Here is a 55,225-nt window from a genome sequence, read left to right on the forward strand (position 1 = left end):
CGCCTCGCCGGGCGCATCTTGCCCTCGTCGGCGCGCACTTCTCCCCCGCGTCGCCCAGGAGCTCACGACCATGCACAGCCGTCCTCTCTCGATCGCAATCCTCTCTTTTCTGGTCTCGACCTCGGCGCTCGTCGCCGGCTGCAGCTATGATCCCGCGCCCGCCTCGACCCAGAGCTCGTCCTCGTCCTCGTCCTCGGGCTCGGGCGGCAGCGGCGGCGCCGGCGGGGCGGGCGGCAATGGCGGCAATGGCGGTGGCGGGGGGAGCAGCAGCGCCCCCGAGGTGGTCGCCGCCTTCGATCCGATGAAAGGCGAATACGTCGAGGGGCTCGACGTCAAGGACGGCGTCGCTTACGTCGGCGCGGTGCTCACCGGGCAAATCCTGAAGGTCGACCTCGCGACCGGCGCGATTTCGCCTTTCGGCGCCATGCCCGCCTTCCCGCAAAACGGCGGCGCGCTCGTCGGCCTGACCCTCGGCCCGGACGGCGCCGTCTACGGCGCGCTCAACATCACCGCGCAAGGCGGGCCGCAAACGGGCATCTATCGCGTGCCGGCCGCGGGCGGTGAGGCGATGCTTTTCGCCTCGGATCCGGCCATGGCCTTCAACAACGATTTGCGCTTCACCGAGGCCGGCGACCTCCTCGTCAGCGACTCGATGTCCGGCACCATCTTCAAGGTGACGAAGGACGGCACGGTCTCGAAATGGCTCGAGGACATGCTCCTCACGCCCGACCCGGCCATCTGTGGCGTGCAGACGAACTTCCACCTCGGCATCAACGGCTTCGTGCGCGCCGGGGACGCGTATTACGCGACGAACACCGATCGCGCCTCGATCGTGAAGATCCCCGTGAACGCGGACGGCAGCGCGGGCCAACCCGAGGTCTTCCTGGCCACGGATTGCGCCACGCTCTCGGGCGCCGACGGCATTGCGGTGGACCCGAGCACGGGCGACCTGATCGTGGCGGTCAATTACAAGGAGACGATCATCCGGGTGGGCATGGACAAGACGGTGAAGAGCATCGCGAGCGGCGAGCCGCTGCAATCGCCGGCCTCGCTCGTCGTCGACGACGGGAACCTCTACATCACGAATGCGGCGTTCGCGGCGCTGGCCTCGGATCCGTCGAAGGCCAAGCCGTCGCTCGCCAAGCTCGTGCTCCCGTAGACGCGGGCGCGGGCGGGACATCGAGGCGCGCGCGGGCGCGTGGCCGGGCGAGGTCCCGGAGCCACGCGCCCGGCGTCGTCCCGAACTCGGCCCGGAAGGCGCGGGTATAATGGCTCTGATCCGCGAAGCCGAGCTCGTAGGCGATCACGGAGGGCGGCTGCCCCTGCCGCAGCAAAAAGAGCGAACGGGTGAGGCGCAGCCGGAGCTGGTAAGCGTGCGGCGGCATTCCAACCGCGGCGCGAAATGCACGGACGAGATGATATTTGCTGAGGCCCGCGACCGCCGCGAGTTTGTCGAGCGGAACCTGCTCGCCGGGGTGGGCGTGCAGGTACTCGCGGGCGAGCGCGACGCCGCGCGGCTCGGAGAGCGGGCCCTTTCCCTCGGCCGCGCCGCCGAACAACCGCCGGAGGCTCGTCACGAGCCAGCTCTCCCATTCGAGCGACCCCGCGCCGGACCAGAGGCTCTGATGGAACGCCTGGAGCCCGAGGGCGGCGACGGGATCGGCGAGCACGAGCGGCGTCTCGGGCAACGAAAGGCGGGCGCCCGCCGCCTCTTCGAGGTAATGGGAGAAAACACGAGCGTCCATCGATGCGCCGAGATTCTCGGGCGCATGACCGGGGATCGCGGTGACGGCATACGTGGTGTGCGCCGGCATGATCCACACGCGTGGCGCCTCGCGAGCGTCGCTGACCAGGAGCCCCCCGGCCGTCTCGGTGCGGACCATGCCGCGAAGCAGCACCCCCACCTGGATCCGCGGCTCCTCGGTGCCTTCGGCCGCGAACGATCGCGCGTTCGACCGAAAGAGCTGCACGGCGGCGCTGGTCGCGGGCGTCTGAAATTCGCAAGCGTGAAATTTTTCCGGCGCCTTTGCCATTCTCGATGCAATCGTAGCACTGATCCTTGGTGTACAGAAGGATGCGCCGGCTCCACCCCGACGCCGCGCCAAGTCCGCCCTCCCTCGATGGGAGCACGGATCGCGGAGTCCGCTTGAGCCCGATGCCGAGGCGCGGTAGCATGGCGTACGAAGGTCGACTTCCATGACGAACCGAATCCGCGAGTTCGCAACCGTCGCCGCGCTGGCCACTGCGCTCGGTGGCTGCTCTTCACGCGCGCTCCTGTCCGGGCCCGAGCCGCAGGTCCTTCGGCCGCGCGTCGAAATGTCCGGGCTCGGCAAAGGCCGTGTCGTCGTCGAGGCGCTGCCGGAAGGCTGCGGCGTCGAGTGCCTCGACCAGTGGGGCAAAGGGATCGCGTTCCGGCTGAAGGCCATCCCCGACGATCGTTCGGCGTTCGTGGGCTGGGCCGGCGCGTGCTCGGGTACCGGCCCCTGCGAGCTCATGCCGGATCAGTTCTGGATGTCGGCCACGGCTCGTTTTGCCGACCGCTCGTCGGTATGGTCGACCGTCGTCGCGTCGCGGACCAATCTGAGCGGCGCCTGGGGTCTCGCCGTCACGAGCGACGGCGACGCGCTCGTCGGCGGCTCGGATGCCGACTTCCTGTCGCGCTTCGATGCCCAAGGCGCGCGCGTCTTTCGCCTCGACGCGCGCGGCGCCTCCGCCCGCGCCGTGGCATTCGATCCGGAAGGCAATGCCATCGTGGTCGGGTCCGCGCGGCGCCCCACGCGCGACGCTGCGGACATCGCATGGCTCGGTCCGGTGGGCGAGGAGCCGAGCGCCTTCATCGCCAAGATTGCGCGCGACGGCCGCGCGCTCTGGTCGCGTGTTCTTCCTTCATCGTTCGGCGCCTCGCTCCACGCGGTCGCCGTCGACCCAGCCGGCGATGCCTATGTCGCCGGCGGCTTCCAGGGGCGGCTCGCAATCGGCGACGTCGCGTACGACGAACCCGCCGGCACCGGCCTCGTTGCGCGCTTCCGGCCGGACGGCTCGCTCGCGTGGCTGCGCGCATGCGGAGGAACCGGCCTGCACATGACCAGCATCACTCGGACGTCCACGGGCGAGGTCGTCGCTGCGACAGCCAGGTTCCAGCGGGAGCAGCGCCCGGTGGGCGCCGCTGTCGTCGCGTTGTCGACGCAAGGCGAGTACCGCTGGAGCTGGCATAGCGAGTCCGCCGCCATGGATCTCGATGCAATCACGTCACTCGACGGGGGGGACGTCGTGGTCGGGGGCAAGGTCCGAGGACCGGTGCGCTTGGCCGGCCACGATCGGCCGCCGCTCGGAGAGTTCTGGGAGGATGCAATCGTGGTGCGAATCGCGCCTCCCGGGGTCGAGCGCTGGGCGCAGCGCTTCGGTGGGCCGGGAATCGATCACGTGACCCACCTCGACGGAGACGGGCACGGCCTGCTCGTCGCGACCGGGGCTTTCACCGGTCCGATGCGCTTCGGCAATCAGGTGCTCGAAAGCGAGGCGTATGTCGCCAAGGATCCCTATGGCAGCACGTCGCCGCCGGATGGCTTCGTCGCGAGCTTCGGTCCAGGCGGCGAACCACGCTGGGCGGAGCGCTTCGGCCACGCGGGCACCGACACCGTGTGGGGCGCGTCCGTGGACGCGCGCGGCACGCTCCGATTGCTCGTGGAACACCTCGACGTGCGCGAGCAGGTGCACGACGGCGGCAAGACGATCTGGGGTGAGCACGAGTATGCGCTCGTCGCGCGCGGCCCCGCGCGCTAGCTCCGCCGTTCCCGATCGTTCTACGCCACATTCCCATCCTTCGGCCCCTGACTGCAATTGAATGGGCGGCCCGAGGCGTCACCTCGAAGCCGAACCATTGCAAAGAACCCATTCGCAGAGCAGAGTCCACGTTCCTCGCGGGCAGCTTCCACGGGACGACCATGCCGTCGATCGCAAAGCGATCGGGACGTCGGGCATTCGTCCATCCCGAAAGGAACCGATATGACGAAAAGGCTTGGACAGGGATTCGCCTTCGTGCTCGTTTCGTTCGGCCTTGCGGCTTGTACCACCGGCGCGGACGATGGCGCGGAGGACGTGGGGACGGCCTCGGCGGCCCTCTCCCCGGACGGCCGGTACATTCTCAAGCTCAAGAATTATTCGAAGCGAGCCGAGGTGCTCGCGGCGGCGGCAGGTCATCTCGAGATCGAGCTCCCCGAACACGGCGCCATCGCCGTGACGCTGCCCGACGCGGCCGTTCAAGCCATCGCCAAGAACCCGAACGTCGAGTACGTCGAGGTCGACCCGCGACGCGAGCCATCCACGCAATGGCCGCCTTATGGTATCGCGATGGTGCAGGCGTCGGATCCGGCCCTGGCAAACCTGAGCGGCGGCGGCACGAAGGTCTGCATCATCGACTCGGGCCTCTACACCGAACACGCGGATCTGAAGGGCGTGCCCGTCTCGGGCTATGATGGCAACCTGCCCTGGAACATGGACGGCTGTGGCCACGGCACGCACGTCGCGGGCACGATCGCCGCCGTGAACAACACGCAGGGCGTCGTCGGCGTCGCCCCGGGCGACGTATCCCTTCATATCGTGCGCGTCTTCGGCAACAATTGCTCGTGGGCGTACGCGTCGACCCTCGTCAACGCGCTCGGCAAATGCAGATCCGCCGGGGCGAAGGTCGTCAGCATGAGCCTCGGTGGAACGGTCAGGAGCATCTTCGAGGAGATCGCCTTCCAGAGTGCTTATGACGCGGGCGTTCTCCCGATTGCGGCCGCGGGCAATGCGGGCAACACGTCGACGTCCTATCCGGCCGGATATGCTTCGGTCATGTCGGTGGCGGCGGTGGACAGGAACAAGGCGCTCGCCAGTTTCTCGCAGCGTAATGCCGACGTCGAGATCGCCGCGCCGGGCGTGGAGGTGCTCTCGACCGTGCCCTGGGCGACGCCGAGCGTCGCTGTGGGCTCGAACGTCGATTCGGGCGGGCTCATCGAGGGCGCGGCGCAAATGACCGTCACGGGCGCGCTCGTGAACGGCGGCCTGTGCGACACGATCGGCGCGTGGGAGGGCAAGGTCGTCCTTTGCCAGCGCAGTTCGAACGGCCTCGCGGCGAAGGTCGACAACGTGCGGAAAGGAGGCGGCGTCGGCGCGGTCGTCTACAACAACGTCTCCGGTTACTTCTCGGGCACGCTCGGCACGGGCGTCACGAGCGTGATTCCGGCCATCACCCTGCGAATGGAGGACGGCCAGAAGCTCGTCGCCAATTCCATCGGCGCGGCCGCCACGCTGAACACGGTGCGGCTCGTGCCGGGCACGGGGTACGAGTGGTGGAATGGAACGTCGATGGCGACGCCGCACGTCTCGGCCGTCGCCGCGCTCCTCTGGAGCCAGAAACCGTCGGCGACGAACGTCGAGATCCGCAATGCGATCGACGCGTCGGCGCAGGACCTCGGCGCGGCCGGCCGCGATTCGTCGTTCGGATATGGCCTCGTTCAGGCGAAGGCCGCGCTCGACGCCCTCCTGGGCACGAGCGGCAGCGCCGCCAGCGACAGCGTCGAGGTCTGCAAGGCGGCCGGCGAGAGCTGCGCGGACGATTCGGAGTGCTGCTCGGGCACCTGTCAAAATGGCAAGCAGATCTGCAAGTGAGCCATGCCGCGAACGCCCTGGATCAGACGATCCAGGGGCAGCTCGCCGCCGGTCCGGGTGCTCCCGAAGAAGACACGCTCATCGGGCTGCACCCGCTTCTAGTGCCAGCAAGGCGAACGTTGCCAGCCAGTGTTCGCCCATGTAATCGCCGGCCACGTGAGCGAGCCCCACGGCGAGATGTTCATCGGCGGCCGCAAGCGCGACGGCGCGCACCGGGTCGTCGGCCGGCAGGGCCCTCGCAATCGAACGGAAGCACCAGGCCCGGCTCAGGTTCAGGCCGTCGAGGTGAGCGATTTTTCCGTCGCTGCGGTCGCTCACGAGGGCCGGTTTGAACAGGCTCTCCGGCATCCGGCCGGCCGCTCGGGGCAGGAAACGCGCGAACCACGGGCGAAACTCGGCCGCCGGAAGAAGGCGGCGCAGGCATTCGGCTTCGACCAGCGTGGGGGAGAGGAAGTCGTCGCCGCTCGGCTCCCAGGCCGGGGCATCCGCGTCGGCGAGGTACCATCCTCTGGCGGTGGCTTCGATCAGCCGGGCCAATTCGTCATCGTTCGCAGCCTCCGCATACTCGGAGGCGAGCGCCAGGGCGAATGCCGTATTGAAATGCGTGCCGGTGCGAATCGGATAGGTAGCTTTGGGCAGGAACGCCTTGAAGCGCTCGGCGAAAGCACGGGCCAGCGGGCGTAGGACCTCGCGATGGGGAGCCCCCTCGTGGCGCCCGAGCTCCGCGCCCAGCATGAGCAACCATGCCCAGCCATAAGGCCGCTCGAAGCCCTTGCTCTCCGGGCGGGCGAGATAAGCGAGCTCTCCAGCGACGTTTTCCGGCGTCAGCATGCGCTCGAACAGGGCACGAATCTCGGCCGCGGGGGTCATGTCCGGGAATCGCCGCAAAAGGCGCGCGAGCAACCAGTAGCCGTGGACGCACGAATGCCAGTCGAAGCTGCCGTGGAAAATCGGATGCAGGACGCGCGGCGGCAGGACGTCCCCATCGCCGGCCATCACGTGGTCGAGCTTGTACGGATAGGGCCGGGTCACGTGGCCCAGGGCGAGCCGCGCGAATTTCGTGGCCAGCTCCGGGGTGAGCTCAATAGCGGAAGACGAGGACATACATCAGCACCGTGTTGGCGAGGAGGAGAACGAGGGCCGTGGGGACCTGCGCCTTGATGACTCCATTTCGGTCGGAGAGCTCGAGCAGCGCAGCCGGCACGATGTTGAAATTCGCGGCCATGGGGGTCATCAGGGTTCCACAGAAGCCGGACAACATCCCCACGGCGCCCATGATGGCCGGATTTCCACCGAACCGCTGGACGATCAGCGGCAGGCCGATCCCAGCGGTCATCACCGGAAACGCGGCGAAAGCGTTCCCCATGATCATGGTGAAGAGGGCCATGCCGCACGTATAAGCCGCCACCGCGGCGAACGCGCTCCCGGCTGGCAACCAGGCCGACGCGAGCGTCCCGATGGCGGTCCCGACCCCGGAGGCCGCGAAGACCGCGCCGAGGGCGGCGAGCATTTGCGGAAGAATGGCAGCCCAGCCGACGGTGTCGAGCAGCCGGCGCCCCTCCTGCATCGGGACGTTCGGCCTTGCCCCGAGCATCGGCATCGCAATGGCGAGGGCGACGAACACGCCCAGGATCAGCGAGACCAGGGTCGCCTGCTTGGGCTCGACGAGCCCCGCAAGCTCGGGCCGCTTGAACAGAAACGTACCGAGGAGCGCCGTGGCGGGAATCGCGAGTGCCGGCAGAAACAGCTTGTTTTTCAGGCGGGCCGCGCTCGCGCGTCGCTCCTCGGGGCTGCTCGTCGCCGGCGCGCCGCGCCCCAGGCCGCCGATGCCCGCCGTGAGCACCATGGCAATGACCACGAGGCCGTTGACCACGTCCGGCAGGTACGAGCCGAACAGGAAGCTCACCGCGAACAATCCCCAGAACGTGGTATTCTTCCAGCGCTTCGGGTTCGTCTTGTCGCGCGCGCTCAGCGCCGCGATGATGACGAAAAAGACTCCGGCAATGACGTAGAGGACACCGTACCCGATCATTGCCTGCCCTCGGCGATCAAGCGAGCGAGATGTCGGTCGAACAGCATCATCTGCGTGCCATGAATCAGCAGCGCACAGATCGCCGTGGGGATGGCCCAGACCGAGAGCTGGAGAGGTTCGACGAGGATTCCGTTCTGCGCGAGGAAGCCCTTGATCAGGAGGATCGAGGCAATCGCGATGAAGATGTCCTCGCCGAAGAACAGCGCAATGTTATCGGCCGCGGCGGCGTGCGCCCGCACGGTCTGGCGGGCCGCCTCGGGGAGCGGCCCGTGATGCGCCTCGGCGGCGGCCTCGGCCATGGGGGCGATCAACGGGCGCACCATCTGGGCGTGCCCGCCGAGCGAAGTCAGGCCGAGCGCCGCGGTGATCTGACGCAAAACGAAATAAAGCAGCAATAACCGACCGGCGGTGGCCGCGCGAATGGTGCCGATCAGGGTCTTCGCCCGCTCCTGCAATCCTGCCCGTTCGAGCAGCCCGATCACGGGCAGCACGACCCAGACCACGCTCACGTATCGGTTCTCTTGGAAGGCCTTGCCGAAGGTCGCCACGACCTCGACGGGCCCCATGCCACCGGCCAGCCCGGTCAATAGGGCCGCCGCCGTCACCACCAGCAGCGGGTTGAGGCGGGCCATGAAGCCCAAGACCACCACGGCGATCCCGATCAATGACAGCACGTGCCCTCCCATTTTGGTCGAAAAAACCGGGCCGTTCAGTGCGTGATGGGGCCCGTGGAGACGATGAAATCGTCGTAATCGACGATCTGCGCGGAGGGCGGCGCCCAGCTCGCGTCGCTGCCGCCGAAGAAGGTCGAGAAGTACAGCGTGTCGATGCCGTAGGTCGCGCCTGCGAGCCGGAAAAGAAAAGCCTGCTCGTCGAGGACCGGCTGCCCGTCGAACCAGGCCTGGAGAACGCCGTCATGCTCGCCGGGCGTGTTCATCAAAACCCGGTGCTCGACCGTGTGCCAGGTCCCCGGCTCGAAAGAAATCGCGCTCCCGCCCGACATGTAATCGTAATCGTCGCCGCAGCTATTGTTCTTCTCGGGGAAATACATGTACTGGACCGCCGCGCCCCCGGTGCGCCACATCATCCGCGCCGAGAAGCCGGTCGTGTCCTCGACGCAGCCCGTGGGGGCCGAACCGCCGACGAGCCCCGGGAGCTTGCCGCCCTTCATGAAGGCAAACGCAGCGCCGAACCGCACGCGGTAGGCAAGGTAAAGCTCCTGATACGTCTGCCCGAGCGGCACCTTGAACTGCACGCCGCCCTTGTCCGGGCCATACTCGCCCGCCGGATACGTCACCCGCAAAAATCGATTCTCCGCTTCGTCGACGATGCTCGCGCGCCCTTCGTCGAGCCCATTGTTCCAGCCCGGTGCGCCGAGGAAATCGCCCGCGACCATGTCCTCGCTGTAAACCCCCGGCGAGCGCTGCTGAAAATCTGCATGCACGAGCACGTTCTCCGGGCTCGATCCGCCCGCGCCCCCGGTTCCGCCCGCGCCCCCGGTCCCGCCGATACCCCCCGTCCCGCCTGCGCCGCCGATTCCGCCCGCGCCCCCGTTCCCTCCGGCGCCCCCAGTTCCGCCAACGCCTCCGTTCCCGGCGCCACCCGCGGGCGAGGAGGAGCCATTTTCCGTGCACGCGAGAAATGATGCTGTGGCGAGAACGAGAGCGAAGGCCGCGATCCGGTGTGCCATGGACCGATGGGAATGAAATACGGTTGGCCTGTCAAGCGCTTCGAGGACGGGATCCGTCGAACGCCGCGACGAACACCACCGCATCCTCCACGTCCGCGGCGACCTCGATCTCCGCCTGCCCCTCCACGATCAACGTCTCCGCGCCGAGGAGGTCGGTCGCCGTATTGGAACCGTCGACACGAATCACGACCTTCCCACGAAACACATGAAGGATCTGCGTCTCCGCCGCCAGGCAGAGGCAGACCCTGGAGCCGCGGGCGAGCGAATGAACGGCGGCGCTCGGACGGACGTGAGCCTGGCGCGCCATGACGTTGAAATCACGCGCGGGCGTCCCTCCGAGCTCGCCGTGCGTCGGCCACGCGCCGTCGAACCGATAGGGCGAAAGGAGCGAGAGGCGCCGCCGGCCCCGAGCCTCGTGCACGAGTTCCATGGGATCTCCCTCGGTCTGGAGGATGATCCTCTCGATACCCGGGAACGTGGAGAACGGCCCCGAGGCCGCGAGATCGGCGATGCTCAATCGCCAGACGAAATCATCGAGCCCGGCCCCGGGCGGGTCGACGGCAATCTCGGTCGTGGTGCCAAGACCGTTCTTCCAGGGCATGACGCGGTAATCGGACGGCCGGAGGTGACGAATCTGCACGAGGCGAAGGGTAGCCGAACGAGCCAACGTTTTCCATGTCCGAAATGCCCTTGACGGCGCGACGGACTTGGGCGAACAGCCTCGGCATCATGGACACCGCGCTCGTCGTACGATCGGTCTGGGAAGGCATGGAAGCGAGAAACTGGGACGCCGTGCGGCGCCTCGTCGCCGACGATGTCGTCGCGACGTGGCCGCAGACGCGCGAGCGGATCCGCGGCGCCCATGCATTCGTCGAGGTGAACCGGACCTACCCCGGGGACTGGCACATCACCGTGGAGGAAGTGATCGCCGAGGGCGAACGCGCCGCGGCGCGGGTGACGATCGTCCTCGGGAAGAACGTGGTCCACGCGAGCGGCTTTTACCGCGTACGTAATGGCCAGATCGTCGAGGCGACCGAGATGTTCGGCGATCCGGGGGAGCCGCCGTACGACCGCAGTCACCTCGCGGAACGGTATTGATCGCGGGACTCTCGTGGCTGCGCGGCTCGGGGTCTCGGTCAGTTCAGCGGCAAGAGGGTCAAATCCAGCGCCGCGAAGACGCCGAACCGCAGGACGGGAGCGTCGAAAGGCCCGCTCGTGCTCCCGTCGGTCGTCACCTCGACCTTGCGGAAGTTCGGCACGAACGACACGCCCAGGCCGAAGGTAAACGGCGTCGGGCTTTGCCTCGTTCCTACGCCTACCGTCCCGTAGAGCCCCGGCGAGATGAATTGCTCCCAGCTCACGGTGGGCGATTGCGCCGCCGAGCCGCTCCCCGCGGCGTCCCCGTCCGGATTGACATCCTGCAAGAGTCGCTGCTGCGTCAGCGCGCCGAGATCCAGCACGGAGATCATGAGACCGAGCGGCGCCGCTCCGCTCTCGCAAAACGATTTGGACAGGTGCAACCCCACGGGCGCGAACGCTCCGGCCCCGAGGAGCACGCCATCCGCCTTCTCCGTCAGGAGCACCTCGCCTCCGCCGTACGCACCGAAGAATGCATTCAACGCCACCGTCGGCCGGTCGAACTTCACCTTGTAGCTGCCCACGGGCGCCGCGGCGGCCTCGAAGGCCGCGGCCACGTCCTGGCTGCTCTTCGCCGCCGCGATCTCGACAATGAACGGCATGTATTGCCCGACCGCATCGAGCAGCTTCGTCACCCGCTCCACCTTGTCGAAGCCGGGCTCTCCCTTCTTCGGCAAGAGCGCCTGCATCGTCTTCACGAGCCGTGCGAGGTCCACGGCCAGCGCGCCATAATCCTCGCTCAAGCTGTCCTGGCCGAGCTGCCCCACGACCTGCAGCAGGTTCAGCACCTCCATGACCTTGCCGTCGGAGGGCGCGCCCGCGACGCCCGCCAGCGTCTGCGCCGCCTGAATCATCGCGAGCGTGCCTTGGAGCGTCGCCTGCGCGATTCGCCTGCGCCGCTCGGCGGTCGTATCGTCGTCCTTCTTTCCCTTGTTCAGGTTCTCGATGGCCTCGTCGACCGCGATGGTTGCCTCGGCCGCGGCGCGGAACGCCGTGAGGGCCTTCCCGAGCTTATCGGCGGTGAGCACGATGCCGGCATGCGACTCGAAATTGAGCGCGAGCGTGATCAGACGCGGCCCGGCCTCCGCGTCGGGACCGGTGATCAGCCTCTTCGGCTCCTCCTCCTGCCGAATGGCGTGCACGAAGCTCGATCCCACGCGCACCGATCGGAAGATATTCTTGCACCACCTCCCCGCGTCCGTGGTCCCCGTGTCGATCTCGCATTTGCGCAGCGGGATCTGGTGCACGGACGAGAGCACGTCCAGCGGATGAGGACCTCCCTCCGCGGTCATACGCGCGACGGCGTAGACGAGCCGCCCCGGCTCGTAGATGTAATGGTGCGCCGGATCCAGGTCCGTCGTCACGTGCAGGAACGAATCGGGCAACGCGACGAGGTCCTTCCTCGTCGCGGCGTTGAGGTACGTGCCCATCGAATGCAGCGGCATCTTCCCGTTGAGGGTGAGCAGCGCGTCACACGTATTCGCGAGCAGGGTCTGGCCGGGCAGCGCGCGGCCCCCGTCGTCCTTGCAGAGCGATTTGCTCATCCGCTCCTGCAGGAAAAGGATCGCCTCCTGCTTGGCCCGCGTCACGACGAACTCGGCGAGCCCCTCGACGAACCTGTTCCCGAACCCCGCCAGGGCGGATGCGCCCCCCACCCCGGACGCGAACGCTCCGATCACCACCGATTTCATCTCGGGCACGAGCTTCTCGACGAGCTCGTCCGACGTAGATGCAAGGGCGAGCGACGACTTGTCGATGGCGTCGGCCAGTGAGGGAAATACGTTGGAGGCGTGGAGCGCCCGCAGGAGCGTGAGCTGCTCCTCCGTGAGATTCTGCCACCTCTTCGAATCGGCAAGGACCGCGCATGTCTGCGCGAGATTCGCGAGGTGCGCGACGAGAAGGTCCATCGCGTCGGCCAACGTCTTCTCCGCTGCGTCGCGCGCCCTCGTTTTTTGCCCGATAGAGGCGTCGAGCTTCGGCTTTGCCTCGTCGTATGCCTTCTTTGCCTCGTCGTATGCCTTCTTTGCCTCGTCGCGCTCCTTCTCGGCCTGCTTGCGCGCGTTGCCGACGCTGGCCTTGGTGACCGCATCCTCCTTGTCCTTCAGCGTCTTCTGCAGCCCCTCGAGCGCCTCTTCTCTTTTCTTTTTGTCCGCCTCCTTCTCGGCCAGCGCCGTGCGCGCCTGCTCGGCGGCCTGGGCGGCGCGGGCCGCGCCCTTCACGTCGTCGTCGAAGCTCGCCGGGGCGCGCTTGGCGGCGCTCGTCAGTGCGGCGCTGTTCACGTCGGAGAGTTTCTTGCACGTCTCCTGGAGAGTCTGGCCAAAGGGATCCTTCGGGACCGGGCGCACGGGGAGCACGATCGGCGAGGAATCCGCGCTGTACGACGGCGACGCGGGCGGCGCGGCGGGGGTGGTGGCAGCGTGGGCGATCACCGGCGACACGACGCCCGCCGTGACGAGCGCGGCCGTGCAAGCAAGCTTCATCGAATCTTTCATTTCAGATCATCTCCTCGAATCATTCAACATTCACGTCGCAAACCCTAGATCCCCGAGATCGCCGCCGGCGCGTCGACGAGACCCGCATCGATGCTTCCTGCGCCATGCACGCGCCTCGCCGTGCGCCGCAGGACCTCGGGGATCCGCGCCGCCGCCTGGCGCCGCGAAGGGCCGGTGCGGGTCGACAAGATCAAGGCCACGACCCCGCTCGTGAGGGCCGTGGCGCCAGAGGTATGGCCAAAACGCGTCGAGGCGTCTCCGCCCGCGTCGATGTGCAAGAGCTCCTCCCCCGGAGCGAAGACGTCGGTGAAGCGACCGAGCCGCTGCTCCGACAGGGGCTCTCCATCGGCGTCCAGCGCGCCGACCACGACGACGCCGGGAGTCTTCTCGGGGAATGCATTCGAGACCGACGGATCATTGCCGGACGCGGCCACGACGACGAGCCCCTTATCGAGGACTTTGCCCACGGCGTCGAACATCGCCTGCCATGCCGACCGGAAGACGAAGCTGCACGAGACGACGTCGCATTCGAGCCGGAGGGCCGTCTCGAGGCCTGCGATGACGCGGTCCTCCTCGGGATTGCCGTCGAGGTCCGCGACACGAATGCTGACCAGCGTGGCCTCGGGCGCGACGCCGGGCGCGCGCTTGTCGCGCGAAGCGATGAGGCTCGCGCAAGCCGTCCCGTGGCCCGCTCGATCCCCGGGGCCGACGTGATTGCCATCGTGATCGAGATAAAGCGCATCGGCACCGAGCAACCCGGACACGCGCGCGACGCCGCTGTCGAGCAGCGCGACGCGGACCCCCTCGCCCCGCGTCTTCTTCCACAGGCCGGGGACGCCGAGCGCCACGAGGTGGTCGCTCTCCAACCCCCGGCTGGACGTGAACGACGCTAGAATCCTCGGCGCCCCCTTGTTGCGCGACGCGTGCACCTCGAAGGGAGCCCATGCCACGACAGAACGACTCATTTGCATACCTCCCGAGCAAGCGCTCGACACGAAGACGGACAATGGGCAATGACCGTGCCAGGCTCTTCCGTTCCTCGTGATTCGCGGCTTTTCGAGAGGGCGACCTTCCCGCACCACGCATAGCGTGCACGTGCGCGCAGGTCCTGCGCTGGAGCGAAGGGCACGCGCGGCGAGTGGGTTCGAATGTCCCGGGCCACGCCGCCATGCGCGACCCTTCGGGGCTCGTCCACGCCCCTCGACACCTCGTCCCCCCTCCTCGACACCACACCCCCTTCCCCTTTCTCACCCTTTCGTGATAAATACCTCCCATGTCGCCCACCGCGCCCGATCCCGCCCAATACACCCGTGCTCCGGTCATGACCCTCGAAGGTGGCATCACGCTTTGCCGCGTCCTCGCGGAGAGCTGCCCCAAGGCCATGCCGGCGTCCGTCAAGAAGTCGCAAAAGCGGCTCACGGAGGTCGCGGAGGCGGCGCAGGTCGCTTATACGTTGCGCAAGAAGGCGCTCGGGCGCGGGGGCGAGGAGGATTCGCGGCCCATCGACAGGGCCGGCGACAATTCATGGGGCGCGCTGCGCGGCAGGCTCCAGGCGTATACGTTGCTCCCCGCGGAGACGTATCCGGACGCGAAGCGCGCGGCCGAGATCCTCGCGAGCTTGTTCGGCGAATCGGGGCTCTCGTTCCTCACGGAATCGTATCCCGAGCAATATGCCATCGCGGACTCCGTGCTCCGGCGCATCGACGAGGAGGGGTTCGCCGTCGATATCGATCGGATCGCCGGCAAGGAGTTCCTCGCGAACGTCCGCGTGCAGCACGTCGCGTATGGGAAGATGGTGGCCGGCGTGTTGCAGCGCGAGGCGGCGCTCTCCGAGGACCTCGGCGAGCACGTGCGGGCCATGGGGCAGGAGATCGTCGATTACGCGACGAAGGTGCTCGCCACGATCGAGCGGGACAAGCCGGCGACGATCACGGCGGCGCGGACCGCCCTCCGGCCGCTCGATTCGTTCCGGGAGGCCACGCAGAAGCGCCCGCGCAGCAGCGGCGAGGCCGACGCAGGCCCGCCGGCCTCGCCCGAAAGGACGTGAGGGCGTCGCCCGAGGCCGATCGGTCTCGGGGAGCGGGTCGGGACATCGATCGGGGAGGCCGGGAGGCGTCGGGATTCGAGGGGACGAGATGCGTCCCGAGGCCTCCGGGCTTGCGATATCGAGGCGAAAGGTCATTCCGAGAGGCCGGGCGGTCTGCAAAATCGGGGGAACAGGTCGTCTCGCGAGGCCGGGCGGTCTGCCGAATCGGGGGAACGGGTCGTCTCGCGAGGCCGGGAGGCCTTCCGGCAGGGGTCGTGCTCCTGTTCGGGAGGCCTTTAGGCTTGCCAGATCACAATATCAGGGGCGACCGGCATTACATCCTGCCTGCCGGCCTTGCGCAGGACCCGCTCGGAGGACCTGTACGGGTGCACCGACGCTGGCGCGATCGGATGAAACATTGGCGTGATCCGATTGGCGCCTCGTTCCCGGGAGGCGAATGCTGTCCGGGTGAGCCGCGATGTCGGCTCTGGAAAGGTCGATTGCATGTCCAAGGTTTGGCTCATCACGGGAAGTGCGCGCGGGCTCGGATGGGAAATCGCGCAGGCTGCGCTCGCGGCCGGCCATCGCGTCGTCGCCACGGCGCGCAAACCCGAGCATCTAAGCGCGCTCGTCGAGGCGCATCCCGAGCACGCGCGCGCGGTCGCGCTCGACGTATCCGATCCGGCCGCGGCGCGCGCTGCGGTCGAGGCTGCGGTGCGCGAATTCGGTCGCCTCGACGTCCTCGTCAACAATGCGGGGTATGCGAATGTCTGCTCGATCGAAGACGTGAGCGACGAGGACTTCCGCGCGCAGTTCGAGACCAATTTCTTCGGCCTCGTGAACGTGACGCGCGCGGCGCTCCCCGTCCTGCGAAAGCAGCGCGACGGACACATCATCCAGATCTCGTCGATCGGAGGTCGCAAAGGCTCCCCCGGCCTGGGCTCGTATCAATCGGCGAAATTCGCCGTCGAGGGCTTCTCCGAGGTGCTCCACGCCGAGGTGCGGCCGCTCGGCATTCGCGTGACGATCGTGGAGCCCGGGGGTTTTCGCACCGACTGGGCCGGCTCGTCGATGCGCATCGATCCGATCCAGCCCGACTACGAGCAGACCGTCGGCGCGGTGCGTGGCCTCGTCCGCAAGACCCAGGACGCGGTCCGCGGCGATCCCAAAAAGGGCGCGCAGGCGATCGTGAAGGTGGCGGCGGAGCCGAAGCCGCCGCTGCGCCTCTTGCTCGGGACCGACGCGATGTTCATCGCGAAGACGACGGCCGCCGCACAGGCGGCCGAGGACGCGAAGTGGGCGCCCCTCAGCGCTTCGACCGACTTCGACGGCCTCGGCGACTTCGCCGACACGGAGGTGGCCAAGATGCTCCTCGCCGTGCGACAATGAGGCAATGGCGGAGCTCGTTCCCATCCCCGGCGTGATGATCGAGCGCCTCGCGGCGCTCGACCTCGACGTCGACCGCATTCTCGCCAAGGTCGGCCTCTCGCGCGCGCACCTCGCCCCCCCGCGGACGCGCCTCACCACCGCGGAGTTCTTCGCGTTGTGGGACGCGATCGAGGAGGCGAGCGGCGCGCGTGATCTCGGCCTCCGCCTCGGCGCCGGGGCGCTGCCGCACAAGTACGACGTCGCGTCGATGGCCGCGCTCCACGCGGCGACGCTTGGCGAGGCGCTCGAAAAGCTCGCGAAGTACAAGCGGCTCGTCTGCCCGGAGGAGGTGTTCGTCGAAATCGAAAAAGGGGAGGCGCGCGTCGGCTTCCATTGGTGGCTCGCGGAGGGCGAGCCGCCGCGGCTCCTCGTGGACGGCACGTTTGCCGCCGTCCTCGCCCTCGCGCGGCGCGGCACCCAGAAAAACATCACGCCGGTGCGCGTCGAGCTCGCGCGGCGGCGCATGGACGCGGCCCTCCTCGCGCGCCATTTCAATTGTGAGATTCGCTTCGACGCGCCGGTCGATCGCCTCGTCTTGCCCGAGGCCGCGCTCGCCGAGCCTTTCGTGACGCACAACGCGGACCTGCTCGCGCTTCTCCTTCCCGGCCTCGACAGCGAGCTCGCGCAGGAAGGCCGTCGCCGCTCGCTCGCCGACGACGTGCGCCTCGCGCTTTGCCGCCGCATGTGCGGCGAGCGCCCGTCCGTCGACAAGGTCGCGAAGGACCTTCGAATGAGCCCGCGCACGCTGCAGCGCCGGCTCGGGGAGGCCGGGACGAGTTACCAGCGCCTGCTCGACGACGTCCGTTATCAATCCGCGCGCCGGCTGCTCGCGCGCACCGATCTCGAAGCCGGCGAGGTCGCCTTCCTCCTGGGATTCGAGGAGCTCAATTCATTCGCGCGGGCGTTCCAGGGCTGGGAGGGCATGACGCCCGCGCGCTACCGCCGGCTCGCCGCTGCTCCGCAACCGTGAGCGGCGTCGCGTAACCTTGCTCGGCGGCATGATCCGCTTGCGCGTGCGCGGGCAATTTTGGTACGCATCGGCCCCATGAAACCGGAAGAATCGCTGGCCGAGGCTTTCGAGCGGATCACGACCTGGATGACGAAGCATGGCGCGGAGCTCCTGGCCGAGAACCTCGCGCCCGGCGCGAGCGCGGAACGACTGGCGGAGGCCGAGGCGGAGCTCGGGTTTTCGCTGGGGGCCGAGCTACGGGCTCTGTGGTCGCTCCACGACGGCCAGCACGAGGAGATGAACGGATTCGTCGAAGCCTTCGATCTCTTCTCGATCGAACGAGCCCTCGGCGAAAGGGACTCCGTCATGAACGCGCTCGGGTTCCTGCGCGAGACCCCTCAGGCCATGCCGGAGTCGGGCCTCACGAATGCCGAGCTCTTCTCGGATGCCTGGATTCCTTTTGCCGGCCGCGACTCCGATGGGCTCGCCGTGAACACGGTGAGCGGGCGCGTGTTCGATGTTCGCCACGACGGTTGGCCTACCCTTTACCTGCACGCGGCTTCGATCGTGGATTGGGCGACCCAGTACGCGTCTCGCGTCGTCGCGGACGATTACCGCGTGGAGGAGGGATTCGGCGACTATTACCTCGAGCTCCGCAACCGGGAGGCTGAGCGCAGAGAAGAGGAGCAACGTCGCGCCGAGCGGGAAGAGCGGCAGCGCAAGAACAAGATGTCCGCGAAGGAGCTGCTCGACGAGGCTGTCGCGCAAAATCGAGACGACGCGGCGCAGGAGGTCCTGGAGCGAGCGGAGCGGAAGTCGAAAGCCGCGTTCACCGAGGCCGTCTCGTTGCTCTTCGCCGCGGGCGCGTCTCCGGCGTTCCTCGCGAGCGCTTTGCGCCCCATGCTGAACCGACTCACGTTGTCCGCGGCGCAGTGGCAGATCGTCGCGGAAGGCGGCGCTCGTATCGGCAACAACGCCATCCGCGACATTGCCCTCGCGCGGGCCCGTGCTGCCGCACAGAGCTGAATGGGCGTGACGAAGCCGGGTACACCGGCCACGGCCATTGACAAGATGTGAGCATCTGCCCTACGAACATGGAGGTGGAGCACCTCAACATCGCGATCTTGGGCGACACCCACGGTCACCTCACGCTGGCGTACCGGGTCCTGAAGCGGTGGCAAGAGGAGGAAGGGCAGACGATCCACCTGATCTTGCAGGTTGGGGATTTTGGTGCCTTTCCGCCACCCTACCGATTGGACAAGGCCACCAAGCGCTTCGCGGAGAGTGATCCGGACGAGCTGGGCTTCACCGCCTATTTTCACGGAGAGCCCGAGGCCGAGGAGATCCTGGGCCCCGATGCGGCGGAGCACCGCAGGATCGACGCGGACATGATCTTCATCCGCGGCAATCACGAGGACTTTTCCTACCTCTGCGAGCTCGACGGCACGGACCACGGCCCGGTGCCCGTCGACGCATTCGAAAGAATTCATTATCTCAAGAGCGGTGTGCCGTTCACGTACGAGAAGGGCGGTCATTCGTTGCGGATCGCTGGCCTGGGGGGTATCGCGGACGAGGGCGGCAACCCGGTCAAGAACGACGGCGGGGAGTGCTATACCAAGCAAGACATCAAGCGGCTGTTTGCCTTGAAAGAGCAGCTCGACGTCTTCTTGTCGCATGAACCGCCGCTCGACGCGGCGACCCGCATCCACCCCAAGTATGCGGGCGCCGGGTCCTCCGCGGTGCGAGACTTCATCCTGAACCTTCAGCCGGCATATCACTTCTGCGGGCACTACCATGAAGAGGGGCAGGAGATTTCCTTCTCCACGACCACCCGGAGCTACCACATGAACGCCGTGAGCTTCTGGCGCCCGCACCGGTTGAACCCGGGGTGCATCGGCATCTTGCAGTGGCAGGGGTCCCGCGCGCTCGGAATGTCGTTCTTGGACGCACCCTGGCTCAAGGAGTACACCAAGAGCACGTATCGGTACCTGTGATGCGCCGGTCGCTTCAGCGCGGGAAGTCGATCGAGACCGAGACGTCGCGCCAGGCTTCGAGCTCCTGCGCCACGAATGCATTCTTCGTTTCGATCGCCGCGACGGCGTCACTGCCGAGCGGGAGGCGGAGCGGGGGATTGTCCGCGCGGGTCAGATCGACCACGGCCCGCGCGAGGCGCACCGGATCGCCCGGCTGCTGCAGGCTCACCGATTTCGCGCGCTCGCGGACCTTGCCCGACGTCTCGGCGTAATCGGGGATGGTCGCCTCCGTATCGACCACCGACTTCGACTCCAGGAACTCCGTTCGAATGTAGCCGGGCTCGAGGACCGTCACGGCAATGCCGAGGGGCGCAAGCTCGGCGTGCAGCGCCTCCGAGATCCCTTCGACAGCGAACTTGGTGGAGCAATAGACGCCGAAGCCGGGGCCGGACCGATAGCCGCCGACCGAGGACAGATTGAGGATGTGCCCCGACCGTTGTTTCCTGAGCACCGGGAGCACGGCACGGGTGACCGTGAGGAGCCCGAAGACGTTCGTCTCGTAGAGGCGCCGCACATCCTCGCCCGAGGTCTCCTCGACCGCGCCGATCAGCCCGTAGCCCGCATTGTTCACGAGCACGTCGATCCTGCCGAAGCGCGCGAGCGCCGCCTCGACCGCGGCCGCGACCGAGCTCTCGCTCGTCACGTCGAGCGCGACGGGCAGCAGGGCTTCGGTTGCCCCGAATCGCTCGACCAAGCGCTTCGGATCACGCGCGGTCGCGACGACGAAGTCGCCCGCCGCAAGCGCCGCGCTCGTGATTTCCGCGCCGATGCCGCGCGACGCACCCGTGATGAACCAGACCCGCTTCGTTTGCTTCGTCATGATGAGCTCCTTTCGACGACGTTGAACATAGGCCCGTCCGACCGTGAAGACAATCAGGGTAGTTCTTGATGGGTCATGAACTCCTGGTTCATAATCTGCGCATGGAAGACACGTTCGACGGGCTCACCGCGTTCCTCGCCGTGGCCAACCACAAAAGCTTCACGGCGGCCGCCGCCGACATGGGCGTTTCGCCGACGGCGATGAGCCAGAAGATCAAGCTGCTCGAGCGGCGCCTCGGCGTCGTGCTCTTCCAGCGCACGACGCGGCGCGTGGCGCTCACCGAGGCAGGAGAGAATCTCCATGCGCGCCTGAAGCCTGCCATCGCGGAAGTGGAGGACGCAATCGCCGCGCTCGGCGACTACCGCGGCCGTCCTTCGGGGCGGCTGCGCATCACCGCGCCGCGCGCGAGCGGAAGCTGGTTGCTCCCGCCGCTCGCGACGCGCATGGGCGAGCTGTACCCGGAGCTTTCCCTCGAAATATCGCTCGACGACGCGTTCGTCGACATCGTGGAGGCGGGCTTCGACGCTGGAATCCGGCTCGGGGACGCCGTCGAAAAGGACATGGTGCGCGTGCCCATGACGAAATATTCGTCGTGGTCGATCGTCGCCGCGCCGAGTTACCTCGCGCGCGCGGGACGGCCGCGCAAGCCCGAGGACCTGGTCCGCCATCAAGGAATCCGCCAGCGCATGATCGCGACCGGTATCGTCTATCGGTGGGAGTTCGAACGGCAGGGCAAACCCTTGACGGTCGACGTCCCCGGAAACGTCGTCGTCAACGACATCGGCCTCATGGTCGCGCTGGCCCTCGAAGGCGCGGGGCTCGCGTACGTGCCGGACGAGTCCATCGTCGACGCCGTCGCCGAGGGCCGGCTCGAGCGCGTGCTCGAGCCCTTCGTGACCCCCGGCCCGGGGTTCTGCCTCTACTTTCCGGCGCGCATGCAGGAGCAGCCCAAGCTCAAGGCCCTCGTCGAAATCGTGAAGAGCATGCGTGACGAGCCCCGCTCGCAGCCCAAAGGCAAGAGGTAATGGTCCCGACGCGCCGCCTCATCGAGCCCGGTTTCGTCGCTGCTCTTCCCTTGCCGACTCCTGCCTTCGTATGCGATGGAAAGGTTCGTCATGGCGAGCAGCACCAGCAGGGGAAGGCTCGCGGAAGGCGAGGTCTTCCGGTCGAGCCAGTTCGTGGTTTTGCGAGAGTCTGGCGGGAAGCTCGTGCGAATCCGACGGACCGACGTACCGCTCGACGATCAGGCCACGGCGGACCTGCTCACGTTTTTCGATCGGTTCTTCCCGCCGCTCATGCGCCCTCAATTCGTCCTGCTGCTCGACTCGCGGGAGGCGCCCATGGCGGTCGATCGCGAGACGGAGCGGCGTGTGCACGAGACCGGCGCGCGGCTCCTTTCGGGGTTCATTCGCTCGGCCATCCTCGTCGCGAGCGCCACGGGCAAGCTCCAGGCCGCGCGCATGACGCGCGAGAGAGGCAAGGCATCGGTGTTCGTCGACGAGACCGAGGCGCTCGCGTACCTGCTCTCCGAGCTTTCCTTCGATTGATACGCAATGCGCTATGATCCGCGCCCTGCGAATCGTTTTGGCCCAAACTTTTTCCGGCGACGGTGGTGAGGAACATGAGCCGCCCGACGGTCACCGAGATCTGCCGCATTGCCCTCCCCGAGCGTTCCCACGACAATGCGATCGTCCTCCCTGATCTCGACGCCGTCGTGACGAGGACGGGCGGCTCGCTGCGCTTGCATTCCGCGTCGACGAAGCGCCCCGCGCCCCTCCTGGAGACGAATCTCGCCCGCATCTCGCTCCACGCCGTGTCTCGCCTCGGCCATCGCGTGGCCTGGTCCGACGGCGAGCGCCGCGTGTTCACCTCGACCTCCCAGAGCACCACCCCGGTCGAGCTCGCGCAGGTGCCCTATCACCTGAATTGCCTCACGATCTCCGGCGACGAGCGGATCGTCGCCGCGGGCGGCAGCGCGCTGACGTGGGAGCGCGAGCAATACGAGAAAGAGCTCCGGTTCTACGAGGCCGGCATGCCTTACGATTATGGTGAATATCGCCCCGAGGTCCGCCCGAATCCGGGGCTCGGCCCCGGCCACGTGCGCGTCTGGGATCCTTCCTCGGGCCGCTCGACGGTGCTCGACGGGCATCGCGACACCATCTCGCGCATGTCACTGAACCACGACGGCTCCATGCTCGCCGCGTCCGACGACCACGCCATTCGCGTCTGGGATGTCGCGTCCACGCGCTGCCGCGTGAACACACCGCAGAGGAGCCGCTTTCGCCCGCAGGCCTTCCTGCTCGCGTCCGACGGCGATTACGTGATGGCCGGCGACGTCGGCGAGATATGGCTCTACGACACGAGCTCGACGCGCGCGGAGCGGGTGCTCGCCCTCGACGGGAGCGCCAGCAGCCGCATCGCATTCGATGGGACCGGACGTCTCTCCGCCGTCGGGTACGAGCGAGGCGCGATCTGCATCTACGATAATCTTTCCGGCAGCGAGCTCTGCTCGATGGGGGTCGGCGAGCGACCGCATCACGTTGCACTCTCGACTGCGGGAAGCCGCGTCGCGGCGCTCGTGGGCGACACGTTCGTGATCTGGCAGCTCGAGGGAACGGGGGCTTGACGCGCAGCGCTGGGGCAGTCTCCTGCTCCACGCGTCACTTCCTCAGCGCATCGCGTACGGAGAGAACGACGATGTGGCCACGGGCTCGTTCTTCCGACAGCCAATCGAGCCATCGATGGAAGGTGGATTCGCGCGTCGAATAACGACCACAATCATCACAGATCTGATGAAAGACGATCTGTACCCAACCCCCACCGTGCTCCCGTGCTCGCGTCACGGCACGTTTCATGTCCTCCAGCGTCGTGTCGTCGCGGACCGAGAGCGCCGTCCGGGTATGGTAGGGGTCGTGAGGTGGGAATGACTCGGCGTACGGACATAACCAGCAGTGCGAGATTCCGCGAAGGCCACCAACGCCCCGAGCGCTCGAATATCCACACGAGGCCGCGACGGCTGCAGCGTCTCGAGAGACTTCGCCGAACGGGTACGCGAAGTTCGTGACCGCGAACCCCTCGTTCGACAACGCCGTACGATCGTCGCAAATCTGGTGGACCAGCTCCGCGTGACCGAGCGTCGGCAGGTGGAGATGATCCACCGTGTGTCCACCGATTTCATGCCCATCGCTCTCCAGCGCACGGAGCTGATGCACGGAAAGCCGACCGGGCGCTCCGAGAGCGCCGCTGTTGACGAAAAATGTGGCAACCATGCGGTGCTCGGCGAGCGCCGTACGGGCGGCAGCGTACGCGCTCTCCGCGCCATCGTCGAATTCCAAGGACACCACCGTAGGCCTTGTATCCGTGCATGCAGAGGTTGCAGCAACCGACGACAGCAGGCCGTGCGCCATGAGGAAGACACGAATCCTCGATGAAAACGATCGGCCGTTGTTGCACATCCCTCGCGAGCTCCCCCTCACCAGCAAGGATGTGTCCACGCCGTGCCCCATGCAGAGATTGCTCGTGAAACCCTGAATCACGATCGATTGCAAGCAGACGAAGGCAATGGCGTGACGTCGCAGAACCTGGAAACCACCCGCGGCGTCTTCGTCGCCCGTCGTTGCATTCTTGGCGCAGTGCAAAAACCCACACCAGCATACACGTGGGGGTCCCTCGGCTCCGCTCCGTTCTACATCCGCCTCGCATTCCGCGACCTGCATCCACGGTGAGGGCGTATACTGGCCGCCATGATGACACGACGGCTCGAATTTCAGCTCGTAGTAGGTTCACTGGTGCTCGCGTCCGCAGGGCTCGTCGGCTGTGGTGCGGATGTGGTGGTGCAGGAGAATCCGCCGGTATCGACCTCGGGCACCAGCACGGAGGAGTGGAAGACGCTCATCGACACCAAGTGGGAGATCGGCGGAGGCATCGAGAGTTATTGGTGCGCGACCAAGACCTTCCACGAGGATCTCTACATCAGCGCCTTCCGCCCCCTCGGGTCGACGGGGACGCATCACACGCTGCTCCTCTGGGCCCCGGGAACTCAGCCGGACAGCGAGACCGTCTGCGGACCGACCATCCACGAGAGCATGGTCTTCGCCTCGGGTATCGGCACGGACGATCTGGTTTTCCCGGAAGGGGTCGCGCTCAAGATTCCGGCGGGGACACAGCTCCTCCTGAACCTTCACCTCTTCAATACGACCACGGAGCCACTGCCCGGCATTTCAGGCACGCTCGTCAAGACGCTCGATCCCTCCGAGGTCAAACAGGAAGCCGAGATGATCATGCCCGGCGCCCCCGGCATTTCCGTGCCCCCGAACAGCCCCGGCTCCGTGCAAGGCGATTGCACCTTTCCGGCCGACGCCACCCTCGTGAGCGTATGGCCTCACATGCACAACTACGGCACGCATATGCGGGTGACACACCAGACGAACGCTGGCGACGTCACCCTCCACGACGCGCCCTTCAGCTTCACCGAGCAGAAGAACTACCCGCTCACGCCGGCCACGGTCCTCGCGGGCGACCGCATCCACTACGAATGCTCGTACATGAACACGACCGCGAAGACGCTCGGCTTCGGCACCAGCTCCGACGACGAGATGTGCTTCGTCGGCCTTTATCGGTATCCGAAGCTCGCGTCCGCCTGCCAGAATTGACGGCGGACGCGGATCGGACTTCACGATCAAAGCCAGCTCGACCGGTATTTTCGGGGGATCGTCGGAGCGACGCCGGGGCAGCTCGCTTCCGGTTTTCGACCTTTCAAGGCTGATACGGCGGCTTGTCGAACGCTCCGCCGTAATACAGCCCGACCTTCCGGTTCGACTCGGTCCCTGCGAGCCCGCAATTGCTGGCCGTGCCGTAGACCTCGCCCGTGAAATCAGTGTATGCGCAGAAATTGTCGGCGACGTTGTGCAGGCGAACCGGGAAATTCGCGTCGAAGCCGCCCTGATCGTACGCCTCGAGCTTCCACCGCTGCTCGTTCGTGCCGTCGCACGGGGCGGTGACCACCGTCCACGGGCCGGCCAGGATGCCGGATTGGCTCAGGCACTCCCCGTTCGAGAGATTGCGGAATCCGAAGGCATCGCCGTCGGGGAACACCTCCCATTGCTGGCGGGGATCCGTCGGCTCGCACGTGCTCGTGGACTCGACCTTGCCGTCGCCGAGGATCATGCACCGATTGCCGACCTTGAATCGAAGGACGACGAAGTCCGACTGGTCGTCGCAGACGTCGCCGATGCCGTCATGATCGATGTCGGATTGATCGGTGTTCGCCTTGTCGGGGCAATTGTCCGCCGTGTCGGCAATGGCGTCCCCGTCGGCGTCTTCCGCCTGGCAGGAGCCCGCGATCGCGACGGGGCAGATATTGCCGTGGCAGCTCCAGTTCGGGAAGTCGTAGGCGATCTTCGCGCCCGCGGGAGCGCACTCCTTCCCCTCCAGCGGATCGGCCGTGCATCCGGCATCGAAGCTGCCGCCGCTTCGTTTCTTGTCGCCGAGCACGATGCGCGACGTGACGGTGCCCGTGAAATCGCCCGACACCGTCACGGTCCCTCCCTCGTTGCCATTGCCGCTGAAATCGGTGTCCTGGATCAACTTGCCCGTGACGACGAGGTTGATCTTCCGCGGGGCCGTCATTCCGCCCTCCTCAACGTCGATCGTGACGGCGTGAGCGCAGGCGTCATAGGTGAACGTGCTGATCGCGCGGACGCCGCTCAGGCTCACGTCCCAGGCGACTTTCCCGGAGTCGCACTGCTCGAGCCAATCGCCCGTGCCCGACGGGTTCTCGCAACCGTTCAGGAGGCACTTCGTTTCGTCCTGCCAGACCGCGAATGCACGCACGAAATCCTGGTTCGACCACGGCAACACCGGCTCGCAGGTCGCGTCGCATTCCTCACTCTCGACTTTGTAGTTGGCCTCGTCCGTGCCCTTCGACCACGCGATACGGATCACATTGAACCCGCACGCGGGCACCGCGATTTGGCGACTCGCGTCGAGCCGGTTCTTGCAATTCCCTCCGTTCCACTCTGGCACCGTGCCGTCGGTGGTGAAACAGATCACGGGCTCGTCGTCCAGGTTGATCACCTTGATGAGCGAGTTCACCGCGGGAAGGGTGGTGGCGCTGGGAGGGTCGAAGTGCGGCACGGGGGCCTCGAGGCCGGTGCCGCCGCAGCTCACGGCAGCGAACGCGAAAATGACTGATGCATACCAAGAACGCATGGCCCCAGCATATCGCCGATCGGCACCTGGCACTTTGGAAATTTGTAAATTTTTGTAGAGCCCGTCCGTCTGCTGCGGTGCGTCACCCTGCAAACACGCTCTCGTTGCAGGGCTTCCTCGGTGCTGGCGCCGCCTCATGCAGGGATGTTCGGAGCGAGCGCAGCCGATCCGTCTTGGTCCAGAACCGCAGCGTTTCTCGACCTCAACGAAAAAGCGCCGGCGTGCAGCATGTACCGGGGCTTCGTTGCACGAATCGAGCACGCATGCGCAATTCGCGCAAGGTTGCGCGAATTGACGAGTGCTGACGATAACAAGCCCCTATCAATGCCCCCTCGAGACTCCGGCATGCAATGTGCTTGGGCGCGTCGGGCAAGGAGACCGACGATGAAGAAGATTGCTTTTGGCATGCCGTGCATGCCGGTCGTGCTGGGATGGTTGGTTGTCGCGACAGTTGGATGCACGACGGAGACGGCGCCGGTGCAGGACGACGAGACGATACTGCGAGACGCCGCGGAGACGTCGGCGTCCGCCATCGAGGCGCAGGTGACCGAAGTGAAGCGCGAGCCGATCGTCGATGATATTTACCATTATAGCTTCCTCGTGAAGGTGGGAAACACTCCCAATGCGCGCATCCGCGTGCACCGGATCGTACGCGAGGACGCCCCCTGGCGGGCGCGCTCCGTGGCCCACGCGATCCTGCTGCTGCACGGCGATTTTGCGACGTTCGAGACCAATTTTGCGCCTTCATTGAAGAGCGACGCGGCGCAGCCCGACCAGGATCTCGCCGTCTACCTGGCTCAGCGTGGAATCGATGTATGGGGCCTCGATCGACGCTGGACCACGGCGCCCAAGGACGGCGCTGATTTCTCCGACTTCGCCGATATGGGGGTCGTGCAGGCGGTCTCCGACGCGGGGAGCGCGATCTTCTTCGCGCGCTCGATCCGCGGCATGACCGGCGCGGGACGAGATCCCTTGATCCTCGGCGGATTCAGCAGCGGCGCGCAGATCACCTACCTCTATGCAGCCGAGGAGACGCAGAAGGCGCCGGGGCAGCGGCAGGTCAAGGGCATCGTTCCCATCGACATCTACGCAAAGGTGGCCCCCGAGGACGCGGCCAGCAAGCAAGTGGCCTGCGACAATGCCGCGCAGGAGCGAGATCTGGTCGCGCAGGGCGAGGTGGACAGCGACAACAGCGCTTTCTTCCAGCCGGTTGGCGAGCTCGCCGCCTCCGCCCCCGCGGACCCGTCGCCATTCTATGACGGCTACTCGAACCGTGATGTGCTGCTCGGCTTCGTGACGCAGACGTACCAGTTCTACGAGCCCAAGCCGAAATACCACCTGGTGGGCGGGATCTTCAAGGACGGCGCGCCGACCGAGCTGCGTTATGCGCCCGAGGCGCTGATCAGCGATTGGCTCGCGTTTTCACCGCCGCATCAAGCGCTGGTGGAGAGCGCCGATCGGGATGCTCTTTGGTGCGGCGAGGCACCCTTGCCGCTCGACGACCACCTCGCCGATATCACGGTCCCGCTCTTCTACCTCGGCGCTGCCGGCGGCTTCGGTGATCACGGCCTTTACACCACCACGGTCGTCGGCTCCACCGATGTCACCACGCACGTCGTCCGACGCCTCCCGGTCGAAAACGAGCCCGAAGACTTCGGCCATGGTGACCTGCTTTATGCCGCGGACGCGTCCACACTCGCATGGGAGCCGCTCGCGCAGTGGCTGCTCGCGCATTGAGGGCGTCAGAGCATGCATCCCTGAAGGTCCGCTTCGCTAGCCAGGGACCCGCCGGGCGCGCCGACGAGGCGGTCGATGATGGCTGACACGGAATCGGGACGCGCGAGCGCCTCCGCCCTGTTGCGGGCCTCGCGCAGCGCGTCCGGATGAGATGACAAGCGCCTGATCTCGGAGGCGATCCCTTCGAGGCTCCCCGGGGACGAACCGATCCCGTGCTCGGCCAGCACACGCACGTTGCGCTCCTCTTGCCCGGGGATCGCGCTGAAAAAGACCAGCGGGACCCGGCTCGCGAGCGCCTCGGCAATGGTGAGGCCTCCGGGCTTGGTGATCACGACATCGGAGGCCGCGACCATTTCATCCATGTTGTGAACGAAACGGTGGATTGCGTGCCGAGGTCTCCAATGGGCGCACATGCGGCGGTACAAGACCTCGTTGTGCCCGCAGATGACGATGATCTGAAAGTCCTCGAGGAGCGCGGCGAGCTGCTCGATGGGCTCGAATCCGAACGAGCTCGTCGAAAGGAGGAGAGTAAACCTGTCCGGGTCGAGGCCCAGCCGGCGCCGCGTGCTCGCTCGATCACGCGGCGTCACGAATGTCTCGTCGACGGGAATGCCCGTCACGGCGATCCTCTGGGGTTCGACGCCGAGAGTGAGCATCTTTCTCCTCGTGGACTCCGCGGCGACGAGATAAAAGTCGACCCCTTTCGATAGCCAAATCGTGTGGACGTCGTAATCCGTCACGACCGTCACGAGTCGCGCGCCGATCGCTCCCCGGAGGCGCAGGTCCCCCACGACCTCGGTCGACAAGAAGTGCGTGGAGACGATCGTATCGAACTGGCCCTCCTGCACCCGTTTCACCAGCGATCGGGTGCTCAGCGCGTGACCCAGGCGCCGAACGCTCCGGACCATCGGGCGCAGAGAAGGCGTGTCCGTGAGGTCGAAAAAGGTGGCCCAGAGCTTCGAATGCTCTCGGACCATTCGCTCGTAGCCGCGGACGTACGCTCGTCGAAACAATGGGCTCGTATACGTGAGCGCATCTGCGATCGTCGGGGAGATGCCGCGCCTTCGAAGGCCGCGCTCGATGGCCTCGGCGGCCTTTCTGTGGCCAGCGCCGGCGGACGCGTGGAGGAGCAGGATTTTTTGCATGGCGCTCGTCATGCGACGGCGCTTGGCTCGAGTCGCGAGAATGCATCCAGCACGGCATGGACGATGGCTTTGCGCTGGATGAGCGATGCGCTGACGTGTCCGCCGGGTACGTGACGCACCTCGGCGCCTCGCCAATGCTCGGCGAGGCGCGTGGTGGAGCTCGGTGGGACGAAGCCGTCCTCCCGCGCGGCAAGGAGAATGGCGCTACGGAGGGCGGGAGGCGGAGGCAGCGCAGTGATGGATGCCGGCGCGAGCACGTCACAGAGACGCCTGCGAATGGCAGGGCAAGCACCGACATCCGATCCCAGCGCTCTCCAGTCGGCCATATCGGAGAGCACGCCCTCCTCGAAAATGGGAGCAATTGCGTGCGCGGCAGCGACGGGGATCACGGCGAGGGGCTCTTTCGAAAGCGCGGCCGTATAGGCGGCGAGGCTGCCCCCCATGCTGAAGCCCGAAATCCCGAGGCGGTCGTGGCCCCGCGCGCGCAGCCATCGCAGGAGGGCGAGAGATTCGATGGCGGCCGCACGAAACATGAGCAACAAATCGATGACCGTGCGCACCGCGACGCCCGGTTGCCCCGGCGGGCGCCGCGCGCCGTAATAAGGGTTTTCGAGCAGCAGCGCCCCGATTCCGTGTCGCGCGAGGTCCTTCGCGAGCGAGCGGCGCCGGCCAAACCCTTCGTCCCCCGAGGCCGCAAGCAAAAGGCACACGGCTGGACGCGCGCCGGCGCCGGCAGGCAGCACGAGCTGAAAACATGCCTCGCGGCAAGCGGGAGGCATGAGCTCTCTCGCCGCGGGGCTTCCAAAACGCCCCTCTTGCACGAGAAGCGGACCCTCGCGATGGACGGGCCCGAGCGTCAGGTCGTGAAGGTCGACCGGGGTCCGAGGCGGCTCGACGAGCGCGTCGAGCTCCGAGAGTGGCCCCCACCCATCGGAGAAGTACCGCGGCGTTCGGGACAGGACGACCCGGGCAAACAGAGCATCCAGCCAATGGATCCGCATGACTCTAAGGCGCTGGGGAGGTGACGCGGCATATCACGAGGAGCAAACATCCCGCGAGCGCGGCGAGCCATTGCGCCTGATCGGTCACCATTCGCTTCTTCAGGCCCGAAGGCAGGAGCACGAAGACCAGGCAGAGCGCTGCCACGGCGAGCCCGACGATGAGCCTTTGTGTTCCCGAGAGGTTCAGGAGGACGAGCGACGCCACGCCCACCGAAGGCCAGACGAAGAGGTGCGGTAGAATCGGCTCGATGCGCCGGACGTCGAGCACCGACGCGGTGTTGCGGATGCCGGTGTTTCGGTCGACCTCGAAGTCGCGGATCTCGTTCCACAGATCGCCCGCCATCGAGATGGTACAGATGAAGACGGCGCCGAGCGCGGCCGAACGAGGGAGCTCGGGGGCACGGGCGTACGCGACGGTGAGAAATTGGAGCGTGCCCAAGAAGAGGCCGTGGGAGATGAGATCGACGAAAGGCACGGCCTTGAGCCGGATTCGCCGGTACGAATACGAGAACCCGAGGGCCACGTTCAATGCGCCCAGGAGGACCACACGCGCCCCGAAGGGCCAGAGGAGCGCGAGGCCGGCGAGCGCGGAGAGCCAGCTCAACGCCAATGCCTGCCCATGCGTGAGCAGACGGGCGCAGATGGGGTTGCGGACGACCTTCTGCGAATCCTTGCTGTCGTCGTCCGCGTCCTCGACGTCGTTGATGGCGAAGGCGAAGATCGTGAGCAGGAGATTGCCGGTGAAGAGCAGGACGATGTCGCTGGTCGACAGTCGCGGATTGAAGATCGTCCCGAGCGCGACGAGGGCAATGGTGTTGCCGTAAAACTCCTCGACGCGGCTCAAGCGAAGGGTGCCCAGGAATGGCCTGGTGCCTGTTGCGAGCTGGTTCATGAAGGAAGCTCCCTGGAGCCGGGGCGGGAGTAAGCGTTCGGGCATGCTCTTGTCAAGCCCATTCGTGGGCGGCCCGCGCAAGCCAGCCCCCACGACCCGCCCGCCGCTCCGCCTCAGGGCTCGACCTTCACGAGCCGACCGAAAATGGCATTGTGACCAATCCACCCATTGATGTGCCCGCGGTTGTTCCCGATCTGGAAACGGCCATCCTGAACGCTCTTGACGAAGTGGAGATACTCGGTGCCACGGACCTTGCACAGGACGATATCGCCCGGGCGAATGTCGCGTGGGTCGACGGGCTCCACGGTGCAGAGCTGACCGGATTCGATCCGCGGAGACATGGAGTTGCCCCGCGGACGAAAGGAAACGACCTGCCCGGCGCGAAGCTTGGTGATGTGTCCAGTGGCCCAACCCATGGCTCATATCCTCGGTTCGCGGAGACCCTCTCAGCCTTCGACCGTTTCTGGCTCGTCCTCGTCCTCGTCGTCATCGAACATCGGATCGTCCAGGAGGCCCGCTTGCGCTTCGTCGCCGAGGAGATCGAGCTTTGCGCGAATCGTGACGAGGCGCTCCAGGATCTCGGCGTCGGTCATGCGCTCTCGGGAGCATCCGTCGACATCGTGCCTCAATCTCCGCCCAGACTTCGCTCGTAGATGACCGTGTTCGGCTCCGCCGGCTGCGCGGCGGCGCGGGTGAACCCGAGCTTCTTCAGGAGGCCGATCGACGCGGCGTTCGCCGGGGAGACGAGCGCGATCACCCTGCGGAGCGCGACCACGGAGGCAGCGATCTCGAGCACCGCCGATCCCGATTCGAAGGCGTACCCGCCACCGCGAAATTCCGGCAGAAATGCATAACCGATATCGACATCGGCATATTGCTCGCGCTTCAAGAGCCCCGACATGCCGATCAGCTCCCCCGTTTCCTTCAGGGCGACACCCCAGAGGCCGTGCCCGTGACGCTCGTAACTGGCGAACGGCCCATTGCGGAGGTATGCCTCGGCGTCCTCGAGCGTGCGCACGCCGCGATCGCCGATGTACGCCAGGAAATCCGGGTCATTGACCAGGCGAAAGATGAACGGCGCGTCTGCCAGCGTCAATTTGCGAATCGTCAACCGTTCGGTCGTTGCAAGCGCGCCGTTCATGATGATGGCCTTTATGAACGTTTCACGGCGTCAGGGCAAGAGAGAAGCAGGGAGGCGCTCGACGCGGCGAACGTGGGCGGGGCTCAGTACTCGCACTCGTCCTCGAACGCGTCGGTCTGCACCGCGACCGAGAGGTTGTAGCCGTAATGGGCCTCCTTCGGTCCGTGAACGCGCAGATAGAGGTCCTGATCCAGCGGCCCGTTGTACGTGTCGAGGAAGATGCGGCCGATGTTGCTCTGCGCCGAGGCCACGAGCTGCAAGGTGCCGGCGCTGTAGACGTCGATCTGGATCGTGTTCTCGGGCCCCGCGGGCGGATCGTAGCCCCACGAATACGTCTCGCCTTCTTCCTCGTACACGTACATCGGGCAATGCGAGGCGCCGGCGGCCTGCGCGCGGATCGAGAGCCAGCCCGGCGTGTAGGGCAAGTTTGACGTCGACACGAAGTACCAGTCCTGATCTTTCTTGCAAATCGACGCGGACGCGCCCGTATAGGCGCCGCCGGTGTCCACCGACCACCAGTATTCCGGGTCCGCCGGCTCGAAGTAGATATAGCTATAGGCCAGACCCGTGGCGCTCGATGGCTTGTTGTTCTTCTCGTACGGATCGGCCTGGTTGCAGACCCCGACCCCTCCCCCTCCCACCACGAGCGCGTCGCTCTCCACGCCCACGATGTCCTCCGGCGCCGGCGAAACCGAGCACGCCGCGGCGCTCGCAGCGATGATGGCGCTCGAGCACGATAGTGCAAATTTCTTCCGCAATTGCATGTGCTTCTTCCTTACAGGTCCCCCATCCTCGGAGGACCCGGAAGCACGGTAACGGAAACCTCTCCGCCCGAGAACACATCAGGCGATCGAATCCTGCTCTCCGGCTGCGTGTCCTTTCGTGAGGCGCTACCCACCTTGCCCCTTGTGGTCAGGTCGAAAACCCCGCTACCGTCGAATCCCATGCACGCCCGCCGCGGTCTCTGCGCGCTCGCCCTGGTCCTCGTGACCGCGCTCCCCGCGTGCCGCAGTGAAAACCCGCCTCCACCCGCGGCCTCGAACACGCCGGCCCCGGACGACGGCACGATCCTCGACGCGCACGTCCACCTGACCGATATGGAGGCCGTCCCCGCGCTCCTCGGTCTGCTCGATCGAAAAGGCGTCAAACGCGCCGTGGTTCTCGCGACGCCGGATGCGACCGCCGGGCGCGGCGGCAAGGGGCTCGTGGGATATCAACGCGGCAACGAGGTGGTGCTCGCGGCGGCCGCGGCGCATCTGACGAGGCTCATCCCGTTCGTGACGCTCGATCTCGCGAGCGATCGGCCCGAAACCCTCGATGCCCTGCTCGCGCGCGGCGCGTGCGGCGTCAAGCTTTACGACGGGCATCACGCGTTTCACGAGCGGCCGCTCGACGATCCCGCGCACCGACCGCTCTTCGCTCGTATGGAAGAGCGCGGCGTCCCCGTCCTCGTGCACGTCAACACGGTGCGCTTCCGGGGCGAGCTCGAGGGCGTCCTGCGCGCCTTTCCGAAGTTACGCGCCGTATGCCCGCATCTCTGTGGGAGCCGTACGGATCTCGACCGATTCGAGTCCATCCGCGACGCATTCCCGTCGCTGCTCTTCGATACGAGCCATGGCTCCAGCGACGCCGCCGCGCAGGGTTTTACCTATCTCGAAAAGGAGCACGACCGGCTCCGGAAGATCATCGAAAAGACGCCGGAGCGTTTTCTTTTCGGCAGCGACCTCGTGACGGTGCGCGCGGGACCGACCTGGCAGGACGAATGGGACATGCAGGTGAGCGCGAACCTCGGCCTCCTGCGCGACGAGAGCTTCACCTTCTGGCGGCAAAACCCGCTGGGGGGCCTGTCACCGGCACCTTATCGAGGACAGGCGCTGCCCGCGGCATTGCTGCAAAAACTCCTCGGCTACAATGCGCGGAGATGGCTCGGGAGCTGCGTGCGTTGACGGGCTCACCCCCGCCACGACGCGACGAACCTCTGCCATACTTCCTCGTCGTAAGGTTCACCCGCCCACTCGAACAGGGACCGCTCGAGCGCGCCGAGATCGTCGCTCAGCAGATCCGAATCCTCCAGATTGAGGAGCAATGAAGTCGTCGTAGTTCATGGCAAAGGCGAAAGGGGAACCTCGAAACCAGCCGGCTCAATGGAGCACATGCGCCCAGACAAGACAACGAAGCGCGACGAGAAACGGCCATGAGGCCTCCGCGGCCATGACGTGACTCCGCGTTCCTTTGACCACGGGGCAAATTTCCGACGCTCGGCAAGAGTTACGTCCGTAGCGTTCTTGTTCTGGTCGTGGTATGTAGGACCCCTCGCGTGAGTTGCTCACGTAATGCCGGAAAACTCCGGAACGAACCATGCTCTTCGGGAGGGCTCGTGGGTCGTCGGAGTCTGCCGTCGAGATCATTGAAGGATTGAATCGTCCGGGATTTTTCACGGACGATTCGAGAACAACATCCACCATCCGTGGGGAGCACCGCGCGACTCGGTCTCTCCGGCATGTGCCGGAGCGCCTGCGAGACCGTCGATGCGCGCTCCGGCACGCGCGTAGGGGTTCGCTCCGCCTCCTGGAGGCCGCAATGACAATGAACGTCGAGCCAAACCGCTCGTTCGATCTGGGGGCTTACTTGAGCCTCCGTCGGGCGAGAATCGATGCGACGCAGGAGAGCGTTCTGACCATCGAAGAGCCTCGCGCCCTCTACGAGGCCATGCGGTATTCCCTGCTCGCCGGCGGCAAGCGGCTACGCCCCATCCTTTGCCTCGCAGCCTGCGAAATCCCCGGCGCGCGGGCCGAGATCGCCCTGCCCACGGCTTGCGCCATCGAGATGATCCACACGATGTCGCTGATCCACGACGACCTGCCGGCAATGGACGACGGGGATTACAGACGTGGTCGCCTCACGAACCACAAAATGCACGGGGAGGCGCTCGCCATCCTGGCCGGCGACGGCCTGCTCGCCCATTCGTTCGAGCTCATCGCCCGCCACACCGTGGGCGTCCCGGCCAAACGGACGCTCGCAGTCGTTGCCGAGATCGGTCGAGCCGCGGGCCCGCGTGGGCTCGCCGGCGGCCAGGTGGAGGACCTCGCGTACGAAGGAAAATGCGACATCGGCGTGGAGGTGCTTCAGGACATTCATACCCGCAAGACGGGTGCGCTCCTCGAGGCCTCCGTGCTGTCGGGAGCGATCCTCGGCGGCGCCGACGCGGCCACCAAGGCCCGGCTGCGCCGATATGCGCAGCGGATCGGGCTCGCGTTCCAGATCGTCGACGATATCCTCGATGTCACGTCGACCCGCGAGGCGCTCGGCAAGAGCGTCGGGAAAGACGCGTCCGCCGACAAGGCGACCTATCCGCGCATCCTGGGGCTCGCGGAATCTCGCCGCCTCGCGGAGGTCTTGATCGCGGACGCGAGAAGCGACCTCGCCATGTTCGGCGACCGCGCGACGCCGCTCGTGGCCCTTTCGGAATCGCTGATCCAAAGCCTCCGATGAGGCCTGACAATCACGGAACATCGACGATGAGCGTCCTCCCCTCCGACGTGCAGCACACGCGTGCCACGCCAAACCCTTTCGTGCGCGGGCTGTCGCTCTTCTGGTCCGTCGTCGCGGGCGATCTGTCCTCCGCGGTGGTCCCTGCGTTTCTGTTCACGCTGGCGGCGTGGAAGACGGCAGGCGCGGATCCGGCGCGATTGCTGGGCGTGATCGCTCGCAGCCTGCTTTACTTCTTCCTCTATACTTATGCATTCTGCCTCGCCAATCAGGCCAGGGGGCTCGAAGAGGATCGGCGCAACAAGCCGCACCGACCTCTGGTGAGAGAGCTCGTGTCGGTACGCGGCGCGTGGCGGCGCTGGGCCGTGGTGATGGCGCTGTTCACCCTCGCCGGCGCGTGGCTCGGGGTGCTCGAATATGCGCTCGGCTGGCAGCTCATCATCCTCGTGCACAACGTCGTGCTCGGCGCGCGGAACTGGATCGTCAAGAACCTTTGCATGTCGCTCGGGATCCTCTGACGTTCCCGCTCGTCTTCGGCGAGCGCGCGACCCGGATCCTGCTCGCCGTGTGTTTCGGCCTCCTGCCGATTGCCGTTCACGTCACGCTGATGCAGCCCGCGGGCGCGCGAGGGTTGGTCTGGGCCTCGGACGCCATCCTCGGGGCCGTGACGCTCGTCATCGGAATCCGCGTGGCGCTCTGCCGGACGCCTCGGCAGGATCACGTCACCTATCTGCTCTTCACGGGCTGGTATTGCCTGCTCCTGACCACCGCCATCGTCATCCTCTGAAGAAATCGAGGTACACCATGAACACCACATCTCCGCCCGGCCCCAAAGGGCTGCCGCTCCTCGGCAGCGTGCTCGACCTGCGAAAAGACAAGCTCGGGTTTCTGACGAGCCTCGCCAAGGCCTACGGCGACTTCGTCCATTTTCGCGTCGGGCCCCGCGACGCGTATCTCGTGAGCCGCCCCGATTGTGTCCACGATATCCTCGTCGAGCACCCGAAAAGGATGCCAAAAGAATGGATCCATCAGAGGATCGTGGCGCCGTTCTTCGGCAACGGCGTCGTCACCTCGAACGGCGCGGTCCATGACCGGCAGCGCCGGCTGGCGCAGCCCGCCTTCCAGCCGCGACGCCTCGACAATTATTGTCGCGTCTTCGTGGAGCAGGCGCTCCTCGGGATCAGCGAATGGCGCTCGTGCGGCGAATACGACATCGACAACGAGATGCTGCGGATGACGATCCAGAACGTCTGCTTGACCTTGTTCAGCGCGGACGCGACCGATATCGTCTCCCGCGCCGCGGACGCGATGACCGACATCCTCGGGCTTCTCGGCCGGGAGTACGACATCGCGTTCCCGATCCCCATGTGGGTGCCGAACGAATACAACCGCCGAAAGAAGGCTGCCATCCGCGAGCTCAACGACATCGTGATGAAATTCGTGGAGGACTGGCGGAAGACCGGGCAGGACAAGGGCGACCTCCTGTCGATGTTGATGCTCGCCCACGGCGAAGGCGGCGACGTGACGCTCGACGACCTGCGCGACAACATGATCGCGATGTTCTCCGCCGGTCACGAAACGACGGCGTTCACGCTGGTCTGGAGGTGGATCATGCTGGCGCGGCATCCCGAGGTGGAGGCCGCGCTCTGGGAGGAGCTCGACCGCGTGCTCGGCGGGCGCCCCCCGACGGCCGAGGATTACCCGCAGCTCGCTTACACGACGATGATCATCAAAGAGACGTTGCGCATCTACCCGACGGGCTGGCTCTTGTTCCCGCGCGAGACGACCGAGGATGTCGCCCTCGGGGGGTATACGATCCCGAAGGGGAGCATGCTCTACGTCTCACCCTACGTGATCCATCGGAACCCGACGTATTTCCCCGATCCCGAGCGCTTCGATCCCGAGCGCTTCCGGGCGGGGGCCGATAAGCAGCTCCCCCGTGGCGCATACATTCCTTTCGGGCTCGGGCCGCGGGTATGCATGGGTCAGCATTTCGCCACGATGGAAGCCGTGCTCACCCTGGCGACCGTGGCGCAGCGTTATCGGGTGTCGATCCTCGCAAAACAACCGCTCGTGCCCAGCGGGAGCCTCGCGCTGCGGCCGCCCCGCGGCGTGAAGGTGCGCGTCGACGCGCGGAACCCCGCGGCGGCCGCGGCGGCGTAATCGCCCGGGGCGCGGGTAACGCCTACCTCCGCCCGTCCTGCCGCATCCGGCGCATGCAGAGCGCGATCGGGCATGTCGAGGAGGAACGTTGCCCCCGGGCTCTCGTGTGCGTCGTGATGCAATGTGGCCACCGGAGTGACCACCTATCACGTCGTGCTCGCGAAGTGCACGGCACGCGGGCCGGTCAAATTTTCTTGAACCGCGGGCGCATGTGTGTATCGCCCGCCGTGCGACGCACATCCGCGCAGGGGATCGAGCTCACCCTGGGTCTCGTAATGCATGGCCGGCCGATGACGTCTTATGCGCGCGCCTCTCTTCGGCGTTCGAGAAACCTCGCGACCGCGGCGCCGAGCCAGCGCCCGTCCTCGTATGCGGGCGAGAGGGGCTCGCCCGTCATCGCGGAGACGAGCTCCCAGTAGCGAAACGTGCGCGGGTCCTGCGTTTTTCTCAATTGCTCCGCGAAAGCGTCGTCGAGCTCCTTGCCGTTCGCCGCCGCGGCGGCCCGGACAAACCGCTCGGCGATCCCGAGGGCCTCGGCGGAATGCGGATCCACGCCTCGCCCCCGCGCCTCGCGCGCAGCCGCGACGGCCTCGCTCTGCGCGCGGAGGAGGGCCGCTTGGTCGATCCCTTCGTTCCACGTCACGGCCGCCATCACGCGCATGTTCGCGACGAATGTCGGATCGGCGAGGATCTCGGCGAGCTCGATCCACGCTTCGAGCTGCGCGGGCGTAGCGTCGTCCGGCAGCTTTGGAGAGCTCGCCTCGATCATGCTTCGCATCCATTCGCCGTCGACGGGCATGCCGTCGGCGACCTGATCATAAAAGCGGGTGATGACGGCCTTGCGTTCTTCGTTCGAGAGTCGAGTCACGGTCCACAACCTCCTTAGATCGTTTTCGCTGGGCTCAGTGCGAAGCGCGGCGCGGAGCGCGGCGGCGACACGCGAAAGCGAGGCCACGTGGGCTTCGACCGCGGCGAGCCGCAGGCGAAGCGCGTCTTCGAGCGACAGGTTGCGCGCAAGCACCTTGCGGATCGTCGAGAGGTCGACCCCCGCTTCTCGGAGCGTACGCACGAGCTCGACACGAACGACCTGCGCCTCGTCGTAAAGGCGGTAATTTGCGCGTGTTCGCTGCGCGGGCGGCAAGAGCCCCTCGTCCGAGTAGAATCGGAGCGTCTTGACGGGGATCCCCGTCCGCTTCGACAGTTCCCCGATGGTGAGCGCCGCCTTCTTCTGCATCGCGGCCACTCTGAGGTCTCCCCCTGCTGGAGAGTCAAGCGGGAAAAATCTTGACGGTGCGCGATGAGCAGGTTCGCAGCGCAGTCAGATGTTTCCGCAATTGAAGCGGTAGGCCGGCTTCGACCAGTCGTTGCCGAGCACGTGGAGGCCGTAATCGTTGCGCCATATCTCGTACACGATGGCCTCGGGGTGCCCGTCGCCGTCGACGTCACTCGTGGCCAGGATATCGAAGCCGTCGGTGGAGCTGAGCTCCTCGTCCACGACCGCAAACCCGCCGCCGCGGTCGACCCAGAGCGCGCCGCAGCTCCCGCAGGGGCCTCGCGTCGCGACGAGGCGCATTTGGCCTGCGCGCAAGGCTTGATCGATCCGTACGCCCCGTTCGCCGGCTCTGCCGACCCAGGGGCCGTCGGCGAACTCGACGCCGTCGGCGCCGGCTGGCTGCGGCTTCAAATCGACATCGGCCGTCTCGGGCCAGATCGCGATGACCCTCGACGCCGCGACCGTATTTCCTTTTGCGAAATAAGGAATCGTCTCGTCGACGCACGTATTGTACATGCAGCACGCCGGCCCCGTCGGCGCGACGTAATTCCGGCCTCCAGCCTCGTCGTGGAAATCACGCGTGGACCGCGTGACCGTGAGGACCGCCGGCGCGTTCGTATCGGTCCGCGTCGTCCGCACGCGCGCCGTCGCAGGCATGGCGAGGCCACACGCTTTTCCGGTCTCGAGCTTGCCATCGAGGGAGCACACGACGGGCACGAAACGAAGTTCGTCGGAGCCCTCGGTGCTCGTGCCGAAAAGGATCACGGCCTTGCGCGCGCGCTCGCGTTTCCCCGGCGCGTCGTCGAGGCCCACGGACGGAGGCCCCGCAGGCGCGACCGTCACCTTCGCGGCGGGTGCGCTCGTCGCCGCGGCCGTGGGCGCCGCCGGGGCGCCGGTGGGCGCGGGCGGCGCGCCCTTGGCGGGCGTGGGCGGCATGGAAGGGCTAGCGCATGCGGCAATGCCGAAAAGGAGGCTGCTCAGGATCCGTTGTGTGTACATGTCCGAACCGCGCCGATCCTACACCTTCGCCCGAGCTCGTGTCTTCCCTTCCCGCGCGGCACGCCTCGACGCCGCCCGCTTGCGTATCATCTTGAAAAGGGGGCGGACTCATGAGGTACTTCGGGCCGATGCTCGCTTGCGCCATGACGCTGCATGCGGAGACCACGTCCGCCGCGGGCTTCGTGCGCGCGGCCGAGGGCCGCTTCCTGCGCGACGGCAAACCGTACACGTTCCTCGGCGCGAATTTCTGGTATGGCATGAACCTCGGGGTCGAGGGACCCTCCGGAAATCGCGACAGGCTCGCGCGGGAGCTCGATCGCCTCGCGGCCCTCGGCGTCACGAACCTGCGTATCCTCGCGGCGACCGAAGGCCCGGAATCCGCGCCCTGGCGCATCCTCCCCGTGCTCCAGCCCTCGCCGCGCGAATATCGCGAGGAGCTCCTCCTCGGCATGGACTTTTTGCTGAAGGAGATGAAGACGCGCGGCATGGTCGCCGTGGTTTGCCTGAACAATTTCTGGCCCTGGTCCGGCGGCATGGCGCAATACCTACGCTGGAACGGCGCAGGGCCGATTCCATATCCCCCGCCCGAGCCCGGAGGGAGCTGGGGCGCCTACCAGGCGTATACCGCAGCGTTTTACTCAAATCCGGCCGCCGTGGAGACATTCCACGATTTCGTGCGGATGCTGCTCCAGCGAACGAATCGATACACCGGCGTGCGGTACGCGGACGACCCGACGATCATGGCCTGGGAGCTCGCGAACGAGCCGCGGGGCGGGACGAACGTCAGGGCCTTCCACGTATGGATCGAGCGTACGTCGGAGCTGATCGAATCCCTGGATTCCCGGCACCTCGTGACCACCGGGTCCGAGGGCGAGACGCCCTGGCCGCGCGAAAGTGGGCTCGACGTCGTCGCGAACCATGGGTTCTCCTCGATCGATTACGTCACGGCCCACGTCTGGGCGCAGAACTGGGGCTGGTACGACCCGGCACGGCCCAGGACCTACGAGGCCGCCGTGCGTGAAATGAAGTCCTATCTCCGGCGCCACATCGAGCAAGCGAAGCGCCTGGGCAAACCTCTCGTCATCGAGGAATTCGGGTTCCCGCGGGACGCCGGCAGCCACGATCCCGCCGCGACCACGGCCGCGCGAGATCGATATTATCGCGCGGTCTTCGAGGTGGTGCTCGACGCCGTGCGCGCGGGCGAGCCCATGGGCGGCGTGAATTTCTGGGCCTGGTCGGGCGAAGGTCGCCCGCGCATCCCCGGAGCCCATTGGCAAAGGAATGACCCGTTCACCGGCGATCCACCACACGAAGCGCAAGGCTGGTATAGCGTCTACGACACGGATGACACCACCTTGCGCGTGATCGCGGAATATGCGCGGAAAATCGCCTCGACCTCGCTGTCGATGCCTTGACATGTCAATCCCATGACACATCCGTGCCGAGGGACGGACGGCGCGATCCGGCTTTTCCGACGAATTAACGTAGGCCGGCTGTGTGTGGACTCTTGATACGCGCCCTGCCGAGGGCGTACATTCGTGGAAGTGGCCGCGCGCAGCGACGCGCGCTCGAGCGAGGCAGGACGTGGACGGGCACAGCACAGAGACCAATCGCGATCCGGATCGGGACACACTTCTTGCCCGCATCGACATGCTGGAGCGTGAAAACGCGGACCTGCGAGAAAAAGCCCAGGAGGTCCAGCGCATCGAGAACGAGCTACGCGCGAACCAGGCACGCTTCCGCGCGCTGCTCGAGGGCTTGCACGTGGGCGTGGTCATGCAGGAGCCGACCGGGAAGAACATCCTTTTCAACCCACATGCCCTCACGTTGCTCGGCGTGACCGAGGATCAGCTCCTGGGTCGGACGTCCTTCGATCCCCGCTGGGGCGCGGTGTACGAGGATGGCTCGCCATGCCCGGGCGAGGATCATCCGATCAGCGTCGCGCTGCGGACAGGCAAACCCGTGCGCAATTTCGTGCATGGGATCGACCGGCCCGCGCTCGGAGATCGCGTGTGGCTCCTGGTGAGCGCGGCGCCGCAGTTCGACGATCGAGGCGTGGTGACGGGCGCGATCGCGACGTTCACGGACATCACGGCGCGCAAGGAGGCCGAGGATCTGGTGCGATCGCAATCACGGATGCTCGAGGAGATGTCGACGCCGCTCGTGCCGATCGGCGACGATATCGTGGCCATGCCGCTCATCGGCACCGTGGACGCGCGGCGCGCCGAGCTCGTGCTCGAAACGCTGCTCGCGGGCATCGCGCATAAAGGCGCGCGCGTGGCCATCCTCGACATCACGGGCGTGAGCGTGGTCGACGCGAATGTGGCGACCACGCTGGTGCGCTCGGCGCAGGCGGCGCGGCTCCTCGGCGCGCAGGTGGTGCTGACGGGCATTCGCGGGAGCGTGGCGCAGACGCTCGTGGAGCTCGACGTGGATCTCTCGGGGCTGGTCACGCGCGGGACGCTGCAAGGCGGGATCGCCTGGGCGCTCGCGCGGCGCTCGTAGTGACTACCACTTCTTTTTGCGCCCGCCGATCGCGGCTGGCGCATTGCCGGCGCAGGTCGCGCCCTGGAGGTTGTAGGGCGTGTCGAAGAACATGAACTCGTACACCCGATCGGCGGCGAGCGCCGAGCTATTGAAGCCCTCGCCGATACGAATGCCGTTCGCGACCATGAGCACCTGGTGCCCCTCGGCGAGGCAGGTGGGCCGCGGGCTCGGGAAGACCTCCATCGCATAGGTATCCGAGGCGACGATGGCCGGGCGGAATTGCGAGAGCCAGTGGCATTCGGCGAGCCACGGGCCGGGCGCGGCGCCGAGGTACGTCGACCAGAGCGCCTCGTCCGCCCAGTAATGGCTCCATCCCGTGCGGATGATGACCACGTCCCCGGGCTCGATGCAATCGAGGTCCTCCCAAGCCATCGTCGCCTTGAGGTCGGCGATCGTGATGCGATATCCGGGCGCGAGGGACTTTCCATTGGGGGCGATGGCGCTCGTCTGCCCCATCGCTTTCTTGTAGCCGAGCACATCGAGGAGCAGGCCCCGGGTGATGATCGGCCCGATGTTCTGGAGTCCGAGCGATTTCGTGCCCCCGAGAATGCTGCCCGGCCCGTAGTTCTGGGCCGCGGCGTCGGCGCGGGCGATGTCCTGCCGGTCGAGCGGGTCGTAGACGTCGGGGCGCGGCGTGATCTGGTCGAAATGGTGGCCGCCGTAGAACCAGCCGCCGAAGCTCGGGTGACCGAAATCATCGACCTGTGTCGCGAGCTGGAACGTGAAGGCCTCGAATCGCTCGTCCTGGAAGATGAACTGGTTGTCGCCGGTGGGCCCGTACGGGGCGATCCAGTAATCGGCGCGGCGCGGCGGATCGGCCGGAAAACCCGGGATCCCCGGCCGCATGGGCTCGCCCAGGGAATACACCTTCGCATCTCCGCGCTGCCCGAGCTTCAACGCGTCCTTGCGCTTCGCCTCGTTGATCTCGACCAGCGTGCCGACGGTGTCACCCCAGACGCCGAGATCATCCCATCGCGAGAAGATCCATTCGAGGGTGACGGGGTCGTCGTTGAAGGGCCCGCCGGGGTTCGGGAACGGGGGGCAAGGTGGGCTCGCGTGCGCCCGCCCTGGGATCATCTGCGCGAGGACGGAGGCGCCCGCCGCGCCCGCCGCACCGCCGAGGAAATCACGACGGCTCACCTGCGCCTTGTCGCCCTGGGCCGCAAACACGTGCTTCAAGAACCGCATGGTGCGTTCTCCTTTCGTGCCGCGCAGCCGCAACATCACGGCTGCACCAATCGAGTCCAGTGCATCGAACGGAAATGACCGTTCATGGTTCACCAAACACGACACGAACGGAATTTGCAAGAACTTTCGTAAGGTCCCTGTCTGGGCACCGTTGCCACGTGGGCCTACCCGGCTTCAGAGCACCCGATCGACGAGCGACTCTCCGCGCTCGAAGCGCCGCAAGTTCTCCACGAAATGACGCACGAGCGCAAGGTGTTCGCCGCGCCGTCCGCCCGCCGAGTGCGGCGTGACGAAGCAATTCGGCGCCGACCAGAGCGGATGATCCGCCGGCAGCGGCTCGACCTCGGTCACGTCGAGATAGGCGCCTCCGAGCCGCCTGCTCTGCAGGGCCTCCAGCAATGCACCTTGATCCACCGTCGTTCCTCGCCCCACGTTGTACACGAATGCCCCGTCGCGCAGCCGCGCGAGCCGCGCACGATCGAGGAAACCGCGCGTCCCCTCGTTCTCCGGCAGCACGTTCACCACGTGATCCGCCTCGCCCAGCGCGCGATCGATCTCCCCTTCGTGCACCACCGTCACGCGCGAATCTCCTTCCGCGCGCCGACGGAACGCGAAGAGCCGCACTTCGAAGGGCGCGAGCAGCTCCGCAATTCGCCGGCCAATGGCCCCGTATCCGAGCAAGAGCACGGTTTGTCCCCGGAGCAAAAACGACCGCTCGCGCCGCAGCGCGCTCTCCCACGCGCGCGTCGTTCGCTGCGCGTCGAGCGACGCGGGGAGCTGCCGCGCCATGGACAGCATCATGGCGAGCACGTGCTCGGCGCACGGATCGGCATACACCGTGGAGCTCGTCGTGAGAGCGATTCCCTTCGACGTGAGCGCCGCGCGAATCGTGTCGACGTCATAACGCGTATACCCGGCGCTCGTGAGATGAGCCCAGCGAAGGCGGGACGAACCGAGGAGCCCGTCCACGGCCGGCTGACCAAAGGCGACGTCGGCCTCGAGCAGCGCGGGGTCGAGCGCTCCGCTCGCCAGATTGGAGGACGTCCTCGCGGAGGCGAACACCAGAGAATGCCCGGCCACGCCCTCGCGCAGCGCACGGAGCGCCTCTTCCGGGAACGTCGTATCGCAGAAGATGGTCAACGTCATCCGCGTGCCTAGCGCCGGAACAGCCGCCAAGCCTCGGCGCCATCGAACGGCGGGGCGGGGATCAGGTTCAGAGCGATCAACATCAGGTTCGTCGTCGTGAGCGCCGCCGTGATCTCCCCGAAAAATCCCCCGGACGGCAGAAAGCTCGACCAGAGGGGCGCCGTGAGCAGCACGGCCAGTTGCGCGAGGACGCCGCCCCACGCGACGATCGCGCGCTGCTTCATGGTGACGTCGCCGCCCCATTCGCAAGACCCGCCGACCGCATGAACGTCGACGGAGACGACGTACCCGCCGACCCCACGGGCGAGCAGCGCGTGGCCGAGCTCGTGCACGAGGACGAGGATCAAAAATCCGAGCCACACGCCCGGCGCAAACCTGAGCCCAGAGAGCACGAACGCGCCGAGCGGCATGGTCCAGTGGATACGAATCGGCGCCCGCCCGAAGTGGCCGATCACGAGGTAGCCGTCACGAACGCGCATTGCCATCTCCACGAGGAGTGTCGCCCGGGCGGCAAGGCACGTCAACCGGTACGACTCCGCGCTCGCATTTCGGGAATGGTTGCGCTTTCGGCGTGGTGGCGCCGATGCTAGCCTCGCCTCCGATGCATCGACGTAGATATCTCTTGTTGCTCGCAGGTCTGGTCGCCTGCAGCGGCGCGCGCGCGCCGGAGCCGAGCTGTCCGCCCACGATGCCGGCGCCCCTCGCGACGCCCTCCGCGGCGCCCACGCCAAACGCGCCGGCCGCCGCCGCTCCGCCGGTCACGCAGGCTCGTATTCCCGGAGGAACCATCACCGTCGCCGTGGCCCCGACACGTGCGTACGTCGAGCGCACCGACGGAGCGCAGCTCCTCAACTGCGATCTTCGGATCAAGAACGGCACCGGCGTCGCCTGGAAGCTCGTCGAGATCGAAGTCTCCGTGCACGACAGCCGCGATGCCCTGGCGTGGCGCAGGCTCGTCACCGACGGCGGCGTGAGCCCCGCCATATCGACGGTGCCGAACCGCGAGCTGCCCGAAGGCGCCGAGCTGTTGCTGCTCAATCCGGTCAGCGAGCTCGCGCTCGACCTCGAGCTCGCGCGTGTTCACTTCACGCTCACGTTCGTCGCGACGAACGGGGACGAGCGCCTCGTCGTCGGCGCGGACGTGCGCCCGATCCAGTACGAGGACCACGCAGAGCTTCGTTTCCCGCTCGCCGGTCGCCTGATCGTGTGGTCCGGCCACGACTACCTCGCCCACCATCGCCGCTGGGACTATGTATTCACGCCGATCCGCTCCTTCGGCTTCGTAAGCAACGCCGGGCGTTACGCCTACGACCTCGTGCCTGTCGACGCGACCGGCGCGATGCACGCCGGACATCCCGAGGACAACAAGAGCTGGTTCGGCTTCGGCGCGCCCGTGCTCGCGCCCGCCGTGGGCAAAGTCGTCGCCGTGCGCGACGACCACCCCGACAACCGCGAATTCGACGTCGACAAACTCGCCGACGATCTCATGCTGATGTACGGCAATCACGTGGTGATCGACCATGGCCACGGCGAGCACAGCCTGTTCGCCCACCTCCAGCAGAAGAGCGTGACGGTGAAGGTCGGCGACGTGGTCAAGGCCGGGGATCGCGTCGGCGCGATCGGCGCCTCGGGCAGCGCGAATTTCCCGCACCTGCACTACCAGTTGCAGGACGGACCGAATGCGCGCGCCGAAGGGCTGCCCTCGTACTTCCACGACTTCGTGCGCCACCGTGGCGCCCGCGCGATCCCGGTCAAACGCGGCACCATCGGTAGCGGCGACCTGATCGAAGCGTCGACGGCGAAGCGACGCTGACACGGACATTCAACGAACGGAGCCTCGATGCAGATCCACGGCCAATGCCACTGTGCGAACATCTCGTTCACCCTCGACTGGACGCCGGAGCCCTCCGAAATCCCCGCGCGGGCCTGCACGTGCTCATTCTGTACCAAGCACGGCGGGGTCTGGACCTCCTGCCCGAGCGGCTCGCTCCGCGTGCACGTCCGTGAGCCCTCCCTCGTATCGAAGTATGCATTCGGCACGAAAACCGCTGATTTCCACGTCTGCGCAAAGTGTGGCATCACGCCGGTGGTCACCTGCCGCATCGACGGTCGCCTCTACGCCGTCGTCAATGTGAACACGTTCGAGGACGTCGATCCCGCACTCTTGCGACGCTCGTCCGCCACCTTGGACCGAGAAACCGAGGAGGTCCGGCTCGCGCGGCGCAAGCGCAACTGGATTGCCGACGTCGCGTACGAGGAGGCCACGCCGAGCGACGGGCGGTGATACGTTCGAGCCGCGCGCGGCGGGCTTGTCGTCGCGGGAACTTTCGGCGACCATGCGGCCTCCCTCCCGGAACGTCCCGTCCTCGCGCCGCCATGAAGCCCTCTCCACCCGCCCCCGACACCACGCCGGCTCACGAAATCCTGAGCCTGCTCCACCCCGATCCGATCACACGACCCGACCTCGAAGAGATGCGTCAGGCCCTCTCGTTCGCATTCGCGAGCGGGGTCTCCGGCGGGCTCTTCAGCCAGGCCCTCGATCGAGCGCCGCTCGCGCCGTCCACGTGGGATCCGAAGAGCTTCGCGCAGGACCTGTTCCTGGAGGAGCTCGTCGCCCGCGGCTTCCGCGTGCGATCGGGCGAGCGCGACGCGGTCGTGAACCGCGCATTCATCTTCCGCGTCCTCGCGCATCCGCCCACGGATCCACGCGTGACGGAATACCGGCGGGACATTCTGCGCGAGCTCTCCGGTTCGACCGTTTTTCGCCGCCAGTTCGAGGAGCTTTACGCGATCGCCATCCGCCTGCGCTCAGCGCTCGAAGGCGCGACGGCCGGAAAGAAATTCGACGCGACGCGACGGCAGCTCGACGTGCTCGTGCTCGTCAAGGAGGCATTCGACCGGATGAGCGAATCCTTCGACGGCGCGACATCCGGCCTCTCGGGCCTGCGGGCATTCGGCGCCTCGGTCCGCGAGACCGAGGGATATCGATCGATGGTCGATCTGCTCGACTACGACGAGCACCTCGCCACGCTCGGCGTCACGATTCGCGTCGGCGCCGACGGACGCGTGCGTGGATTCGAGGTCCGAAACCTCCGCGAGCGTCAGGACAACCCCTTCGTCCTTTCGCCGGCGCGGCGGTGGCTCGCGAAGATCGAGATGTTTTTCCGCGGCTACCGCTTCAGCGACGGCGAGGTCATGGCGCGCCTGCTCGACGCGGTCTTCGAGGGCGTCGAGGCGCACGTTCTCCGGTTCATTCCGCTCCTCGGCGAAATGGAAGTTTACCTCGGGGCGCTCGGCTTTCGGGACCTCGCCGAGGCCGCGGGCCTCGAAGTCTGTTTGCCCGAGATTCGCCCGGCCGAGGACGGCGCGGACGAACGGCCGCGCAAGCTGCTCGGGCTCTTCAATCCGCTGCTCGTCGCGAGCGGCGTCCGCGCGGTGCCATGTGACCTCGTGACGGATCGGACGAGCTCGACGGTGCTCATCACCGGGCCGAACTCCGGCGGCAAGACGCGGCTCTTGCAATCGGTGGCGCTCGCGCAGATCCTCGCGCAAGGGGGCATGTTCGTGCCTGCGCGCGAGGCGAGCCTCGTGCGGGTCCCGGGGCTCGTCGTCTCGCTGATCCAGGAGACGCGGGTGGATCAGAGCGAGGGGCGGCTCGGGATGGAGCTCGTGCGCATCCGGGCGCTGTTCGAGATGCTCGGCCCCGGCGCCATGGTGATGCTCGACGAATTGTGTTCCGGGACAAACCCGTCCGAGGGTGAAGAGATCTTCGAGCTCGTGATCACGCTCCTCGCGAAGCTGCGCCCGCAGGCATTCATCACCACCCATTTCTTGACGTTCGCGGCGCGGATCGCGCGGGAGAATGCGATTGCGGGGCTGCGTTTCATCCAGGTCGGGCTCGACGCGGCGCACCGGCCGACGTACCAGTTCGTCGAGGGAGTGGCGTCGACGTCGCTCGCGTCGCACGCAGCGGCGCGGCTCGGCGTGAGCCGCGACGAGCTCGAAGGGCTCATCGATCGAAACATGCGCGCACCCGCCGCGCGGGCGCGGGGGAGCTGACGTGGCGACATTCCTGGTCACGCCGCGCATGAATCCAGAGCTCCGCGCGCGCGTGGAGCGAGCCGTCAGCCCCAAGGCACGCGCGAAGCATCACGCGGCGGGGCTCGGAATGACGTCGCCTTTCGCGAGCCGCGAGGGGCTCCGGCCGGCGAAGCTCCTGCCGCTGCTCGCGCTCGTGGTCATCGCGGGGCTTTTTGCGGCCATGGTGTTTCACGAGCGACGCGAGCTCGAAGCGGAACGGACCGCGCTGCTCGCCGAAATCGATGCACTTCGCCCCGGTTTGCCGGCGGGACACGAAGGGCTCGTCGAGGATACGGAGCTTTTGCTCATGGAGGCCGCGGCGGACGGGGATACGGTGGAGATCATCGATCCGGCGCTGCGCGCGGCGGGCGCGCTCGACGCGACCTTGCGTCGGCCTGCGCTTTATGTACGTGCCCCGGCGGCGGAGCTCCACGACGCGCATGGCGTCGACGATGCGGCGCGCGGGTCGATCAAGGACGCATTCCTCGTTTGCCTGATGTATCCACCGGCATCCACGTCGGAGCGAGATCTTCTCGCGAAGGTGCGGGGCGTGTACTTCGCCGGGGCGAAGGTCGACGACGAGACGGCGAACGTGCGACGGCTCGCGGAGCTGCGAATCGGCCTCGCGGTGCTCGCGCCGGCCTTCGAGACCTCGGTGCGCACCGCGCAGGATCGAAATGTGCTCAAGCGGCTCCGGAAAGACCTTCAAAAAGCGCCGGTCGACCTCGCCAAAAAGGCGGCCGCCGCGCAGCTCATGCTCGTCGTCGCGGATACCCGGGCCGGCGCGCGCGTGACGCTTTTTGATCTCGCCGCGAAGAAGCCGCTGCTGCGGGTGCTTCGAAAAAACGAAGAGCTCGCCTTGTCCTCGCTCGGCGCGACCCACCGCGAGGAGCTCGAAGCGTGTAGCCTCGCCGTCGCGGTGCGCCGCGCCGTGACGGAGTGAAGGTCAAAGCTTGGGCGAAAACCGCGACCGCATCATCTCGATATAAGCCTCCTCCGAGGTTTGTCGCCGCGCCTCGACGAGCGGCGTGATGTCCTTCGTGGCGAGATAACGCAGCCGGTCGGTGCCGTCGGTCGCGGCCTCGAAAATCACCCGCGCGACCTCTTCCGACGTCGCCATGCCGCGCGCCTGCCGGAGCAATGCGAACACCCGGCCCGCGCCCTCCACGAACGGCGCGTAATCGGCGATCGGCGTCCTCTCGCCTGCCTCCTTGGCGCTGCGCTCGCCGAAGCGCGTGCTCGTCACGCCGCCCGGCTCCACGATCTTCACGCGGATTCCGAGCGGCAGAAGCTCGTACGACAGCGCCTCGGAAAAACCTTCCAGCGCGAACTTGCTCGCGCAATAGGCGGATATCATCGGGAGCGTGAACACGCCCGCGCCCGAGCTCACGTTGATCACGACGCCCGAGCGCTGCTTTCGCAAGGTGGGGAGGACGGCCCGCGTCACGTCCATCATCCCGAACACGTTCACCTCGAACTGCTCGAGGATCTTTTCGCGCGCGGTTTCCTCGAACACGCCAAAGAGGCCGAACCCTGCGTTGTTGACGACGACGTCGATCGAGCCGAACCGCGCGAGCGTCGAGGCCACGGCGGCGTCGATGCTCGCGCGATCCTGCACGTCGAGCCTGAGGAGGCCCATCCGCTCCGACGCCTGGAGCTCCGTCTCCTTCTCCGGCGTCCGCATCGTCGCCGCGACGTTCCAGCCCTGCGCGGCGAACTCCTTCGCGATGTCACGACCAAACCCCGACGAACAACCCGTCACGAGAACCGTCTTGCTCATGCCCCCGGATGTAAAACGCGCCGACCGATGAAACAATCCGTGCAATCCGGGATGCGCTGATGCAGGATGTCGAACAATGATCCGCGCCAGCCTGATCGAGCTCGAAGCCGTGATCGCGATCGCGAGCCTGAAGAGCTTCCGCGCCGCGGCCCGGCAACTCGAGATGTCGCCTTCGGCGCTCAGCCACGCGATCTCCGCGCTCGAACAGAGGCTCGGGGTCCGGCTGTTCCACCGCACCACGCGGAGCGTGTCGCTCTCGGCGGCCGGCGAGCATTTCGTCAGGCGCGTTCAGCCGGCGCTCCGGGAGGTCTCCTCCACGCTCGACGAAATGCACGAGCTGCGGGACACGCCGAGCGGCACGTTACGCATCAACACGTCGAAGGGCGCCGCGGAGATCGCGGTGCTTCCCATGCTCCTCGAGCTGCGACGTCGCCATCCCGACGTGCGCGTCGAGCTCGTGACGGAAGAGCGCTTCGTCGACATCGTCGCCGAGGGCTTCGATGCAGGCGTGCGGCTCGCCGAGGCCGTACCGCAGGACATGGTCGCGATCCCGTGCGGCGGGGACCTCAGCATGGCCGTGGTCGGCGCGCCGTCGTATTTCGCGTCTCGCACGAAGCCGACGAAGCCGAAGGATCTGCTCGATCACGAGTGCATCCGCCGCCGCATGGCGAGTGGCCAAGTGTATCGCTGGGAGCTCGAAAAGCGAGGTCGCGAGGTGGCCATCGACGTCCGAGGCGCGCTGACGCTCGACAACGACGACCTCGTTCTGCAGGCCGCCCTCGCCGGCGCGGGCCTCGCATTCCTGAGTGATCGCGCGGTCGCCGCCGATGTCGAGGCGGGGCGGCTCGTCCGCGTGCTCGCCGACTGGACGCCGCCCTTCCCCGGTCTCCGCCTCTTTCACCCGAGCCACCGCCTCGTGCGCGCGGCGCTGCGCGCGTTCATCACGATCGTGCGTGAGTCGACGGCACGCGAGCGGCGTCCTGGCAAACCGGGAACCTCCAAAAAAGCATGAGTGTATCATGATGACGAACCTCGCCCGGACCCACCTCGCATTCCTCGTCGCCTCTGCCATTTCGCTCGCCGCGTCCTCCGCAGGGGCCGAGCCTCCATCGGACGCAGAGGTCACACGGCGAATCGCCTTTCTCCAGGGGCGCCTCGATCAGGGTACGGTCGCGGCGAATCGATGGTGGTATGGCTGGTACACGGGATGGAGCGCGTTGACCGTCGGGCAAGGCGTCATCGCTGTCGCGGTCCCCGATCCGGGCCTGCGCGCCGACGCTGCCGTGGGCGCCGTCGGGTCGTCGCTCGGCCTCATTCCGCTCGGCCTCGTACCGTTTCCCGCCCGTCATGCCGCCGCGGATCTCCGAGCCATGCCGGAGGCGACGCCCGAGGAGCGAAGGAAAAAGCTCGCGCGTGGTGAGCGGCTGCTCCGCGAGAGCGCGGAATCCGAGGTGCTCCGCCGCAAATGGTTCAATCACGTGCTCTGCGGCGCGGTATCCACGAGCGTCGGCCTGGTGCTCGCGCTGGGGTATGGCAGGCCGGTGACGGGCGCGGTGAGCGCGACGGTCGGGATTGCGCTCAGCGAGGCGCAGATCTTCACGATGCCGACCGCGGCGATCGAGGATTGGAACGAGTACCAGCGCGAAGGCGGCGCAGGGAAGATCGGGAGAACGCAGGGGCCAGCGCCGGGTGTTTCATGGTTTGTCGCGCCGTTCGCGGGTGGCGCGATGGTGGGCGGATCATTTTGACGGCGTCACCGTGAACGACATCATGAGCGATGCGACCGTCGCGTCGAGAGCGTGCGACAAATGGAGGGTCAGGCTATCCTTCGCCGGAGGTGGAACGACGCGCTTCGCCACGTCGTCGAAGAGCGCCTGGGCTTCGTCGCGCATGCCGAAACGTACGGCGAAATCGCCCAAGATGAAGAGCCTCACGGTGAGCACGGAATCGTAGGACGCGGGGTCGCGCTCGACGGCGAGCGTGGCTCGCGCGCTTTCGATCCACGCGCGCAGGATGGCGCGACCGACCTCGACGTTCGCCTCGGGGTGCCCCGAGGCGTGAAAGGCGAGCAGCCGCTCGTAGGCGAGATGGAGCTCTTCCCACGCAGGGATGTACGCCGCGCGCCCCGTCCCGTCCCGCTTCTGCGCTTGCTCCGAGAGCCAGGCGCGCAGCTCGGCGTGGCGCTCGATCCATTCGAGGTTTTCGGAGAGCACCAAAGCGGCAACGACGTTGATTCGCTGCTTGTCGGTGTCGGGCCCCACCATGCCATTGCTGTTGTCGCCGGTCGGATCCCATTCGGCGATATCGGCCGGATCCGCGCGTAACCACCGGAGCACGAGGCCCACGCGCTTGCTCACAGGCGCCGCGCGGAGCCCCGCCGCTGCGCGCATGCGACAGAACGCTTCCTCGCTGAACGCCACCTTTCCGCCCGGAGACAGCGGCGCGACCATGCTGTCGAAGAGGCGATCCGCGTCGCCGGCAGGCGCCCAGACCGCCTGCTCTCGCAGCACGTGGCAACGGCCGTGTGCGAATTTCAGCTCCCGGAGCTCGCCTTCGAGGTCGCGCATCCGCGCCTCGACGGCCTTGGCGTCGGGCCGGGCCGGCGCAGGATCCGCCTGCCAGACCTCACCCGGTCGAAACACCTTTCGCGCGGGCGAAGGGAGGCGCGTGCGGATGCTGTTGCTGTCGTGCGGCGTGTCGAGATCGAAGAGTGCAATGTGCGCCGTGACGGCGAGGTCGCGCGCAGCGCCGGGAATGCTACGCGTGAGCGGAAACTCGCCTCGCGCCGCGATCACGCTTTCGAGGACCTTGCGTGCCTCGTCGGTCACGCCGAGTTTGGTGCTGAAGACCCCCAATGTGCCCGCCGACGAGCGGCGTCGCGTCCTCGGACCGTTCGAGCTCCCGGCGCACGAGCCGGAACATTTCGTCCGGCGTGTCGAGACCGACCTGGGGACATGCGCCCGAGAGGCAAGGAGGCGGGCCAAAGCACCCGAGCAGGGCCGTAGAGGTCGCGAGGACAGCGAGGAGCGAGGAGCGAGGAGCGAGGAGAAGAATCGCACCGCGCGCAACCTTAGCATCACGGCGCGTGGCGGAATACTTGCCCATCGAGGGAAAACCATGCTCGGGTCGGGGCCACCGCATGGAAACGCTCTCCCGACGACGACGCCGCTCCTGGCTCACGCTCCTCGTGCTCGGCGCGGGCCTGCGCGCGAGTTGCGGCGCTGCGGGTATGGGTCCCGGCGTGGCCGAGGCCGCGGCAAAGCTCCCCGAGGCGCAGGCCGTCGCGTCGATCAACGAATTCACCGACGACCGCGGTTTGCCGGCGCTGCGCCTCCGGCTGCTCCACCCCTCGGCGCCATTTGATCGCCTCACGGTGCGCAGGAGCCGCGGCCCCGTCGTTCCCGGCTCGTGTAATGCGGGCGAGCTGTTCGCGACGCTCCCGTCGGCGAAGCTCCGCGGCGCTCGCATCACGCTGCCCACGACGGCGGAAAAGCCGCTGTCGCATGGCGATTCGTACCGCGTCTGCGCCTACCGAAAAGACCGCCTGGTCGCGACGAGCACGCTCGCGGGCGAGCGCCACGTGCCTTGGCTCTCCGCACGCGCATTACCACAGGGCATCGAAGTGGGCGTACGGGTCGCGCCGCTCGACGACGACGCCGTCTCCTTCGCGCTCGTCCTCGCCGAGAAAGGGGAGCCCCTCGGCGGGCTCGTGCGCATGAATTGCCGTGATGGACGGGTCGTGCGTGAGGTCGGGCGCGGCGTGTTCGCAGCCGCGGGCGGCGACGATTTGACTTTGCCCATCCTGCTCACCCCGCCGGAAATCCGACGCGATCGGCGTTATGCGGTGCTCGGCTGCGTGCGCGACCGCGAAGGGCACCTGCACGCCGTGGAGGAAGCCTGGGGCGCGTCCGTCTCGCTGCTGGACGGCCCCGAGGAGCGCAATATCGTGGCCACGCCTTCCGGCGGCGTTCAAGCCGATCGCCTCATCGTGGGGCATCACGTGCTCGCGTATGACGTCGCCAAGAAGCAGCGGGTCGCAACGCGCGTGCGCGCCGTACGCAGCAAGACGCTCCCCTCGGTGTGGCTCCGCCTCGACGACGGACGTCGCATTGAGGTCCCTCGGGCGCGCGGGTTTTTCTTGCCAGACGCCGGGACGTTCCGAGCCGCCTCGAAGC

56 protein-coding genes and 1 pseudogene (1 of these 57 cut by a window edge) are annotated in these 55,225 nt (G+C 66.8%); 30 read left to right on the forward strand and 27 right to left on the reverse strand.

The genetic code is table 11. From position 1 onward, the window contains the following. Positions 1–70: 70 nt before the first annotated feature. Positions 71–1,159, forward strand: a complete 1,089-nt coding sequence (locus QHF84_RS22195; RefSeq protein ID WP_281315362.1) for an SMP-30/gluconolactonase/LRE family protein — start codon at positions 71–73, stop codon at positions 1,157–1,159. Here QHF84_RS22195 and QHF84_RS22200 read toward each other — a convergent pair. Then, positions 1,080–2,033 (reverse strand): AraC family transcriptional regulator, encoded by a 954-nt coding sequence (locus QHF84_RS22200; RefSeq protein WP_281315363.1) that lies wholly within the window; start codon positions 2,031–2,033, stop codon positions 1,080–1,082. The two genes, QHF84_RS22195 and QHF84_RS22200, sit on opposite strands and share 80 nt — an antisense overlap. A 163-nt stretch (positions 2,034–2,196) precedes the next feature. Here QHF84_RS22200 and QHF84_RS22205 point away from each other — a divergent pair, with 163 nt between their 5' ends. Together QHF84_RS22205 and QHF84_RS22210 are read left to right on the forward strand one after the other, a co-directional pair. Further along, entirely contained in the window at positions 2,197–3,783 is a 1,587-nt protein-coding gene (locus QHF84_RS22205; RefSeq protein ID WP_281315364.1) for a hypothetical protein, read from the forward strand. Between the two features lie 222 nt (positions 3,784–4,005). After that, on the forward strand, positions 4,006–5,652 hold the full coding sequence (locus QHF84_RS22210; protein ID WP_281315365.1) for a S8 family serine peptidase: 1,647 nt from the start codon (positions 4,006–4,008) through the stop codon (positions 5,650–5,652). A gap of 78 nt (positions 5,653–5,730) precedes the next feature. Here QHF84_RS22210 and QHF84_RS22215 read toward each other — a convergent pair whose 3' ends face one another. The 5 genes from QHF84_RS22215 to QHF84_RS22235 all read right to left on the reverse strand — a co-directional run bounded on the left by QHF84_RS22215 (position 5,731) and on the right by QHF84_RS22235 (position 10,014). Further along, positions 5,731–6,756 (reverse strand): DUF2891 domain-containing protein, encoded by a 1,026-nt coding sequence (locus QHF84_RS22215; protein WP_281315366.1) that lies wholly within the window; start codon positions 6,754–6,756, stop codon positions 5,731–5,733. Beyond that, positions 6,734–7,684: a DUF979 domain-containing protein gene (locus QHF84_RS22220; RefSeq protein WP_281315367.1), complete on the reverse strand. Its 951-nt coding sequence runs from the start codon at positions 7,682–7,684 to the stop codon at positions 6,734–6,736. The genes QHF84_RS22215 and QHF84_RS22220 overlap by 23 nt, the downstream gene beginning before the upstream one ends. Continuing rightward, complete coding sequence (locus QHF84_RS22225) at positions 7,681–8,358, reverse strand: DUF969 domain-containing protein (RefSeq protein ID WP_281315368.1); 678 nt, start codon at positions 8,356–8,358, stop codon at positions 7,681–7,683. The genes QHF84_RS22220 and QHF84_RS22225 overlap by 4 nt, the downstream gene beginning before the upstream one ends. Positions 8,359–8,393: 35 nt before the next feature. Beyond that, positions 8,394–9,134, reverse strand: coding sequence for a polysaccharide lyase (locus tag QHF84_RS22230; RefSeq protein WP_281315369.1), 741 nt, complete (start codon positions 9,132–9,134; stop codon positions 8,394–8,396). Between the two features lie 271 nt (positions 9,135–9,405). Beyond that, the gene (locus tag QHF84_RS22235; RefSeq protein ID WP_281315370.1) at positions 9,406–10,014 is read right to left on the reverse strand and encodes a HutD family protein; all 609 of its coding nucleotides are present in this window, start codon (positions 10,012–10,014) and stop codon (positions 9,406–9,408) included. A 35-nt stretch (positions 10,015–10,049) separates the two neighbouring features. Between QHF84_RS22235 and QHF84_RS22240 the strand changes: the two genes are divergently transcribed. Further along, positions 10,050–10,472: a nuclear transport factor 2 family protein gene (locus QHF84_RS22240; RefSeq protein WP_281315371.1), complete on the forward strand. Its 423-nt coding sequence runs from the start codon at positions 10,050–10,052 to the stop codon at positions 10,470–10,472. A 38-nt stretch (positions 10,473–10,510) separates the two neighbouring features. Here the strand turns inward: QHF84_RS22240 and QHF84_RS22245 are convergent, their stop codons facing one another. Together QHF84_RS22245 and QHF84_RS22250 are read right to left on the reverse strand one after the other, a co-directional pair. Continuing rightward, positions 10,511–13,003 (reverse strand): hypothetical protein, encoded by a 2,493-nt coding sequence (locus QHF84_RS22245; protein ID WP_281315372.1) that lies wholly within the window; start codon positions 13,001–13,003, stop codon positions 10,511–10,513. 44 nt (positions 13,004–13,047) lie between these two features. Beyond that, positions 13,048–13,968 carry a S8/S53 family peptidase gene (locus tag QHF84_RS22250; protein ID WP_281315373.1) on the reverse strand — a complete coding sequence of 307 codons (921 nt, stop codon included), beginning with the start codon at positions 13,966–13,968 and terminating at the stop codon, positions 13,048–13,050. A gap of 308 nt (positions 13,969–14,276) precedes the next feature. On the opposite strand from QHF84_RS22250, the gene QHF84_RS22255 reads away from it, so the two are divergent. The 5 genes from QHF84_RS22255 (at position 14,277) to QHF84_RS22275 (ending at position 19,400) form a co-directional block, all read left to right on the forward strand. Further along, on the forward strand, positions 14,277–15,050 hold the full coding sequence (locus QHF84_RS22255) for a hypothetical protein (RefSeq protein WP_281315374.1): 774 nt from the start codon (positions 14,277–14,279) through the stop codon (positions 15,048–15,050). A 483-nt stretch (positions 15,051–15,533) separates the two neighbouring features. Then, positions 15,534–16,418, forward strand: a complete 885-nt coding sequence (locus tag QHF84_RS22260) for an oxidoreductase (RefSeq protein WP_281315375.1) — start codon at positions 15,534–15,536, stop codon at positions 16,416–16,418. Positions 16,419–16,422: 4 nt separating this feature from the next. Then, positions 16,423–17,427 carry an AraC family transcriptional regulator gene (locus QHF84_RS22265; protein ID WP_281315376.1) on the forward strand — a complete coding sequence of 335 codons (1,005 nt, stop codon included), beginning with the start codon at positions 16,423–16,425 and terminating at the stop codon, positions 17,425–17,427. Between the two features lie 75 nt (positions 17,428–17,502). Beyond that, on the forward strand, positions 17,503–18,432 hold the full coding sequence (locus QHF84_RS22270) for an SMI1/KNR4 family protein (protein ID WP_281315377.1): 930 nt from the start codon (positions 17,503–17,505) through the stop codon (positions 18,430–18,432). 68 nt (positions 18,433–18,500) lie between these two features. Next, complete coding sequence (locus tag QHF84_RS22275; protein ID WP_281315378.1) at positions 18,501–19,400, forward strand: metallophosphoesterase; 900 nt, start codon at positions 18,501–18,503, stop codon at positions 19,398–19,400. A 13-nt stretch (positions 19,401–19,413) separates the two neighbouring features. Here the strand turns inward: QHF84_RS22275 and QHF84_RS22280 are convergent, their stop codons facing one another. After that, positions 19,414–20,259, reverse strand: a complete 846-nt coding sequence (locus QHF84_RS22280) for an oxidoreductase (RefSeq protein ID WP_281315379.1) — start codon at positions 20,257–20,259, stop codon at positions 19,414–19,416. A gap of 101 nt (positions 20,260–20,360) precedes the next feature. Between QHF84_RS22280 and QHF84_RS22285 the strand changes: the two genes are divergently transcribed. The 3 genes from QHF84_RS22285 (at position 20,361) to QHF84_RS22295 (ending at position 22,885) form a co-directional block, all read left to right on the forward strand. Further along, positions 20,361–21,284 (forward strand): LysR substrate-binding domain-containing protein, encoded by a 924-nt coding sequence (locus QHF84_RS22285; RefSeq protein WP_281315380.1) that lies wholly within the window; start codon positions 20,361–20,363, stop codon positions 21,282–21,284. A gap of 90 nt (positions 21,285–21,374) precedes the next feature. Further along, positions 21,375–21,806: a hypothetical protein gene (locus QHF84_RS22290; RefSeq protein ID WP_281315381.1), complete on the forward strand. Its 432-nt coding sequence runs from the start codon at positions 21,375–21,377 to the stop codon at positions 21,804–21,806. A 74-nt stretch (positions 21,807–21,880) separates the two neighbouring features. Continuing rightward, positions 21,881–22,885: a WD40 repeat domain-containing protein gene (locus QHF84_RS22295; RefSeq protein WP_281315382.1), complete on the forward strand. Its 1,005-nt coding sequence runs from the start codon at positions 21,881–21,883 to the stop codon at positions 22,883–22,885. 34 nt (positions 22,886–22,919) lie between these two features. Here the strand turns inward: QHF84_RS22295 and QHF84_RS22300 are convergent, their stop codons facing one another. Beyond that, positions 22,920–23,666: a polysaccharide deacetylase family protein gene (locus tag QHF84_RS22300; protein ID WP_281315383.1), complete on the reverse strand. Its 747-nt coding sequence runs from the start codon at positions 23,664–23,666 to the stop codon at positions 22,920–22,922. Between the two features lie 90 nt (positions 23,667–23,756). On the opposite strand from QHF84_RS22300, the gene QHF84_RS22305 reads away from it, so the two are divergent. After that, positions 23,757–23,984: a hypothetical protein gene (locus tag QHF84_RS22305; protein WP_281315384.1), complete on the forward strand. Its 228-nt coding sequence runs from the start codon at positions 23,757–23,759 to the stop codon at positions 23,982–23,984. Positions 23,985–24,002: 18 nt separating this feature from the next. After that, positions 24,003–24,911 carry a hypothetical protein gene (locus QHF84_RS22310; RefSeq protein ID WP_281315385.1) on the forward strand — a complete coding sequence of 303 codons (909 nt, stop codon included), beginning with the start codon at positions 24,003–24,005 and terminating at the stop codon, positions 24,909–24,911. A 103-nt stretch (positions 24,912–25,014) separates the two neighbouring features. Here the strand turns inward: QHF84_RS22310 and QHF84_RS50255 are convergent, their stop codons facing one another. Both QHF84_RS50255 and QHF84_RS50260 read right to left on the reverse strand, forming a co-directional pair. Next, the gene (locus tag QHF84_RS50255) at positions 25,015–25,506 is read right to left on the reverse strand and encodes a hypothetical protein (RefSeq protein ID WP_348652871.1); all 492 of its coding nucleotides are present in this window, start codon (positions 25,504–25,506) and stop codon (positions 25,015–25,017) included. A 16-nt stretch (positions 25,507–25,522) separates the two neighbouring features. Next, positions 25,523–25,708 (reverse strand): annotated as a pseudogene (locus QHF84_RS50260) (hypothetical protein); the annotation flags it as partial. Between QHF84_RS50260 and QHF84_RS50265 the strand changes: the two are divergent. Together QHF84_RS50265 and QHF84_RS22320 are read left to right on the forward strand one after the other, a co-directional pair. Further along, entirely contained in the window at positions 25,703–25,921 is a 219-nt protein-coding gene (locus tag QHF84_RS50265; RefSeq protein WP_348652869.1) for a hypothetical protein, read from the forward strand. The pseudogene QHF84_RS50260 and the gene QHF84_RS50265 sit on opposite strands and share 6 nt — an antisense overlap. Positions 25,922–26,613: 692 nt before the next feature. After that, positions 26,614–28,206 (forward strand): hypothetical protein, encoded by a 1,593-nt coding sequence (locus tag QHF84_RS22320; protein WP_281315387.1) that lies wholly within the window; start codon positions 26,614–26,616, stop codon positions 28,204–28,206. 5 nt (positions 28,207–28,211) lie between these two features. On the opposite strand, the gene QHF84_RS22325 is transcribed toward QHF84_RS22320, so the two are convergent. The 7 genes from QHF84_RS22325 to QHF84_RS22355 all read right to left on the reverse strand — a co-directional run bounded on the left by QHF84_RS22325 (position 28,212) and on the right by QHF84_RS22355 (position 33,149). Beyond that, positions 28,212–29,351: a glycosyltransferase gene (locus tag QHF84_RS22325; RefSeq protein WP_281315388.1), complete on the reverse strand. Its 1,140-nt coding sequence runs from the start codon at positions 29,349–29,351 to the stop codon at positions 28,212–28,214. 8 nt (positions 29,352–29,359) lie between these two features. Then, positions 29,360–30,352, reverse strand: a complete 993-nt coding sequence (locus QHF84_RS22330; protein ID WP_281315389.1) for an alpha/beta hydrolase family protein — start codon at positions 30,350–30,352, stop codon at positions 29,360–29,362. A gap of 4 nt (positions 30,353–30,356) precedes the next feature. After that, a complete protein-coding gene (locus QHF84_RS22335; protein ID WP_281315390.1) occupies positions 30,357–31,244 on the reverse strand; it encodes a UbiA family prenyltransferase in 888 nt (295 codons plus the stop codon). Between the two features lie 113 nt (positions 31,245–31,357). Beyond that, entirely contained in the window at positions 31,358–31,660 is a 303-nt protein-coding gene (locus QHF84_RS22340) for a S24/S26 family peptidase (protein ID WP_281315391.1), read from the reverse strand. A 30-nt stretch (positions 31,661–31,690) separates the two neighbouring features. After that, positions 31,691–31,837 carry a hypothetical protein gene (locus QHF84_RS22345; RefSeq protein ID WP_281315392.1) on the reverse strand — a complete coding sequence of 49 codons (147 nt, stop codon included), beginning with the start codon at positions 31,835–31,837 and terminating at the stop codon, positions 31,691–31,693. Between the two features lie 32 nt (positions 31,838–31,869). Then, positions 31,870–32,385: a GNAT family N-acetyltransferase gene (locus QHF84_RS22350; RefSeq protein WP_281315393.1), complete on the reverse strand. Its 516-nt coding sequence runs from the start codon at positions 32,383–32,385 to the stop codon at positions 31,870–31,872. An 83-nt stretch (positions 32,386–32,468) separates the two neighbouring features. Beyond that, positions 32,469–33,149, reverse strand: a complete 681-nt coding sequence (locus QHF84_RS22355; RefSeq protein WP_281315394.1) for a hypothetical protein — start codon at positions 33,147–33,149, stop codon at positions 32,469–32,471. Between the two features lie 180 nt (positions 33,150–33,329). On the opposite strand from QHF84_RS22355, the gene QHF84_RS22360 reads away from it, so the two are divergent. Continuing rightward, on the forward strand, positions 33,330–34,331 hold the full coding sequence (locus QHF84_RS22360) for an amidohydrolase family protein (RefSeq protein WP_281315395.1): 1,002 nt from the start codon (positions 33,330–33,332) through the stop codon (positions 34,329–34,331). Between the two features lie 5 nt (positions 34,332–34,336). On the opposite strand, the gene QHF84_RS22365 is transcribed toward QHF84_RS22360, so the two are convergent. Next, positions 34,337–34,471, reverse strand: a complete 135-nt coding sequence (locus tag QHF84_RS22365) for a hypothetical protein (protein ID WP_281315396.1) — start codon at positions 34,469–34,471, stop codon at positions 34,337–34,339. Positions 34,472–34,965: 494 nt separating this feature from the next. On the opposite strand from QHF84_RS22365, the gene QHF84_RS22370 reads away from it, so the two are divergent. Genes QHF84_RS22370 through QHF84_RS22385 form a run of 4 tightly spaced genes read left to right on the forward strand, consistent with a single transcriptional unit; the run spans position 34,966 to position 38,037 of the window. Then, positions 34,966–35,877: a polyprenyl synthetase family protein gene (locus QHF84_RS22370; protein WP_281315397.1), complete on the forward strand. Its 912-nt coding sequence runs from the start codon at positions 34,966–34,968 to the stop codon at positions 35,875–35,877. A 26-nt stretch (positions 35,878–35,903) separates the two neighbouring features. After that, positions 35,904–36,392 carry a UbiA family prenyltransferase gene (locus tag QHF84_RS22375; protein ID WP_281315398.1) on the forward strand — a complete coding sequence of 163 codons (489 nt, stop codon included), beginning with the start codon at positions 35,904–35,906 and terminating at the stop codon, positions 36,390–36,392. Continuing rightward, positions 36,368–36,661, forward strand: a complete 294-nt coding sequence (locus QHF84_RS22380) for a hypothetical protein (RefSeq protein ID WP_281315399.1) — start codon at positions 36,368–36,370, stop codon at positions 36,659–36,661. The genes QHF84_RS22375 and QHF84_RS22380 overlap by 25 nt, the downstream gene beginning before the upstream one ends. 17 nt (positions 36,662–36,678) lie before the next feature. Further along, positions 36,679–38,037 carry a cytochrome P450 gene (locus QHF84_RS22385; protein WP_281315400.1) on the forward strand — a complete coding sequence of 453 codons (1,359 nt, stop codon included), beginning with the start codon at positions 36,679–36,681 and terminating at the stop codon, positions 38,035–38,037. A 298-nt stretch (positions 38,038–38,335) separates the two neighbouring features. On the opposite strand, the gene QHF84_RS22390 is transcribed toward QHF84_RS22385, so the two are convergent. Together QHF84_RS22390 and QHF84_RS22395 are read right to left on the reverse strand one after the other, a co-directional pair. Further along, on the reverse strand, positions 38,336–39,271 hold the full coding sequence (locus QHF84_RS22390) for a MerR family transcriptional regulator (protein WP_281315401.1): 936 nt from the start codon (positions 39,269–39,271) through the stop codon (positions 38,336–38,338). A gap of 84 nt (positions 39,272–39,355) precedes the next feature. After that, the gene (locus QHF84_RS22395) at positions 39,356–40,246 is read right to left on the reverse strand and encodes a hypothetical protein (protein ID WP_281315402.1); all 891 of its coding nucleotides are present in this window, start codon (positions 40,244–40,246) and stop codon (positions 39,356–39,358) included. A 173-nt stretch (positions 40,247–40,419) separates the two neighbouring features. Between QHF84_RS22395 and QHF84_RS22400 the strand changes: the two genes are divergently transcribed. Both QHF84_RS22400 and QHF84_RS22405 read left to right on the forward strand, forming a co-directional pair. Next, positions 40,420–41,724, forward strand: coding sequence for a cellulase family glycosylhydrolase (locus tag QHF84_RS22400; RefSeq protein WP_281315403.1), 1,305 nt, complete (start codon positions 40,420–40,422; stop codon positions 41,722–41,724). A 235-nt stretch (positions 41,725–41,959) separates the two neighbouring features. Further along, positions 41,960–42,814, forward strand: a complete 855-nt coding sequence (locus QHF84_RS22405; RefSeq protein ID WP_281315404.1) for a PAS domain S-box protein — start codon at positions 41,960–41,962, stop codon at positions 42,812–42,814. Positions 42,815–42,817: 3 nt separating this feature from the next. Here the strand turns inward: QHF84_RS22405 and QHF84_RS22410 are convergent, their stop codons facing one another. The 3 genes from QHF84_RS22410 to QHF84_RS22420 all read right to left on the reverse strand — a co-directional run bounded on the left by QHF84_RS22410 (position 42,818) and on the right by QHF84_RS22420 (position 45,669). Then, positions 42,818–44,044 (reverse strand): cyclase family protein, encoded by a 1,227-nt coding sequence (locus tag QHF84_RS22410; RefSeq protein WP_281315405.1) that lies wholly within the window; start codon positions 44,042–44,044, stop codon positions 42,818–42,820. A gap of 174 nt (positions 44,045–44,218) precedes the next feature. Then, positions 44,219–45,190, reverse strand: a complete 972-nt coding sequence (locus QHF84_RS22415) for a D-2-hydroxyacid dehydrogenase (protein WP_281315406.1) — start codon at positions 45,188–45,190, stop codon at positions 44,219–44,221. A gap of 8 nt (positions 45,191–45,198) precedes the next feature. Beyond that, complete coding sequence (locus QHF84_RS22420) at positions 45,199–45,669, reverse strand: hypothetical protein (RefSeq protein ID WP_281315407.1); 471 nt, start codon at positions 45,667–45,669, stop codon at positions 45,199–45,201. A 122-nt stretch (positions 45,670–45,791) separates the two neighbouring features. Here QHF84_RS22420 and QHF84_RS22425 point away from each other — a divergent pair, with 122 nt between their 5' ends. The 4 genes from QHF84_RS22425 (at position 45,792) to QHF84_RS22440 (ending at position 50,213) form a co-directional block, all read left to right on the forward strand. Beyond that, positions 45,792–47,003: a M23 family metallopeptidase gene (locus QHF84_RS22425; protein WP_281315408.1), complete on the forward strand. Its 1,212-nt coding sequence runs from the start codon at positions 45,792–45,794 to the stop codon at positions 47,001–47,003. A 27-nt stretch (positions 47,004–47,030) separates the two neighbouring features. After that, a complete protein-coding gene (locus QHF84_RS22430) occupies positions 47,031–47,474 on the forward strand; it encodes a hypothetical protein (RefSeq protein ID WP_281315409.1) in 444 nt (147 codons plus the stop codon). Between the two features lie 92 nt (positions 47,475–47,566). Continuing rightward, positions 47,567–49,249 carry a DNA mismatch repair protein gene (locus tag QHF84_RS22435; RefSeq protein ID WP_281315410.1) on the forward strand — a complete coding sequence of 561 codons (1,683 nt, stop codon included), beginning with the start codon at positions 47,567–47,569 and terminating at the stop codon, positions 49,247–49,249. Between the two features lies 1 nt (position 49,250). Continuing rightward, positions 49,251–50,213 carry a hypothetical protein gene (locus tag QHF84_RS22440; protein WP_281315411.1) on the forward strand — a complete coding sequence of 321 codons (963 nt, stop codon included), beginning with the start codon at positions 49,251–49,253 and terminating at the stop codon, positions 50,211–50,213. Between the two features lie 3 nt (positions 50,214–50,216). On the opposite strand, the gene QHF84_RS22445 is transcribed toward QHF84_RS22440, so the two are convergent. Continuing rightward, positions 50,217–51,050: an SDR family oxidoreductase gene (locus QHF84_RS22445; protein ID WP_281315412.1), complete on the reverse strand. Its 834-nt coding sequence runs from the start codon at positions 51,048–51,050 to the stop codon at positions 50,217–50,219. A gap of 76 nt (positions 51,051–51,126) precedes the next feature. On the opposite strand from QHF84_RS22445, the gene QHF84_RS22450 reads away from it, so the two are divergent. After that, the gene (locus QHF84_RS22450; RefSeq protein WP_281315413.1) at positions 51,127–52,062 is read left to right on the forward strand and encodes a LysR family transcriptional regulator; all 936 of its coding nucleotides are present in this window, start codon (positions 51,127–51,129) and stop codon (positions 52,060–52,062) included. 7 nt (positions 52,063–52,069) lie between these two features. Then, a complete protein-coding gene (locus QHF84_RS22455) occupies positions 52,070–52,798 on the forward strand; it encodes a hypothetical protein (RefSeq protein ID WP_281315414.1) in 729 nt (242 codons plus the stop codon). Here QHF84_RS22455 and QHF84_RS22460 read toward each other — a convergent pair. Next, the gene (locus QHF84_RS22460) at positions 52,790–53,878 is read right to left on the reverse strand and encodes a hypothetical protein (protein WP_281315415.1); all 1,089 of its coding nucleotides are present in this window, start codon (positions 53,876–53,878) and stop codon (positions 52,790–52,792) included. The genes QHF84_RS22455 and QHF84_RS22460 overlap by 9 nt on opposite strands. A gap of 311 nt (positions 53,879–54,189) precedes the next feature. Here QHF84_RS22460 and QHF84_RS22465 point away from each other — a divergent pair, with 311 nt between their 5' ends. Further along, positions 54,190–55,225 carry the 5' portion of a polymorphic toxin-type HINT domain-containing protein gene (locus QHF84_RS22465; protein WP_281315416.1) on the forward strand. The gene runs 977 nt beyond the window's last position, so 1,036 of the gene's 2,013 nt are visible here — the first part of the coding sequence; the start codon lies at positions 54,190–54,192; its stop codon lies off the right edge, out of view.

Origin of the sequence: Polyangium sp. y55x31 (assembly GCF_029946505.1) — a bacterium.
In the GTDB taxonomy this organism is placed as follows: domain Bacteria; phylum Myxococcota_A; class Polyangia; order Polyangiales; family Polyangiaceae; genus Polyangium.

Excerpts from the sequence above, each read along its gene's own strand:
- QHF84_RS22400 (WP_281315403.1), top strand. The coding sequence starts at position 40,420 with ATGAGGTACTTCGGGCCGATGCTCGCTTGCGCCATGACGCTGCATGCG.
- QHF84_RS22260 (WP_281315375.1), top strand. The coding sequence starts at position 15,534 with ATGTCCAAGGTTTGGCTCATCACGGGAAGTGCGCGCGGGCTCGGATGG.
- QHF84_RS22240 (WP_281315371.1), top strand. The coding sequence starts at position 10,050 with ATGTCCGAAATGCCCTTGACGGCGCGACGGACTTGGGCGAACAGCCTC.
- QHF84_RS22375 (WP_281315398.1), top strand. The coding sequence starts at position 35,904 with ATGAGCGTCCTCCCCTCCGACGTGCAGCACACGCGTGCCACGCCAAAC.
- QHF84_RS22335 (WP_281315390.1), bottom strand. The coding sequence starts at position 31,244 with ATGAACCAGCTCGCAACAGGCACCAGGCCATTCCTGGGCACCCTTCGC.
- QHF84_RS22275 (WP_281315378.1), top strand. The coding sequence starts at position 18,501 with ATGGAGGTGGAGCACCTCAACATCGCGATCTTGGGCGACACCCACGGT.
- QHF84_RS22300 (WP_281315383.1), bottom strand. The coding sequence starts at position 23,666 with ATGGCGCACGGCCTGCTGTCGTCGGTTGCTGCAACCTCTGCATGCACG.
- QHF84_RS22245 (WP_281315372.1), bottom strand. The coding sequence starts at position 13,003 with ATGAAAGATTCGATGAAGCTTGCTTGCACGGCCGCGCTCGTCACGGCG.
- QHF84_RS22435 (WP_281315410.1), top strand. The coding sequence starts at position 47,567 with ATGAAGCCCTCTCCACCCGCCCCCGACACCACGCCGGCTCACGAAATC.
- QHF84_RS22290 (WP_281315381.1), top strand. The coding sequence starts at position 21,375 with ATGGCGAGCAGCACCAGCAGGGGAAGGCTCGCGGAAGGCGAGGTCTTC.
- QHF84_RS22295 (WP_281315382.1), top strand. The coding sequence starts at position 21,881 with ATGAGCCGCCCGACGGTCACCGAGATCTGCCGCATTGCCCTCCCCGAG.
- QHF84_RS22280 (WP_281315379.1), bottom strand. The coding sequence starts at position 20,259 with ATGACGAAGCAAACGAAGCGGGTCTGGTTCATCACGGGTGCGTCGCGC.
- QHF84_RS22370 (WP_281315397.1), top strand. The coding sequence starts at position 34,966 with ATGACAATGAACGTCGAGCCAAACCGCTCGTTCGATCTGGGGGCTTAC.
- QHF84_RS22330 (WP_281315389.1), bottom strand. The coding sequence starts at position 30,352 with ATGCGGATCCATTGGCTGGATGCTCTGTTTGCCCGGGTCGTCCTGTCC.
- QHF84_RS22205 (WP_281315364.1), top strand. The coding sequence starts at position 2,197 with ATGACGAACCGAATCCGCGAGTTCGCAACCGTCGCCGCGCTGGCCACT.
- QHF84_RS22345 (WP_281315392.1), bottom strand. The coding sequence starts at position 31,837 with ATGACCGACGCCGAGATCCTGGAGCGCCTCGTCACGATTCGCGCAAAG.
- QHF84_RS22270 (WP_281315377.1), top strand. The coding sequence starts at position 17,503 with ATGAAACCGGAAGAATCGCTGGCCGAGGCTTTCGAGCGGATCACGACC.
- QHF84_RS22250 (WP_281315373.1), bottom strand. The coding sequence starts at position 13,968 with ATGAGTCGTTCTGTCGTGGCATGGGCTCCCTTCGAGGTGCACGCGTCG.
- QHF84_RS22420 (WP_281315407.1), bottom strand. The coding sequence starts at position 45,669 with ATGCGCGTTCGTGACGGCTACCTCGTGATCGGCCACTTCGGGCGGGCG.
- QHF84_RS22360 (WP_281315395.1), top strand. The coding sequence starts at position 33,330 with ATGCACGCCCGCCGCGGTCTCTGCGCGCTCGCCCTGGTCCTCGTGACC.
- QHF84_RS22340 (WP_281315391.1), bottom strand. The coding sequence starts at position 31,660 with ATGGGTTGGGCCACTGGACACATCACCAAGCTTCGCGCCGGGCAGGTC.
- QHF84_RS22320 (WP_281315387.1), top strand. The coding sequence starts at position 26,614 with ATGTTCGGAGCGAGCGCAGCCGATCCGTCTTGGTCCAGAACCGCAGCG.
- QHF84_RS22350 (WP_281315393.1), bottom strand. The coding sequence starts at position 32,385 with ATGAACGGCGCGCTTGCAACGACCGAACGGTTGACGATTCGCAAATTG.
- QHF84_RS22415 (WP_281315406.1), bottom strand. The coding sequence starts at position 45,190 with ATGACGTTGACCATCTTCTGCGATACGACGTTCCCGGAAGAGGCGCTC.
- QHF84_RS22385 (WP_281315400.1), top strand. The coding sequence starts at position 36,679 with ATGAACACCACATCTCCGCCCGGCCCCAAAGGGCTGCCGCTCCTCGGC.
- QHF84_RS22430 (WP_281315409.1), top strand. The coding sequence starts at position 47,031 with ATGCAGATCCACGGCCAATGCCACTGTGCGAACATCTCGTTCACCCTC.
- QHF84_RS22215 (WP_281315366.1), bottom strand. The coding sequence starts at position 6,756 with ATGTCCTCGTCTTCCGCTATTGAGCTCACCCCGGAGCTGGCCACGAAA.
- QHF84_RS22220 (WP_281315367.1), bottom strand. The coding sequence starts at position 7,684 with ATGATCGGGTACGGTGTCCTCTACGTCATTGCCGGAGTCTTTTTCGTC.
- QHF84_RS22285 (WP_281315380.1), top strand. The coding sequence starts at position 20,361 with ATGGAAGACACGTTCGACGGGCTCACCGCGTTCCTCGCCGTGGCCAAC.
- QHF84_RS22425 (WP_281315408.1), top strand. The coding sequence starts at position 45,792 with ATGCATCGACGTAGATATCTCTTGTTGCTCGCAGGTCTGGTCGCCTGC.
- QHF84_RS22450 (WP_281315413.1), top strand. The coding sequence starts at position 51,127 with ATGATCCGCGCCAGCCTGATCGAGCTCGAAGCCGTGATCGCGATCGCG.
- QHF84_RS22410 (WP_281315405.1), bottom strand. The coding sequence starts at position 44,044 with ATGCGGTTCTTGAAGCACGTGTTTGCGGCCCAGGGCGACAAGGCGCAG.
- QHF84_RS22210 (WP_281315365.1), top strand. The coding sequence starts at position 4,006 with ATGACGAAAAGGCTTGGACAGGGATTCGCCTTCGTGCTCGTTTCGTTC.
- QHF84_RS22405 (WP_281315404.1), top strand. The coding sequence starts at position 41,960 with ATGCTGGAGCGTGAAAACGCGGACCTGCGAGAAAAAGCCCAGGAGGTC.
- QHF84_RS22355 (WP_281315394.1), bottom strand. The coding sequence starts at position 33,149 with ATGCAATTGCGGAAGAAATTTGCACTATCGTGCTCGAGCGCCATCATC.
- QHF84_RS22395 (WP_281315402.1), bottom strand. The coding sequence starts at position 40,246 with ATGCCGCCCACGCCCGCCAAGGGCGCGCCGCCCGCGCCCACCGGCGCC.
- QHF84_RS22445 (WP_281315412.1), bottom strand. The coding sequence starts at position 51,050 with ATGAGCAAGACGGTTCTCGTGACGGGTTGTTCGTCGGGGTTTGGTCGT.
- QHF84_RS22200 (WP_281315363.1), bottom strand. The coding sequence starts at position 2,033 with ATGGCAAAGGCGCCGGAAAAATTTCACGCTTGCGAATTTCAGACGCCC.
- QHF84_RS22455 (WP_281315414.1), top strand. The coding sequence starts at position 52,070 with ATGATGACGAACCTCGCCCGGACCCACCTCGCATTCCTCGTCGCCTCT.
- QHF84_RS22390 (WP_281315401.1), bottom strand. The coding sequence starts at position 39,271 with ATGCAGAAGAAGGCGGCGCTCACCATCGGGGAACTGTCGAAGCGGACG.
- QHF84_RS22265 (WP_281315376.1), top strand. The coding sequence starts at position 16,423 with ATGGCGGAGCTCGTTCCCATCCCCGGCGTGATGATCGAGCGCCTCGCG.
- QHF84_RS22255 (WP_281315374.1), top strand. The coding sequence starts at position 14,277 with ATGTCGCCCACCGCGCCCGATCCCGCCCAATACACCCGTGCTCCGGTC.
- QHF84_RS22325 (WP_281315388.1), bottom strand. The coding sequence starts at position 29,351 with ATGCAAAAAATCCTGCTCCTCCACGCGTCCGCCGGCGCTGGCCACAGA.
- QHF84_RS22310 (WP_281315385.1), top strand. The coding sequence starts at position 24,003 with ATGATGACACGACGGCTCGAATTTCAGCTCGTAGTAGGTTCACTGGTG.
- QHF84_RS22195 (WP_281315362.1), top strand. The coding sequence starts at position 71 with ATGCACAGCCGTCCTCTCTCGATCGCAATCCTCTCTTTTCTGGTCTCG.